The sequence below is a fragment of the Mesorhizobium sp. ISC15 genome, assembly GCF_037162615.1.
Taxonomy (GTDB): Bacteria; Pseudomonadota; Alphaproteobacteria; order Rhizobiales; family Rhizobiaceae; genus Mesorhizobium; species Mesorhizobium mediterraneum.
Window position 1 is genome coordinate 6,775,650 of the sequence record NZ_JAVSPX010000001.1, and the last position, 57,671, is coordinate 6,833,320.

At 59.5% G+C, this 57,671-nt stretch carries 38 protein-coding genes and 11 pseudogenes (1 of these 49 only partly in view); 23 read left to right on the forward strand and 26 right to left on the reverse strand.

What is annotated here, in order from left to right; all coding sequences use genetic code 11:
• Positions 1-481, forward strand: partial view of a hypothetical protein gene (locus RPG13_RS32510; RefSeq protein ID WP_337126929.1) — the 3' portion only. It extends 101 nt beyond the left edge of the window; only the last 481 of its 582 coding nucleotides appear in the window; its start codon lies off the left edge, out of view; the stop codon is at positions 479-481.
• 254 nt (positions 482-735) lie between these two features.
• On the opposite strand, the pseudogene RPG13_RS32515 reads toward RPG13_RS32510, so the two are convergent.
• Positions 736-855, reverse strand: a pseudogene (locus tag RPG13_RS32515) (IS630 family transposase); the annotation flags it as partial.
• 74 nt (positions 856-929) lie between these two features.
• Between RPG13_RS32515 and RPG13_RS32520 the strand changes: the two are divergent.
• Positions 930-1,958, forward strand: coding sequence for an IS110 family transposase (locus RPG13_RS32520; protein WP_337126930.1), 1,029 nt, complete (start codon positions 930-932; stop codon positions 1,956-1,958).
• Between the two features lie 265 nt (positions 1,959-2,223).
• On the opposite strand, the pseudogene RPG13_RS32525 reads toward RPG13_RS32520, so the two are convergent.
• A pseudogene (locus tag RPG13_RS32525) lies at positions 2,224-2,401 on the reverse strand (IS630 family transposase); the annotation flags it as partial.
• Positions 2,402-3,554: 1,153 nt separating this feature from the next.
• Between RPG13_RS32525 and RPG13_RS35050 the strand changes: the two are divergent.
• Entirely contained in the window at positions 3,555-3,791 is a 237-nt protein-coding gene (locus tag RPG13_RS35050; protein ID WP_442921377.1) for a hypothetical protein, read from the forward strand.
• Positions 3,792-3,975: 184 nt separating this feature from the next.
• Here RPG13_RS35050 and RPG13_RS32530 read toward each other — a convergent pair.
• A pseudogene (locus RPG13_RS32530) lies at positions 3,976-4,167 on the reverse strand (DDE-type integrase/transposase/recombinase); the annotation flags it as partial.
• A gap of 256 nt (positions 4,168-4,423) precedes the next feature.
• Here RPG13_RS32530 and RPG13_RS32535 point away from each other — a divergent pair.
• Complete coding sequence (locus RPG13_RS32535) at positions 4,424-5,536, forward strand: IS110 family transposase (RefSeq protein WP_337126931.1); 1,113 nt, start codon at positions 4,424-4,426, stop codon at positions 5,534-5,536.
• 60 nt (positions 5,537-5,596) lie between these two features.
• Here the strand turns inward: RPG13_RS32535 and RPG13_RS32540 are convergent.
• Together RPG13_RS32540 and RPG13_RS32545 are read right to left on the reverse strand one after the other, a co-directional pair.
• Positions 5,597-6,142 (reverse strand): annotated as a pseudogene (locus RPG13_RS32540) (IS6 family transposase); the annotation flags it as partial.
• A 90-nt stretch (positions 6,143-6,232) separates the two neighbouring features.
• Positions 6,233-6,521: pseudogene (locus RPG13_RS32545) on the reverse strand (recombinase family protein); the annotation flags it as partial.
• An 84-nt stretch (positions 6,522-6,605) separates the two neighbouring features.
• Between RPG13_RS32545 and RPG13_RS32550 the strand changes: the two are divergent.
• A complete protein-coding gene (locus tag RPG13_RS32550; protein ID WP_337126932.1) occupies positions 6,606-8,351 on the forward strand; it encodes an alpha,alpha-trehalose-phosphate synthase (UDP-forming) in 1,746 nt (581 codons plus the stop codon).
• A gap of 469 nt (positions 8,352-8,820) precedes the next feature.
• Here the strand turns inward: RPG13_RS32550 and RPG13_RS32555 are convergent.
• Positions 8,821-10,276: pseudogene (locus tag RPG13_RS32555) on the reverse strand (ISKra4 family transposase).
• 250 nt (positions 10,277-10,526) lie between these two features.
• On the opposite strand from RPG13_RS32555, the gene RPG13_RS32560 reads away from it, so the two are divergent.
• A complete protein-coding gene (locus RPG13_RS32560) occupies positions 10,527-10,766 on the forward strand; it encodes a hypothetical protein (protein ID WP_337126933.1) in 240 nt (79 codons plus the stop codon).
• Positions 10,767-10,842: 76 nt separating this feature from the next.
• Here the strand turns inward: RPG13_RS32560 and RPG13_RS32565 are convergent.
• From RPG13_RS32565 to RPG13_RS32615, 11 genes and pseudogenes are all read right to left on the reverse strand, one after another.
• A pseudogene (locus RPG13_RS32565) lies at positions 10,843-11,078 on the reverse strand (recombinase family protein); the annotation flags it as partial.
• A 164-nt stretch (positions 11,079-11,242) separates the two neighbouring features.
• Positions 11,243-13,195, reverse strand: coding sequence for an acetoacetate--CoA ligase (locus RPG13_RS32570; protein ID WP_337126934.1), 1,953 nt, complete (start codon positions 13,193-13,195; stop codon positions 11,243-11,245).
• A gap of 257 nt (positions 13,196-13,452) precedes the next feature.
• Positions 13,453-14,157, reverse strand: a complete 705-nt coding sequence (locus RPG13_RS32575; protein WP_337126935.1) for an ABC transporter ATP-binding protein — start codon at positions 14,155-14,157, stop codon at positions 13,453-13,455.
• Positions 14,150-14,908 (reverse strand): ABC transporter ATP-binding protein, encoded by a 759-nt coding sequence (locus RPG13_RS32580; RefSeq protein ID WP_128177574.1) that lies wholly within the window; start codon positions 14,906-14,908, stop codon positions 14,150-14,152. Before RPG13_RS32580 ends, RPG13_RS32575 begins: the two co-directional genes overlap by 8 nt.
• Positions 14,901-15,833: a branched-chain amino acid ABC transporter permease gene (locus RPG13_RS32585; protein ID WP_245485572.1), complete on the reverse strand. Its 933-nt coding sequence runs from the start codon at positions 15,831-15,833 to the stop codon at positions 14,901-14,903. The genes RPG13_RS32580 and RPG13_RS32585 overlap by 8 nt, the downstream gene beginning before the upstream one ends.
• Positions 15,833-16,696: a branched-chain amino acid ABC transporter permease gene (locus RPG13_RS32590; protein ID WP_245485571.1), complete on the reverse strand. Its 864-nt coding sequence runs from the start codon at positions 16,694-16,696 to the stop codon at positions 15,833-15,835. The genes RPG13_RS32585 and RPG13_RS32590 overlap by 1 nt, the downstream gene beginning before the upstream one ends.
• Before the next feature lie 67 nt (positions 16,697-16,763).
• Positions 16,764-18,023: an ABC transporter substrate-binding protein gene (locus RPG13_RS32595; RefSeq protein ID WP_128177570.1), complete on the reverse strand. Its 1,260-nt coding sequence runs from the start codon at positions 18,021-18,023 to the stop codon at positions 16,764-16,766.
• Positions 18,024-18,058: 35 nt separating this feature from the next.
• Positions 18,059-18,835 carry an SDR family oxidoreductase gene (locus RPG13_RS32600; protein ID WP_127208192.1) on the reverse strand — a complete coding sequence of 259 codons (777 nt, stop codon included), beginning with the start codon at positions 18,833-18,835 and terminating at the stop codon, positions 18,059-18,061.
• Positions 18,832-19,722 carry a 3-keto-5-aminohexanoate cleavage protein gene (locus tag RPG13_RS32605; protein WP_337126936.1) on the reverse strand — a complete coding sequence of 297 codons (891 nt, stop codon included), beginning with the start codon at positions 19,720-19,722 and terminating at the stop codon, positions 18,832-18,834. The genes RPG13_RS32600 and RPG13_RS32605 overlap by 4 nt, the downstream gene beginning before the upstream one ends.
• Complete coding sequence (locus RPG13_RS32610; protein WP_246684458.1) at positions 19,719-21,473, reverse strand: hydantoinase B/oxoprolinase family protein; 1,755 nt, start codon at positions 21,471-21,473, stop codon at positions 19,719-19,721. Before RPG13_RS32610 ends, RPG13_RS32605 begins: the two co-directional genes overlap by 4 nt.
• Positions 21,473-23,557: a hydantoinase/oxoprolinase family protein gene (locus tag RPG13_RS32615; protein ID WP_337126937.1), complete on the reverse strand. Its 2,085-nt coding sequence runs from the start codon at positions 23,555-23,557 to the stop codon at positions 21,473-21,475. Before RPG13_RS32615 ends, RPG13_RS32610 begins: the two co-directional genes overlap by 1 nt.
• A 149-nt stretch (positions 23,558-23,706) precedes the next feature.
• On the opposite strand from RPG13_RS32615, the gene RPG13_RS32620 reads away from it, so the two are divergent.
• Positions 23,707-24,372 (forward strand): GntR family transcriptional regulator, encoded by a 666-nt coding sequence (locus RPG13_RS32620; protein ID WP_245485570.1) that lies wholly within the window; start codon positions 23,707-23,709, stop codon positions 24,370-24,372.
• Positions 24,373-24,804: 432 nt separating this feature from the next.
• On the forward strand, positions 24,805-25,215 hold the full coding sequence (locus tag RPG13_RS32625) for an acyl-CoA thioesterase (RefSeq protein ID WP_245485569.1): 411 nt from the start codon (positions 24,805-24,807) through the stop codon (positions 25,213-25,215).
• Between the two features lie 319 nt (positions 25,216-25,534).
• Here RPG13_RS32625 and RPG13_RS32630 read toward each other — a convergent pair whose 3' ends face one another.
• Entirely contained in the window at positions 25,535-25,804 is a 270-nt protein-coding gene (locus RPG13_RS32630; protein WP_337126938.1) for a hypothetical protein, read from the reverse strand.
• A 398-nt stretch (positions 25,805-26,202) separates the two neighbouring features.
• On the opposite strand from RPG13_RS32630, the gene RPG13_RS32635 reads away from it, so the two are divergent.
• From RPG13_RS32635 to RPG13_RS32665, 7 genes and pseudogenes are all read left to right on the forward strand, one after another.
• Positions 26,203-26,958 carry a 4'-phosphopantetheinyl transferase family protein gene (locus RPG13_RS32635; RefSeq protein ID WP_337126939.1) on the forward strand — a complete coding sequence of 252 codons (756 nt, stop codon included), beginning with the start codon at positions 26,203-26,205 and terminating at the stop codon, positions 26,956-26,958.
• Positions 26,959-27,209: 251 nt separating this feature from the next.
• The gene (locus tag RPG13_RS32640) at positions 27,210-27,935 is read left to right on the forward strand and encodes a GntR family transcriptional regulator (RefSeq protein WP_127208184.1); all 726 of its coding nucleotides are present in this window, start codon (positions 27,210-27,212) and stop codon (positions 27,933-27,935) included.
• 460 nt (positions 27,936-28,395) lie between these two features.
• Entirely contained in the window at positions 28,396-30,072 is a 1,677-nt protein-coding gene (locus tag RPG13_RS32645) for an amino acid adenylation domain-containing protein (RefSeq protein ID WP_337126940.1), read from the forward strand.
• Between the two features lie 70 nt (positions 30,073-30,142).
• The gene (locus RPG13_RS32650; protein WP_337126941.1) at positions 30,143-30,370 is read left to right on the forward strand and encodes an acyl carrier protein; all 228 of its coding nucleotides are present in this window, start codon (positions 30,143-30,145) and stop codon (positions 30,368-30,370) included.
• 83 nt (positions 30,371-30,453) lie between these two features.
• On the forward strand, positions 30,454-34,980 hold the full coding sequence (locus RPG13_RS32655) for a type I polyketide synthase (protein ID WP_337126942.1): 4,527 nt from the start codon (positions 30,454-30,456) through the stop codon (positions 34,978-34,980).
• Entirely contained in the window at positions 34,977-35,792 is an 816-nt protein-coding gene (locus RPG13_RS32660; RefSeq protein ID WP_337126943.1) for a thioesterase II family protein, read from the forward strand. Before RPG13_RS32655 ends, RPG13_RS32660 begins: the two co-directional genes overlap by 4 nt.
• Positions 35,793-36,389: 597 nt before the next feature.
• A pseudogene (locus RPG13_RS32665) lies at positions 36,390-37,252 on the forward strand (alanine dehydrogenase); the annotation flags it as partial.
• Positions 37,253-37,642: 390 nt separating this feature from the next.
• On the opposite strand, the gene RPG13_RS32670 reads toward RPG13_RS32665, so the two are convergent.
• The 5 genes and pseudogenes from RPG13_RS32670 to RPG13_RS35055 form a co-directional block, all read right to left on the reverse strand.
• Positions 37,643-39,055 (reverse strand): radical SAM family RiPP maturation amino acid epimerase, encoded by a 1,413-nt coding sequence (locus RPG13_RS32670; RefSeq protein WP_442921378.1) that lies wholly within the window; start codon positions 39,053-39,055, stop codon positions 37,643-37,645.
• A 1,375-nt stretch (positions 39,056-40,430) separates the two neighbouring features.
• Positions 40,431-40,715, reverse strand: coding sequence for a thioesterase domain-containing protein (locus RPG13_RS32675; RefSeq protein WP_337127093.1), 285 nt, complete (start codon positions 40,713-40,715; stop codon positions 40,431-40,433).
• Positions 40,716-40,797: 82 nt separating this feature from the next.
• Positions 40,798-42,327 (reverse strand): non-ribosomal peptide synthetase, encoded by a 1,530-nt coding sequence (locus RPG13_RS32680; protein WP_337126944.1) that lies wholly within the window; start codon positions 42,325-42,327, stop codon positions 40,798-40,800.
• A 363-nt stretch (positions 42,328-42,690) separates the two neighbouring features.
• Positions 42,691-44,946, reverse strand: a complete 2,256-nt coding sequence (locus RPG13_RS32685) for a S46 family peptidase (protein WP_337126945.1) — start codon at positions 44,944-44,946, stop codon at positions 42,691-42,693.
• Between the two features lie 303 nt (positions 44,947-45,249).
• Positions 45,250-45,839: pseudogene (locus RPG13_RS35055) on the reverse strand (ISL3 family transposase); the annotation flags it as partial.
• A 250-nt stretch (positions 45,840-46,089) separates the two neighbouring features.
• Between RPG13_RS35055 and RPG13_RS32700 the strand changes: the two are divergent.
• Entirely contained in the window at positions 46,090-46,284 is a 195-nt protein-coding gene (locus RPG13_RS32700; protein ID WP_245485627.1) for a hypothetical protein, read from the forward strand.
• A 245-nt stretch (positions 46,285-46,529) separates the two neighbouring features.
• Here RPG13_RS32700 and RPG13_RS32705 read toward each other — a convergent pair.
• Positions 46,530-48,358: pseudogene (locus tag RPG13_RS32705) on the reverse strand (potassium transporter Kup).
• A 202-nt stretch (positions 48,359-48,560) separates the two neighbouring features.
• Here RPG13_RS32705 and RPG13_RS32710 point away from each other — a divergent pair.
• The 7 genes and pseudogenes from RPG13_RS32710 to RPG13_RS32735 all read left to right on the forward strand — a co-directional run.
• Positions 48,561-49,044, forward strand: a pseudogene (locus RPG13_RS32710) (2OG-Fe(II) oxygenase family protein); the annotation flags it as partial.
• 348 nt (positions 49,045-49,392) lie between these two features.
• Positions 49,393-49,818: a transporter substrate-binding domain-containing protein gene (locus tag RPG13_RS35060; protein WP_442921379.1), complete on the forward strand. Its 426-nt coding sequence runs from the start codon at positions 49,393-49,395 to the stop codon at positions 49,816-49,818.
• On the forward strand, positions 49,760-50,446 hold the full coding sequence (locus RPG13_RS32715; protein WP_442921380.1) for an ABC transporter substrate-binding protein: 687 nt from the start codon (positions 49,760-49,762) through the stop codon (positions 50,444-50,446). Before RPG13_RS35060 ends, RPG13_RS32715 begins: the two co-directional genes overlap by 59 nt.
• A 190-nt stretch (positions 50,447-50,636) precedes the next feature.
• A complete protein-coding gene (locus tag RPG13_RS32720) occupies positions 50,637-51,509 on the forward strand; it encodes an McrC family protein (RefSeq protein ID WP_337126946.1) in 873 nt (290 codons plus the stop codon).
• Positions 51,510-51,942: 433 nt separating this feature from the next.
• Positions 51,943-52,128, forward strand: coding sequence for a hypothetical protein (locus RPG13_RS32725; protein ID WP_127211416.1), 186 nt, complete (start codon positions 51,943-51,945; stop codon positions 52,126-52,128).
• Positions 52,129-52,548: 420 nt separating this feature from the next.
• Complete coding sequence (locus tag RPG13_RS32730; RefSeq protein WP_337126947.1) at positions 52,549-53,700, forward strand: helix-turn-helix domain-containing protein; 1,152 nt, start codon at positions 52,549-52,551, stop codon at positions 53,698-53,700.
• A gap of 26 nt (positions 53,701-53,726) precedes the next feature.
• Positions 53,727-54,833 carry a Mu transposase C-terminal domain-containing protein gene (locus RPG13_RS32735; RefSeq protein WP_337126948.1) on the forward strand — a complete coding sequence of 369 codons (1,107 nt, stop codon included), beginning with the start codon at positions 53,727-53,729 and terminating at the stop codon, positions 54,831-54,833.
• Between the two features lie 482 nt (positions 54,834-55,315).
• On the opposite strand, the gene RPG13_RS32740 is transcribed toward RPG13_RS32735, so the two are convergent.
• Together RPG13_RS32740 and hisC are read right to left on the reverse strand one after the other, a co-directional pair.
• On the reverse strand, positions 55,316-56,350 hold the full coding sequence (locus tag RPG13_RS32740) for an LLM class flavin-dependent oxidoreductase (protein WP_337126949.1): 1,035 nt from the start codon (positions 56,348-56,350) through the stop codon (positions 55,316-55,318).
• 112 nt (positions 56,351-56,462) lie between these two features.
• Positions 56,463-57,578: a histidinol-phosphate transaminase gene (hisC, locus tag RPG13_RS32745; protein ID WP_337126950.1), complete on the reverse strand. Its 1,116-nt coding sequence runs from the start codon at positions 57,576-57,578 to the stop codon at positions 56,463-56,465.
• Positions 57,579-57,671: the final 93 nt, after the last annotated feature.

Below are 57,671 nucleotides of genomic sequence, written 5' to 3' on the forward strand. Positions count from 1 at the left end.
TAATGCGACTCCCGCAGATGACCATGGAGGAATCCGGCACCCTGACATCGGCGGGTCGATGCGGATGCCGCCGCGGTCCGGCCTGCATAGCAAAGACGGTTCACTGTGGTCGCGCGTTAAGTCAGCAGTTAGGAAAGCGGTTGGAGAATGTTGCGTCGGAAAGCCCTCTAGCGGATCGGCGCAGGCGTCTGGCAAGGAGTCCTCGTCGGTTCTCCGCTCATCAGATGACATCGGATATCTCGTTGGCCCGTTATGGGACCACCACCGCTGGGACAATGGCGGCCAACTAATGCCGCGTGAAATCATTCTTGAATTGGGAAAACTCGGGTTCCTACCGGGCCAGCGCAACCAAGATCAGCCGGCACGCTTCCAGATTAACGGTGAGCACTACACGGCCGAGGCGAAGCTAACACCGAATTCCGACGTGGTGTTTGGCCAACTCAGACAAGTTTATCTCATCCATAACCCTCAAGACGCCTGAAGGCCGTGGAGGTCACATTAACCGCCGATCAGTGTGGCCGGATGGGCGGGTGCTACCCCTCACCCGGGCCGGACTTGCACCGGCTGGAACTCGCCAGCTTGGCCTGGTGCACTTCACCACCACGGCTCTTTACCGCAGCAGCGCGGACTGGTTTGAGACGTGCTCCTGAAAGGCGATCCCAGAGGGCCGGCCCCATCGCCAACGTAGCTTTACGCTACTGTCTTAGTCCATGCTGAATTCCTTCCGCTGCTGTAAAGCACACTCTCTTCGATGAAGACAAGCCGGGCAGGATCGAGATCGAGCTGTCCGGCGAACCAGGTGCGACGGCGCTTCAGGACGTCCAGAGGGTCTTGCTCCAGTTCATGTGCGCACTTTTATGGAATGGCCCGCCCTCCTTCGAGGGCATCGCGCTAGGATGCCGGTGTTTGGAACCGGAGAAGGACGAGCCATGACGATCATGATACTGGGAATTGACCTTGGCAAGAACAGCTGCAGCGTTGCGGGATTGGATGCGGACGGGAAGGTGGTTCTGCGCCGCCGCATGCAACCGAAAACGATTGTGGGCTTCGCCTCGAAGCTTGCGCCCTGCACGGTTGCAATGGAAGCCTGCTGCGGCGCGCATCATCTGGGTGGGCTTCTGAGCGACCAGGGACATGAGGTCCGACTGATGTCGCCGGAATACGTGCGTCCTTACGTGAAGGCGCAGAAGAACGATGATCGGGACGCTGAAGCCATCGCCGAAGCCGCGACACGGCCGACTATGCGATTTGTCGAGCTGAAGACGGCGGAGCAGCTGGACATCCAGTCGCTGCATCGGGTTCGTTCAAGGCTGGTGGGCGCGCGCACGACGCTGACCAACCAGTTGCGCGCCATTCTGCTGGAGCGCGGCACGACTATCGCACAGGGACGCCGCAAGCTCGAGCAGGCTGTGGAGGCATTGCTCGCCGATCCGGACTTCATGGCCGGCCGCATTCGCCGCCTGCTTGCGGAGATGCGGGAGGAATGGCTTGATCTCGACCGCCGTATCGAGGCTTTGGATCGGGAGTTCGTCGGACTGGCCCGCAACGATGCAGCCGCTCGGCGCCTGACGTCGATCCCCGGTATCGGTGTTCTCAATGCCACCGCTCTCGTCGCCGCTGTAGGGGACGACTCGTCCTTCGCAAGAGCCCGTGATCTCGGCGCATGGCTGGGGCTCGTGCCCCGGCAACATACCACCGGCGGCAAACCCAGGCTGCTCGGCATCTCCAAGCGCGGCAACAAATACCTGCGCACGCTGCTGATCCATGGGGCAAGGGCGGCCTTGCCGTCGCTGGCCCGAAGCCAGACGTTGCTGGGCGCGTGGCTGCGTAGCCTGCTCGTCAGACGGCATCGCAACACAGTGGTGGTGGCGCTGGCCAACAAACTCGCCCGCATCGCATGGGTGATATTGCGTCGCGAGGCACCCTTCGAGGCCGACCGGGCCACGGCAACCGCCTGAAATAATTAGGTCAGCGGCGACACGAATGGACGCCGCCCGACCGATGATGTCTGCGAGAGGACTTTGAAAGATGGCCTGACGGTCGAACCGACGTTCTGGAAGCCTGGTTCAAAAGATGGCGCTTCGACGCCGTGACTTTTATGAGGCCCGGAGCGTGCGGATCTCCATCTTGGCGACGGCAATCAGCCGACACGCCGTATACGTTGATGCAGACCAGCCGCCATCAGAAATAAACCTCTTGCCGACGGGCGGGCCATACGTTTTTGAACGTCCAGCCGCGCTCGCCAAGCCAGGCGTTCAGGGCACTGCGGCTGATACCTGCCGACCGCTCGACCGACAGCCGTTCGACCATCTCGTCCAGCGTGATGTCCTTGCTCCCTCGATTCATGCGCATCGTGGCTTGAACCGCGCCGCCAACACCGTGGCCGAGGTGTCCGCTCGCCCAGGCCGCGGGCGTGCTGATCGGATCACCCGCTGTCGCTGAGGCTCTCGCCGCAGGTTCACCGCTATTGCCTCAAAAATGTCGGCTCCACGACACGCTGTGTGGGGTTTGTCAGGTCCGCGCCACAGGCTTGGTAAGCCGATGTGTTGTTTGCCGTCGGCTAAAGAGCTGAACAGCAAGCATAAACTTCTGTCGCCGGCTCGATCCGTCAGATTGGAACGAGATTTGCACCCTTGAGGGTGAGACGACGGCAGCAGCCGACCGGCTCTCCTGTCGCGGACCCCGCGATCGACATAACCAAGGAAGGAGCCCAGCATAGCACAGGCACCGCCAGCCGAGAACTCCCCGATGGCCGGCGCGAGCCATGGGTCGGTGGTAGATCGGCTGGTCGGCATCGACCTCGCTCGGGGCCTGGCTGTCTTCGGGATGTGTGCCGCCCATCTCGGTCCCGACCCCGGCGAAGGAGGACTAGTCGGGTTTCTGATGGAACTAACCCATGGGCGGTCGTCCGCCTGTTTGCCGTATTGGCCGGTTTTTCGATCCTCGTGATTACCGGCCGCAAGGCGCCGAAGTCGGGCATAGCCGGTAGACAGGCCATTGCCAGAGTCGCAATTCGTGCACTTGTTTTGTTCGCGCTTGGCTCAATCCTGGTCTGCCTCGGCACCCCGGTCCTGAACGTTCTGCCATACTACGGAATCTGCTTCTTGTTGGTCCTGCCGCTCTGTCGGCTCAGTGCAGAGCCGCTCGGCTTCCTCGCTGCGGCGACCGCATTAGTTCTACCCCAATTGCGCTTCCACCTTGCAGCAATGTTTGGCTCCGAGATCCGTACTTCGACCCGGTGTTCAAGCTCATGGTCAGCGGCAGTTACCCCGCGATGAGCTGGGTTCCTTTCGTGATCGCAGGCATGGCCATGCGCGCCTTGACCTTAGTACGCAAGCAATGCATTGGCGCCTTGGCCTGGCGGGGGTAGCGCTGGCTGTGTTGGGCCATTGCGGATCCTTCCTCGCGCTGCGTTTGCTGCCTGATGTACCCGGCGATCTGCAGGAATCCGCCGGGTGGTGGTCGGACGGCGGCCACCTCCCTGGTCGTCGCCATGGATAGCCGCACCCCATAGCCAAACGACGTTCTCGATCGTGGGCAGCACCGGTTGCGCAATGATCATCTTGGCGGCTTGCTTGCTCGCTATGGATGCGCTCCCGCATCTGCGAAAGCTGGTCTGGCCAATAATCGCAGTCGGCTCGATGTCTTTGACCGCCTATGTCCTGCACATTATAGGAATATGTTTTCTTGGAGGAGGCTCTGGCCTGTGCGTTCTCGTTGGCTTCATAGTGGCTGTAAGCACTTTCGCGGTGCTTTGCCTGCGCGCCACTGGGGACCGATGGAAGCGCTGATGGGTAGGATCGCAGATCTCGCGCGTCACATCCACTGAGCACACATCAGCCGAGCGAAACCCGATGTCAGCCATCAGGCAGTAGCCGCCTCCCCTGCCGATGAAGGATGCATTCGCCGTGCTATTTTTCGGGTTCTGTCGCAGATCGTGCTTTTGGTCACAACGGGACGCTTTCGCGCAGATGATCATGCTGCAAGGATTTCGAACTGCTCTGCGATCGAGGGACGTGGATTATAGGCGAACCTCGCCTGTCGTTTGCGCATCATGTGGACCATCTCGATGCCGGACAGGGTGACCGCGGCGGCGTGCGTCGATTTGAAACCGAGCATCGGCCGCACCCGGCGCTTGATGCGCCGATGATCCTGCTCGATGCGGTTATATTATCAGGCATGAATCGGCGCGACGCGCCAATCCGTATTTTCTTGCACGGATGGATCGACTACCGTCCACCTACCGGGATTGGGGTGTCGGGAGCACGCATGGCGGGCAGGCCGAAGTACCTGATGAACCGAGAGTTCGAGTTGTTATCTGGCCGCCCCCTTCGACTTGCCCGGTTGCGCTGCGAGCGCGGATCCGTAGTTGTCGTGTAGCCCGCCGGCTCCCATGGTTGCTGACCCTGGAAAGGAGCTGGGAATGAGAATCATTGCCCTTGATGTCCACCGATCATTCGCTCAAATGGCGATCTTGGAGAAACGCAAAATCCGGGATGCCGGGAGGATCGATCTCGAACACGGTCGTCTGTTGCAGTTCGCCACGAAACTCAAGCCGGATGACGAGATCGTCATCGAGGCGACAGGCAATACGAGCGCGATCGTCCGGTTGCTCTCGCCCTTTGTGGGCAGGGTGGTCATAGCCAATCCGATCCTGGTTCGGGCCATCGCCTGGGCCAAGGTCAAGACCGACAAGATCGACGCGGCAGTGCTGGCCAAGCTCCACGCGAGCGGCTTTCTGCCTGAAGTCTGGATGCCGGATGAAGAAACCGAGACGCGTTGTCGCGTGGTAGCGGAACGAACGCAGCTCGTCTCCCAAATGACCCGTCTCAAGAACCGGATCCATTCGGTTCTGCATGCCAACCTGATCCCGCCCTACAAAGGCACGCTGTTTTCGAAGCGCGGCAGGGCTTGGCTGGAGGCTCAGCCGCTCGCCGAGGATCAGCGCCGTGTCGTCCTTCGCCATGCCGGTGAACTCGATCGCCTTGGTGGTGAGCTTGCACAAGTAGACAAGAGTCTCGCGCAGACGGCCCTTCAGGAGCCTCGGGTCAAGCGACTGATGACGATCACCGGCGTGAACGTCACGGTCGCGCTGAGTATCGTGGCGGCCATTGGCGATGTCGAACGGTTCTCATCACCGGAAAAGCTTGTCAGCTATTTTGGGCTCAACCCGCGGGTCCGGCAGTCCGGTGACAAGCCGGCCTACCATGGCCGCATCACCAAACAAGGCCGAGCCCACGCGCGATCGATGCTGGTCGAGGCGGCGTGGGTCATTTCCGGTGTGCCTGGTCCGCTGCGCGCCTTCTTCATGCGCATCCGTGGCGCTCGGGCGCCGCACATGAGGTGCGACGATCATAGGCTGCGCGACAGGGTTGCAACCTCGACCCTGCTCTTCGCCACGCGGTCACCCGAGCCGCGAAAGAATAGCAAAATCAGCTTCGCCGATCCATCCCGCAGCCGGCGAACGATAGCGACGTGCTCGCTCCGTCTAGGCCAAGCCGCGCATACCGCGCGATGGCCTGCCGGCCAGCCCTGACCTCGCTGCGCGCGACGCTATCTCGGCCGTCCGCCAGGACAGAACGCGTGAGAGCACACCTCCGCACATCGGAGCAGAACGGCCCTTGTCAAATACATCCGTGAGGTATTGGCTTTGGCGGATGCGGATCGGCTTCGACCGGCGCCGGGAGCAATTCTGCAATCGACTTGTGGCATCGCAGGAAACGAGGGCTTCCCGGTTGGTCTGACTGCCGTCGATGACGATGCGATCGGGACGGCCATGGCGTGCCAACGTGGCGGCCGGCAAATCCCGGTATTCACTGAACCAGAACTCGACGGTGTCGCCGACGCTGTCGATGGCGCGATAGAGGTACATCCATCGCCCGCGCACCTTGATGTAGGTCTCGTCCGCATGCCATTTGCCGGTCACGGCGCGCTTGCGCCGGTTGAAGCGTTCCATCAGCAGCGGCGCGAAATGAACGACCCAGCGGTGCACAGTCGATTGGTCGACGTTCAGGCCGCGTTCGGCGATCATCTCTTCCAGATCGCGCAGGCTGAGATTGTAGGCCAGATACCAGCGCACGCACAGCAAGATCACTGACCGGTCAAACAAGCGCGCTCCCCGAAAGAGAGGCCTTCGTGCCAGATATGGGTTGCCATTTCGTTTGCGACAGAACTCTTCCGACTTGGCCCCGCCCGCCTTGCCATAGACGATTGTGAGCAGGTCCTGGCTGGCCGGCTTGCAATGACAATTGCTATTGCGGACACGGCCATCGACGATCTCGGCGCGCTTCTTGCTCTTACCATAGACATAGGCTCCGGCGTAGAATGGGTTCTTCAGAATCAAAGATTTCGTTGTGGTAGCGGATCGGAACCCAGTCGAAGGACAACATCTTCTTTGCCGTCGGACGGCCGGGGGAAATGCACGCCGTCGTCGGTCATCGAGATCAGCACCTGGCGCGCACTGCCGATCTCGCGGAAACGCGCGAATATGAGGCGGATGGCCCCTTTTGCAGGCGAATGTCGACGGCCATCCTCAAAGCCGAATCGAGTAGCTCATGGAACTTCCGCACAGGGGATCGGCAAGGCACTTACGACGGAGATGGAAAATGGATAGAATCAATAACGCTGCTCACGCAGCAGCCTCAGCAATGCAACACGCAGCCTTTGACCAGCATCTGCGCGAGGCAGCACAGCATTGCACGCAAGAATCCAGTGCAGATCCTTCCCCTTGTCCTTGCTCCGCCCAGCAAAAGGACCATATCAGTGAGGCAACGCAGCAGCCAAAACTTGTCGTCATCTCAAATCGGGTTGCTGCATTCGACCCGCTTCAACCCAAGACGGGCGGGCTTGCTGCGGCCCTCGAGCCTGTGGTGGAACGCTTTGGCGCAGTCTGGATGGGCTCCTCGGGCAATTTGGGCGACGGCACCGAGCCCTTGGACATCGGGCAGCACGGCGAGGGCCAAGTGGCGAAGCTCGATATGCCGCGCGAGCACTATTCTGGGTACTACGAAGGTTTCGCGAATTCGATATTGTGGCCGGCGTTGCACTCGCTGCCTGACCGGATGGCCGCCTCCGCAAATCATTATGAAAGCTATCAGGAGATCAACAAGTTCCTGGCGGGAGCCGCTTTCCAGTTCCGGGATCGAGATGCAATCTGGGTGCATGACTATCACTTTCTTCCACTCGGCGCTGGTCTGCACAAGCTCGGTGTCGACAAGCCGATCGGCTTTTTCCTGCATACGCCATGGCCAGCACCTGATGTGATGGCGCGAGTGCCTAATCATCGTCAGCTCATGCACTCGATGCTCGACTACGATCTGCTCGGCTTTCAGACCAACTGGGACCTGAACAACTTCCGCGACTGCCTGCGTACCCATCTCGGATTGGAAGTCGAGCACGGTGTGGTGGTTTCGAGCCGCCGACAGACGCGTTGTCAGAAATTTCCGATCGGTATCGATCACAAACAGTTCGCACAGTATGCCTCGGAGTCGCTTGCGAAACCGTATATCGCGTCTTTGCAGAAGAAACTCAACGGCGCGAAGCTTGCAATCGGGGTCGACCGGCTCGACTACAGCAAGGGTATCGACGCCCGGATTGAAGCCTTCGATAAGGTCTTGACAGACCAGCCGCGCTGTATAGTGCTCCTGCAGATCGCCAACCCGTCGCGCACCGAAATCGAGGCCTATAAAAGTTATAAGCGCAAGGTTGAGAGCCTCGTCAAACGTGTCAATGACGAGCATGGCACGGACGAGTGGAGGCCCATCCTCTATGAGTATAATGCTTTCACCCAGGCTCAACTGGCAGGCCTCTACCGCACTGCGCGTGTTGGCGTGGTGACGCCAGTGCGTGACGGCATGAATCTGGTTGCGAAAGAATATATTGCTGCGCAAGATCCGGATGATCCCGGCGTTTTGGTGCTATCGAAGTCTGCAGGTGCGGCCGAAGACTTCAATCACAACGAAGCGCTGCTGGTGGATCCGAACAGCCCCGACGAGATCGCGACCGCGATTTCCAAAGCGGCCAACATGCCGCGCGAAGAGCGCATCCAACGCTGGCGGCCAATGATGGATAAAATTGAAGCATATACGATCCATGATTGGTCGGCGGACTTCGTACGGGAACTGGACAAAAGCCGGGTCACGGTGCCGGCGGATCACTTCCGACATCTCGGCTTCGGCTGGATCAACGAGACGCAAATGCCCTCGTATCGGACTGCCGCCGAGTTGGACGCCGCGCTAAAGCGCGCGATGGATAGACATTGGATCCTGCCGCCTACCGGCAGCTCCGTCTCCGGAGCGTCGCCGGAGTCGATCGCGATCGCTTCGGTCGTAGGAACGCGATCGGGATCCTGATTGCTCGGCTGAAGCCATGTGAGCGGGACGATTGGCAGCGGCGATGACGGCACGCTCTGTCTCGAAGATGATCTGCGTCTGCCCGTTTGATAGATCGGCCGCGGCAGGGCGCGGTGCCTGATCGAAAAGCGATAAGTCTATCAGCGGCAGGTCATGGTGCGCCAATTGAGGATCCGCGCCCAGGACCTTTGCTCCGCCTGCGGCAGCTCCGGGACAAGAGCGGGGGGACGTCGCCGATAACCCAGTGCAGCGTGTTATCGGACGCGCGATGCACGAACGGCTCGCGCAAGCGAAGCAAAGTGGCTGTGTTGACCGGAATCACCACCGGCCATTCCAGTCCCTTGGCGCTGTGGATGATGATGATCTCGATGGCGTCGCCTTCGGCATCAACCCGGCCCTCGTTGGACGGACCCCCTGAGTCCAATCCTTGGTGATGTCACGGACTGTGAGACCGGTAACTTCTCTGGGGTTAGGCGGCGCGCAGGAGAGGCGGTTTGGGCTTGAATAGTGGTGGCACGTTCGGCTCTGGCTGTCGGAACGGTGCCCGCAATCGATTGCGAAGCTCGCCGTTGAGATCTGCCGTCCTGACCTACATGAGCATGTGAGCACCGTGGAGCGACCACCGCATCTGCTGTTTCTTGACCATCCGCTTGCCGACAAGTGAATTCACCGCCGATTCAGCCAGAGTCGTTGCGACGCGAAGGCCGGCTTGGTAGCGCTTGCCATAGTTGACGATCGCGCCGCGGTTCGAACGGATATAGGTCAGGAGCTGCAAGCCGAGGCTTTGAAGTCGGGCGATGGAGAACTCGCTGTCTCCTTGCGAAGCCTTCACCCTCTCCAAGAGTGCTCCAGATCGGTGATCGCGCGATCGACCCGCCCATGCCACAGGCGCCGCTTCACCGCTCTGATGTCACGGTCAATTGCGGGAAGCGCTTCAGAGAGACCCGATCGGGATCGAGCCATATGATTGGCGATCTGCTGCATCGGCTGGACCTTCATGGCGATGTGGAACCAGTCGATGATGTGGGCCGTCGGCTTCGGCATTGCGCGGGGTAGCCGCTTCAGGATTTCGGCGCCGTCCGAAATCACCGTCACATCGCCAAAGCCGCGGTAGCCTACTTCCCGAAGGGCATGAAGGGCGCGATCCCGGATTGCCCGTTGGTCGGTGCTGCCGGTCACGAAATAGCGACCGCCGCCTTCGCCCCGCCCGCCGCGGCCGCATCGGGCCACAACGAGCTCGAAGTTGCGCGCGGAATTGGAACCGGCGCTGCGAACATGCGCAGTATCGATGCTGATGACGAACTCTTTGCGTCGATCGCCGGGAAGCTGCATTTCAAGCTGGCGTCGTTCGTCCGTTTGCGCCCTTGCGTGCAATTCTTCCTCAGCAACTTGATCGTTGAGCCGTTCGCCAATCCTGATGGTTCGCTTGCGCACGGTGGCATGCGTCTCGGTCGGCTCAACGGGCAGGAATTCGGCAAGCACTCTCGCAGCCTGCCGGTACGGCATCATGCTCCCCAGCCGCGCCGTCAGTTCCATCAGCTCGGATGTCGCTCGATCCGGGCAGATCTCCCGCAGCGGCGCAAAGGCATCGACCATGCCTGGGTAACAATCCCGACACAGCATCCAACGAGGATTGCGCACCTCCACGATGCCAAAGACAGTCCGGATCCGTCGCGTCGTGTAGTCCTTGACCGGCCGTAACCTGTGGCAATCCGGGCAGACCCGACGAAAGACGGAATACGTCTCCGCCTCATGGTTCACGACCGCGCTCTGCAGCGCCGCCATGATGGTCTTGCTGTCCTCGATCGACAGGCCGAGGTCGCCGTCAAACAGACGTTCCCAGCTCTTGTCGATGCGGACCGCCTTCCGGCAACGTCACCGAACTCGTTCCTGCCCTCGATCGTGATCGTCCATTCCACCGCCATCGCTTTCCCTCCGAACAAAGCGGCGCTCATGGACTACGCGGGCCTAACAACCTGTATTCGACCCCAGGGAAATTACCGGTCTCCGATCGGAGCGGCCGCATTCTTACGGTTAAGTGCCAAGCGACACCAGGATCCACAACCGGATCAACGAGACGCTGTTCGACAGACCGCAAGATTATGCCCCCGCTTCACCACCAAGCCCAGCGGCGGCATCGACCCGCGGCCGTGGTGCTAAGGGTTCTACGCGGCCATGAATCTCAACATCAAACGCTGGAAACGGCTACTCGACCTCAAGAACCCCAACCACGGCCTGGTGCTGCCGATCCTGATCTACTGCGTCGACAAAAAGGGGCGGCCCGTCCTCGGCAAACCCAGGCCGGGACCCGAGACCGCGCACTTCATCGAGCACGAGGCCTACAAAGATATCGCCCTCGTCATCCCCGCCCTTCGCGAACTCCATTATGTCACCCGTTATGATAACCCACAGTGATCGCCCCGGCGCGCCGACTAACGGCTGACCGCCATACACGCACAGGCGGCTTCGGGAAAGGTGCCTCGACGCACCGCTTACCGAGCTGAGCGACGGTGGTGCTGACATCAATCGCGTTGCGACCGAGACGATCAAGCTTGGTGACGACCAGGACATCGCCATGCTCCAAACGATCGATCAGGCGGCGGAAGCCTAACCGCTGGGCAATGGCAGTGCTGCCGGAGATGGTTTCGGAGACGATGCGACGGGATTCGACATGGAAGCCCCGCCGACTGGATTTCCAAGATCTGGTTGTCAAACCGTCTGGCCGATGGAGACGCGGGCATAGGCTTTGCAATCTGCAAAGTGAGATTGCTTCTGATAAGGAAACGGAATTCGTAGGCGGGCGCCACTCAGCTGCTACAACCCCCGTCGTTACCTTGCTTCGTGATGCCGAAATACATTCGAGTGGCCATGATGTTTGCTCCAGACCCTTATTAATCACTGCAGAGTGCCTCCAGCCCGGAATAGAGCTCCAGCGCTTCCGGGTTGGCCAGCGCCTCCTTGGTCTTCACCGACCGGCCGTGGACGACTTCGCGCACGGCGAGCTCGACGATCTTACCGGACTTGGTGCGCGGAATGTCGGCGACCTGGATCACTTTGGCCGGTACATGACGCGGTGACGCACCGATGCGGATCTTGGTCTTGATCTTCTTTTCGAGATCGGCGTCGAGCGTCAGGCCCGGTACCAAACGGACGAAGAGGATAACCCGGACGTCGTCGTCCCAGTCCTGGCCGATGCAGATGGCCTCGGCGACTTCATCGAGCTGTTCGACCTGGTTGTAGATCTCGGCGGTACCGATGCGCACGCCGCCGGGATTGAGGGTCGCATCCGAGCGGCCGTGGATGATCAGGCCGCCGTGTTCGGTCCATTCGGCGAAATCGCCCTGGCACCAGATATTGTCGAAGCGCTCGAAATAAGCCGCGCGGTATTTGGCGCCATCAGGGTCGTTCCAGAAACCCACCGGCATGGAGGGGAAGGCTTTGGTGCAGACCAGTTCGCCCTTCTCGCCACGGACCGGTTTGCCTTCATCGTCCCAGATGTCGACTGCGAGGCCGAGGCCCGGCCCCTGGATCTCGCCCTTCCAGACCGGCTTGACCGGATTGCCGAGCACGAAGCAGGAGACGATGTCGGTGCCGCCGGCGATGGAGGCGAGCTGGACGTCCGGCTTGATGCCTTCATAGACGAATGAAAAACCTTCCGGCGAAAGCGGCGAGCCGGTGGAGGTGATCAGGCGCAAATCGGAGAGATCGTGTGTCTTGAGCGGCTCGATGCCGCCCTTGCGCACCGCATCGATGTATTTGGCCGAGGTGCCGAAGACGGCGAAGCGTTCCTCGGCTGCATAGTCCCACAGGATATTGCCCGAGGGCGCGAAGGGCGAGCCGTCGAACAGGCAGAGCGTGGCGCCGCTCGCCAGACCCGAGGCCAGCCAATTCCACATCATCCAGCCGCAGGTCGTGAAGTAGAAGAGGCGATCACCATCGCCGACGCCGGAATGGAAGCGGTGTTCCTTCAGGTGTTGCAGCAGCGTGCCGCCGGCAGAATGAACGATGCATTTCGGCACTCCGGTCGTGCCCGAGGAGAACAGGATATAGAGCGGGTGGGCGAACGGCAGCGGCTCGTATTCCACGGGCCCCGCGGTGAAGGGGATGGTCGCGGCATCCATGGTGCGGCCATCGGCAAGCGATGCGGCCAGCGCTTCGGCGTCGCCGGCGTAACCCACGACCATGACGGGGCAGCCGAGCTTGGGCGCGACGTTCCGGACCTTGTCGGAGACGTCCTGCAGCTTGCCGTTGTACCAGTAGGCATCGCAGGTGATGAATAGCCCCGGCTCGATCTGGCCGAAGCGGTCGAGCACGCCCTGCTCGCCGAAATCGGGCGAGCAGGACGACCAGATGGCACCGATCGAGGCGGTGGCCAGCATGCAGGCGATTGTCTCCGGCATGTTCGGCATCATGGCCGACATACGGTCGCCCTTGCCTATGCCCATCGCGCGGAAGGCTTGCTGTAGCTTGGATACGGTGGAATGGAGCTGATCCCAACTCCAGCGATAGCTCATCTTGTCCTCACCACGGAAGATCAGCGCGTCTTGGGGACCGTGCTTGATCAGGAGGTTTTCGGCGAAGTTCAGGCTGGCGTCGGGGAAGAAGCGAGCGTGGAGCATAACATCGCCGTTGATGAGATCGCGTGGCCCGGGCTGTCCAATCACGCCGCAATAATCCCAGACGGCAGACCAGAAAGTGCCGAGTTCATCGATTGACCATTGATGAAACGCATCATGGTCGGGTAGATCAGCCTTGTAGGTACAGGTGCAGAATTCGCGAAACCTCGTGATTGCGCTCGTGCGGATCTCGTCTGCGCTGGGCTGAAATAAGGGTGAGTCGATCATCGACGAGTTCCTTTGAACCAAATATTATGGGGCCGCGGTGTAGATAACAGGCCGATGCGTCGCAGGCGCCCAACACCACCAGATTTCGCCTTAGTGCCACTAGGTGCCTTCTCGGCGTTTAACCGAACAGATTAACGCCCGCGTCCCGACAACACGCGAGCGCCTTGATCGCCAACCCCCCCAGGATGAACAGAGGTTAGTTGCGCCGCGATAAGCACGCAGCGCGGCCTCGACACACGTCCTGCACCTCGGGACAACTAGCCTAGGTAGGACGCGATGACGGCAGGATCGTCCCTTATCTCTGCTGCTGGCCCGGACAGTGCAACGCGCCCCTGCTCAACGACGTAGGCATGTTGTGCATACTCAAGCGCAAGCATGGCGTTCTGTTCCACGATCAGCACACCGATCCCGCTTTCGTGCGAATAGTCGCTGATGGCCGAGATGAGCTGCTCTTCGACCATAGGGGCGAGGCCAATGGACGGCTCGTCAAGCAAAAGCATCTTCGGTTGCGCCATCAGTGCCCGGCCAAAAGCAAGCATCTGCTGTTCACCGCCGCTCATTCGACCTGCTTGTTGTTTTTGACGGTTGGCGAGCACCGGAAAGAGCTCGAAAATCCGCTCCAGCGTCTTGCGCCGCCTTGTGGGATCAGGCCGAACGGTTGCGCCGAGCAAAAGGTTCTCTAGGACCGACAGTTTCGGAAAAAGCTCACGTCCCTCTGGCACAAGAGAGATGCCCTTGCGCACGATGTCATCTGGTGCAAGCCCATTGAGCTTTGCACCGTCCAATCGGATTTCGCCGGAGGCGAGTTTGACGAGACCGCAGATAGCATTCATCAGGGTCGTCTTTCCCGCGCCGTTGCTGCCGACAACCGCGGTCACTTGCTCAGTGCTGGCCGTAAAGCTCATCCCATTGAGCGCGCGGACGCCACCATATTCAAGTACGAGATCTTTCGCCTCAAGCATCACTATTCCTCTTCCGACCAAGATACGCCTTGATCACTTCAGGATGACGTCCGATTTCCTCAGGCGTTCCTTCCGCAATGACGCGGCCAAAATTCAAAACGGTGATCCTGTCACACAGACGCATCACCGATTTCATATCGTGCTCGACGAGCAAAATCGAGATTCCATCTGCTCGCAGTTGTTCAACCCGTGTCGAGACTTCTGCCTTTTCGGTTGCATGCAGCCCTGCCAACGGTTCGTCCAGGAGCAGTATTCGAGGGCGGGTCGCCAGCGCGGTTGCGATGCTTAGTACGCGCCTCAAACCACCTGGAAGGTTTCCAGCAGGCTCATTGGCGCGTGATGCAAGCCCCATCCGCTCCAGTGCCTCGAACGCAGCAATATTGATCTTCGCGTTCTCTCCGGTCGGTATCCATCTCTTAGGGTTCCACGCTGACCCCTGTGCAGCTCGGACGCCGAGCGCCACGGCTTCAAGCAGGGTTCCTGAAGTGTAGACCCTCGTAAGCTGAAATGTTCGAACCAGGCCCAGCCTGGCAATACGATGCGAGGGGAACCCTTCGACGCGAACACCATCCAGGCTGACGTCACCGGCAGAAGGTTGCAAGCTTCCGCTTATTAAATTCATCGTCGTCGACTTGCCCGAGCCATTCGGCCCGATAAGGCCGCGGATTTCGCCCCGTCCGAGCTTGAGCGACACTCCATCTACCGCTTTCAAGCTGCCGAAGATCTTGCTTAAATTATTGATCTCAAGCATTTTTAGCCCTCCAGACCATGAGGCGGCCACGCGCCCATTGTCCGAAGAGTATTGCGATGATGACAAATACGCCCCAGATCATCGGGACGAATTCAGGGACAAATCTGAAGATTTCTTCGATGAGCGTAAGAAACAGCAGTCCGAGAATTGGACCGGAAAAACGGGTCGTGCCACCGATCACACAGGCCGCGACGACCTTGAACATCAGCATCGCATTTATATCCGATGGCGAGACGATGCCGTTGTAAGTGGCGAACAAACCTCCCGCTATTCCGGCGCCGAATGAGCCAAGTATGAACGCCAAGGCGCGCAACGCCCAGGCATCGATCCCGATCGACGACGATAGTGCCTCGTCCTCGCCGACAGCCTTGATCTTCAAGCCGGCGTCGGAGGCATCCAGTGATGCGTAGAAGATGCCCAACAAGACCAGCACAGCGGCCACCAGGCATAGGAACTCCAGCGTCGACGACGGATTAGGCAGGATTTCAGGCCGCTCGATAAAGGCGATGCCCGATGTGCCGCCAGTGATTTCCCGGAACTGAATGAAGCATTGGCGCAGTGCCTCTCCCGCCGCAAAGGTCGACAGGAAGAAGTAATATTGGCGGGTCCGAAGCACGGGGTAGGACAGCAGCGCTGCAAATAGCGCCGCGAACAATCCTCCTGCGACCGTTGCCACCAGCACCGGCAGGCCGAATGGCGGCTTCGAAAGGATTGCAACGGAGTAGCCGCCGATTCCCATGATGGCGATATGAGCGAACGACCAACCTCCCATTGTCGTGATGGTGCGATACGACAGAACCAGGATGGAAGTCATGCCGAAAAGCACGAGGACACCAAGCATATAGTTACTGCCGACGAAGCCGCCGACGACAAGCGCGGCGCCCAGTGCGCACACGGTCATTAAATCGCGTCGGAACGCACTCATTATTCCTTCTCCCCGAACAGGCCAGATGGCTTAACACTCAGGACGAACAGCATGACGGCCGCGCTCGTGAGAGCGAGAAAACGTCCGGCACCGAACTGAGACATGAGGGTATCGAGGACACCGAAAATAGCAGCGGCAGCAACCGCGCCCCAGATGTTGCCAATACCACCAACGATGATGATGATGAACGCCTTCCATAGCGTACCCGCGCCCATGTAGGGAGAGATCTGGCTGATGGGACCCATGGCCGCACCGCATATGCCCGCAATCGACGATCCGAGGATGAGCGTGAGTCGGCCCACCTTCTCGGTTCGTATACCTTGCAAGAGGGCGCCACGCGGATTTTGAGCCACAGCGCGAATGCGCCGGCCTGCCTCGGACCTCATGAGGAATACCCACAGACCGGCTGCTAGTACGACGGCTACCCCAATGACGACGAGTCTCGATGCCGGAAGAATGGCGCCGCCGAAGTTCACGACGCCTCGCATCGGCGGGGCGATCGAAAGACCAACGGGCCCAAAGATTTGAACGACAATCGTCTGAATGACATACGACAACGCAAGCGTTGATATGAAAATCGCCAAAGGCTTGTCGCCGAGTGGCACGACCATGGTTCTGTGTAGCACCAGGCCGAGCAGCCCGGTCACCGCCGCCGCAACGATTGCACCGATGGCCCATGCGACTGGACCACCCACCTGGGGTGAGAGAGTCGAAATACAGAGATATGTTGCGTATGCGCCGATCATGAAGAATTCGCCATGGGCGAAATTTATGATTCGCATCACGCCGAAAACCAATGCCAGACCGAGGGCGAAGCAAAGGTAAAAGGACGTGAGCGATAGGCAATTCAGTAAGATTTGCATCGGGTCAATCACCTGAGAGAGGTCGGAGTAGCCGCGGCACGTCCGCGGCCACCTATGCCGATAAGCCTCACTTTGCCGAGACTTGACCGCCTTCAGAGAGTGCTGGCAGCGCTGCGTCTTTGTGAGCGTTCCACCAGGCAGCAACATCAACGACGGCGGTAACCTTTACACCACCCTTGTCGTCCGTCACGTAGACCGGGAGTGGAGTCATCAGCCAGTTGTTGGCACCGAAGATTTCCGATCCACCCCAGCGCGAAGGTCCGAAAAGCGGCTGATCCACGGTATCGCTTGCGAAAAGCGCGTCGCGCACGCCTGCGCCGGTGGGATCTGAGGACTTCTGAATCCCCGCCTCGATGGTTGTCATCGCTGCGTAGGCGACCGATGCGAGCGCCGACCATTCCTTCTCGCCGAACTTCTCGACGTAGGTCTTATAGAACGCCGACACGCGCGGGCTGAAGTTCGGCTCGGAAGCATCGACGACATAAGCGCTGAAGATCCGGCCAGCTACTTCTGCAGCCGGGACACGTTCCGTTACCAAGCCCATGGTCCAGCCTTCGCTGCCGTAGAGACCCTTGTAGCCCAACTGCTCCATCGCCTCGACGAACAGGGCCTGCTGTCCAGGTGTGAAGCCCAGCTCGACGATAAGGTCGGGATTGGATGCCATTACCGGCGTGGCCAGGCCGAGCATATCCGACGTTGATGCCGGATCGTAGGGCTGCGAGTAAACGATCTCGGCGCGATCCAGGTAGGGAGCCAGGCCTGCCTTGTAATAAGCAAGCGCCGCCTGGCCGAAAGAGTGGTCTGCCGTTACGATTGCGACACGCTTGATCTCCGGCCGGCTCTCCAGGAGATGGCTGACAAGAAACATGTATGACGCCGGTGAGCCGGTGACCGAACCGATGAGGAACGGGTACTTCGGGCCGAGATAGCCGGCACCATAGCTTGTTGTCAGAACCTTGTTTTCGGTGGTGATCTCGGCGACGGCCTGGCGTGACGCAGGTGTAAAGGTCTGGAGAATGAAGCTCACTTTGTCATCAAGAATTGCACGGCGGAAAGCGTTCAGCTCATCACCGGCTGTGTAGCAATTGTTGTCGTAGCCGGTTACCTCAATCTTATGCTTCTTGCCCGTTGCGTCGGCGATACCGCCGTTCGCGTTGAATTCTTCGGCCCAAATCTGAACACCGCGAGTAATCGGAACGCCCCATTGAGCGCACTCGCCTGCCTGTGGCTGGACCACTCCAACTTTGATCGTATCTTCGGCGGCCGCCGAAGTTCCTAGAGCACCGGCAAGTGCGCCGGCGATCAGCAGTCTTGTAAGCATGTTCATTTCACTTCTCCCTGTGTTGAAGTTCCCCAATTTTTCTACCTGAGTATCTCGGTGTTACCGCACACACCTAATGACTGCCCCGAGATTGATCTGCCTGCATCGGACGCGACGAAAACCGCCAGATCCGCAATTTCCTCAGGTTCGATCATTCGACCCAGTGATATTGTCGCGACTTCCTCGGCCTCGATTTCAGCGAGCCCGCGTCCTGTAAGTTCGGCCCGGGCGGACATCACTCGCTCCATGCGCGGCCCACGGACAGACCCGGGAAGGATTGCGTTCACGCGGATGCCGAACTGGCCGACCTCCATCGCGAGCGATTGGGTAAGGCCGATCACGCCCCATTTGGCCGCCGCGTATGGCGTCCTCATCGGCATGCCGAGTCGTCCGGCCGCTGAGGACATGTTGAGGATAACCCCCGACCGCTGTGTCTTCATCCCGGCCATCACACCGCGAATGAACAAGAACTGGGCGGTGAGATTGACATCTACCGTTCGCGCCCACTCCTCGGGCGAGACGTCCTCGATCGCAAGCGTCGGACCGGCGATGCCGGCATTGTTGAAGAGGATGTCCACTCCGCCACCCAATCCCGCGAGCATCGACTGGAGAGCGGCTGGAACGCTGGCGGGGTCAGCCACATCGCATACGACTGCAGTGGCTTCGGGATATTCCGAGGAGAACGAGCTTACCGAAGCGGGATCAATGTCACAGACTGCGACCCGCGCACCGGCTTCAATCATTTTCTTCGCGACGACCCTGCCAATACCACTGGCACCGGCAGTGATGATTGCGCGCTTGCCAGAAAGAGGGCTCATGCTGCTGCTCCCAATCCAAGGCGATCGCGGGTCGCGGCGGATGACATAATCCGCACACCCATGCGTTCGACGATTTCGCGCGCGCGCTGCACAAGCGCGACATTCGTCGCCGGAACAGCCCGGTCGAGCCAGATATTGTCTTCGAGACCGACACGCACGTTCCCACCAAGCAGAACAGCTTGGGCGACCATCGGCATCTGCATGCGGCCAACACCGAAAGCGGACCAGACAACGTCGGCGCCGCGGGCTGCATCCGCCATACCCTTCATTGCCGTCGTGGTGGCCGGAGCGCCCCAATTCACGCCTAGGCAAAATTGGATCATTGCAGGGCCGGCGAACGCGCCTTCGCCGATGAGCTTCATGACGAAGTCAAGGTGGCCGAGGTCGAATACCTCGAGCTCGGGCTTTACACCGTAACCCCGGATCATTGCCGCACCTTCGCGAATTTGCTCGGGCGTGGAAATGTAGACCAGATTGCCTTCACCGACGTTGTATGAGCCGCAGTCGAGCGTGCAGACGTCGGGTCGCAGCGCCTCGACGTGGAGGAGCCGGGCCTTCTGGTTGACGAGATCTGTGCCAGCGACAGCCTGGGTCGGATACTCGGCGTCGAGAACGAGGTCGCCGCCCATGCCCGCCGTCATGTTGACGATGATGTCCTTGTTGCGGTCACGAACGCGCTCAAGCACTTCTGCATAAAGTTTGACATCGCGACTCCCGTCCGTCGTCTCCGGATCGCGAACATGGACATGGGCGATCGCGGCACCGGCTTCGGCGACGGCCAGAACGTCGGCGGCGATCTGTTCAGGCGTCACGGGGACATGCGGGTTCTTCTTGGGGCCTGCTCCGGCGCCGGTCACGGCACAGGTGATAAAGATTTCGTTGTTCATGCTTGTTGTCTCAGCTTGGAGGTTTCGTCTGAAAGAATTTCAAGAGTTTTGGGGTCGATCGCCACGCCGTAATCCCGGCGTGCGGCTTCCGCCGAAATGTAGCCGTCGATCACGTCTTCGCGGACACGCTCAGGATTACGGGAGCGCGCAACGCCCCAGCCGCCGCCACCTGTAGACAGGAATTCGAATGCTTCGTTCGGCCCGAATTTGTGGGATGACAGAAGCGGAGAGCGCCAGGTGCCATCCGGCCTCGGGCCACCGATGATCTCGCGGCGCCCATCGCCATATTCCTGCACCAGCACCTGAACGGGACTCATGCTGCCGCCGTTTACGCCGGGGCTTCCCTCGATGGTTCTGGATGTCTCGATCGAAAGCTCGCCGCCATTGAGAAAGCGGAACTTGAACCGCGCGCCCAGACCCCCTCGGTTTTCGCCCGGGCCGCCGGAATCCTGGCGAAGGTCGAAGGCTTCGACGACGACCGGGTAGAGCAGTTCGGCCGCTTCCGCTGGCATGTTGGTGCAGTTGCCCAACGGATCCAGCGTCACGTTCAGCCCATCATTGTATGGCGTTCCGCCCCAGCCGCCCGCCGGGATGTCCGAGAAGACATCGATGCGGCCGCCGGCACCGCGAACCGCAGCAACGAACCAGTTTGCATCGGCGCATGTAGGAGCGATCGCAAGATCGGGGATGGCCTTTGCCACGGCCTGCCAGATCGCGCTCTGTACTTTTCCGGACGTTACGGTGGTGCAGCCGACGACAGGAGCGGGCCAGCGCGCATTAAGCCAGCAGTCATCCGGAAGGCTCAACGTGATTGGCGCAAACATGCCTGCGTTCGGCGGCGCGTCGGGCGCCAGGAAGAACTGCAGAGCGGTGTATACGGCGGCGGTCGTGTTCGCGAAGGGCGAATTGATCGCACCGGCCACCTGGGGATCGCTTCCCGCGAAATCCACGTGCAGGTTTGAGCCCGAGACGGTCAGCTTGACCCGCGCCCAGACCTTGGCATCGGTGATGCCATCGGAATCCGCGTAGTCGGCGCCTTCGTAGACACCATCCGGTATGTTTTCGATTTCTGCGCGAACGATCCGTTCGGTGTAACGGATCATGTCGTCCATTCCCTGGAGCAGGGTCGCGCGGCCGTATTTGCGCGCCGTAGCCTGGAGTTCATCCTCGGCAGCCAGCAGAGCGCCCATATGGGCTTGCAGGTCGCCGCGGATGTAATGCGGTGTGCGCGTGTTTCGCAGCAGGATTTCGAGAAGGTCCGGATCGACCTCATAGTTGCGATAGAGCTTCAGTGGGGGAAGCCGAAGCCCTTCACCGGCGACGTGCGTTCCGAAGCCCTGGCCACCGGGGCCGCCACCCCCAAGATCCATCCAGTGACCCCGGCTTACCGCGAAACCGATAAGCATGTCTTCATGGAAGACAGGCATGGTCAGCGTCACATCGTTGATGTGGGTGCCGCCGTCATAGGGGTCATTCAGCACCACCACATCACCCGGCCGAAGCGTCTCGATGCCGAACTTCCGCGCCACGGCCTGGACGCTGAAATGCATCGCCGCCAGATGAACGGGGCAGTTTGCAGTCTGACCGACCAGACGCAGCGCGGGGTCATAGATCGCGTTCGAAAAGTCGAGATTTTCCGAAAGGATCGGCGAGAAGGATGACTTCTGCAGAATCACCGTCATGCGGCGGCAGACATGCTCGAACGTGTTGCGAAGCACTTCGAACGTGATTGGGTCGATTGAGGTAACCATTATGACCTCTCCAAGATGCAGTTGCGGGCGGAGTCAAAGCGTGCCGCCCAACCCGGTGGGATGACGATGCTGGTGTGCGGATCTTCAATGAGAGCGGGGCCGCTGACCTCAACCGCGCCGGCGGCGTCGTGAACCAGGCTGTCGGTCCAGCCGCCAAACCAGACCTTGCGTTCAGCCTGACGTGGCGAGCCGATCGCGGAACTCGTGCTAGATTGCAGAATGCCAGCGGGTGATGGCGCTTCCGCCGTGACTGCCAGTGCGACAATCTCAACGGGGAAATCGTCCGACCGGACACCGAACTCTCTCTTGTGCGCACCGTGAAAGGCCTCAGCCAGGCGATCGAGGTCGCGTCGCTCGATAACACCCCGGTCCTGCACGACGTCCACTTCGAAAGTCTGACCCGCATACCGCATGCGCATCACGAAGCTAACCTGCACGCTGTCTGCGCTGGCGCCCTGCCCAAGAAGGGCTTCGACGGCTGCGGCACCGAGGTTCTTCAAGCGAAGGCCGATTTCATCGAGCTCCTTGGCGACGAGCGGGGCGTAATAGAAAACTTCTTCGTCGTGCTTGATTGCCAGTCGCAGCGCTCCATAAGCAGAGGCAACACCGGAGTATCTGGGAACGATGACCGTTGGCGTGCCGAGCGCCTCGGCGACTGCGCACGCGTGCAGCGGTCCTGCTCCGCCAAAACTCGCAAGCGCGAAATCGCGAGGATCGCGGCCGCGAGATGCAAGGACAAGCTTGACGGCTTGTGCCATAGCCTCGGTCGCGATCCGCAGCATGCCTTCGGCACATTCCTCGATGCTAAGTTTCAACTGAGACGAAACGGTCTCCACGGCTGCGCGGGCCGCTGCGCCATCCAGTTTAAATTTACCCGAAAGGTCCGGACTAATCCTGCCGAGCACCAGATTTGCATCCGTGATCGTCGGCCGCGTTCCACCTCGCCCATAGCAGGCAGGCCCGGGAACCGAACTTGCGGACATGGGGCCGACGCGGAGTGAGCCACCGCTGTCGATCCAGCCGATCGACCCCCCGCCGGCGCCGATTGAACGGATGTCGAGCATCGGCACTGCGACCGGTATGTCAAACTCAATTTCATATTCGCGGGTGATGAGGCCCTCGCCATCCTCGACGATGGATGCGTCGAAGCTTGTTCCGCCCATATCGGTATGAATGATGTTTACCGAGCTGGCCGTACGCGCGATCTCGGACGCATATCCGACGCCGCCTGCGGGCCCCGACTCCACCAGTTCCTCGACACGCAGACGCGCCTGGTTGACGGACATCATCCCGCCATTGCTTTTCAGGATCATGAGATTGCCGGTAAACTCCGCTTCACGGAGCCGGGCCTCAAGACGCTCAAAATAGTCGGCCATCACCGGCAGGATCGTGGCTCTCACCGAAGCCAACGTGAAGCGCGTGTGCTCTCGGAACACCGGCTTGACATCCGCCGAGGAAATTGCCCGCACGCCGGGCAATGCGGCTGTGATGATTTCGGCGACCTTGCGCTCGTTTGCCGGGTTCGCGTAGGAGTTGATCAGGCAGATAGCCACGGATTTGATACCAGCTGCTGCGATGGCCTCGATAATGGGCTGAAGCTCTGCAGCATCAATCTCCTTCTCAACCTTCCCGAACGCAGTGGTTCTTTCGTTGATCGTGTAGCGATGCCGACGACGGATCAGGGGCTCAGGCTTGGTTTGATAGGGCCGATAAAGATGTTCGCGGTGCATTCGGCCGATTTCGAGCACGTCGCGAAAGCCCTCCGTGGTGATCATCGCAGCATCCGGGAAGGTGCGCTCGATCAGTGCGTTGGTCGCAGTCGTGGTGCCGTGGACAAGCAGCTCAATCTCGTTCGGTGCGATGCTGGCGTTTGCAATGGCGTTCAAGACGCCACGCGACCTTTCCTCAGGGGTCGTCAGAACTTTACCGGTTCGCTCCTCGCCGGTCGCACTGTTGACCGCGAAGAGGTCCGTGAAAGTCCCTCCCACATCAATACCAACTTTCCACATACCAGTTACCCCTTTTGTTGATCGTTGATCAAAGAATTGCCGGCAAAACAGATTTGTGTCAACCCCCGTGTTCACTTGATATCCACCACACAGAGCCTAACCGTTTTTGATCGTTGATCAAATAAAATATTTTCGCTATGCTCACGTCCGTGTCAGGCAGATCAGGAGTGAAAATGCCAGCGACCAAACTTCCCGTGCTTCGGCCGCGGCCAAGAAACTCAGATTTGGAACATGTTTATGCGGAGCTAACTCGTTCAATCATGATGGCCGAGTTTGCACCTGGTCAGAAGTTGAAGCTCGACGACTTGGCCACCGCATTCGGCACAAGTCATATGCCGGTTCGAGAGGCCCTCAATAGACTTGTCATGGCTCGCGCGCTGCAGTCCGAAACGAGGCGAACTCCCTTCATTCCCGAAGCGAGCGTTGGGCGCCTTCGCAATCTACTTACCCTTCGAACAGATCTTGAAGGCAAGGCGGTGGCGATGACGGTCGAACGCGGCGAGAACGGGCTTGCCGATCAGCTGGCCCAAATAAATGCCCGGATGGATATTGAAGCGGAGCGTGGCGCATTAGGAACGCGGGCGTATTTACAACTAAATCATAAGTTTCATTTTTCGCTGTATGAACGATGCGGAAATCCTGAACTTGTGAATCTTATTGAATTGCTGTGGATGCGTTATGGGCCGTTGTTGAGCCTGTTGAAGGCGACTCCAATGTCGTTTTCAGGGCATCGGCATCACGCAGACATAATTGCCGCCGTGAGATCGGGCGACAGCGCTACAGCTGTTCAGAGCCTGGTCGCCGACCTGCAGGAAGCTGGAGACGCTATCGCGACAGCTTTGTCTACAAAAATACAGAAAGCGCACAGCTCTAGCTCGAGCGCGCCATGACACTCGAACCGCAATTCCTGGGCTGCGCATTGTTTTCCAAATGGACGAAACGAAGATGGCAGAATTTGAAAGCGACTCGCGCGTTGCGAGGGCGGTGCTTGGTGGTGGAATGATATGGATCGAAGCTATTAGCGAGCGACCCGCGGCCTCGGCGTCGGGCGCCTCTAAGTTGGGGCCCAGGCATTCCGATGCGCGCCGTCGCTCATTTGGCCTCGCGAGGTTCCTTTCACGATCCCTGCTGCCGCTGCTTCGGTTGGGCATTGCTTCTCGGGTAACTTGGAGCGGGTAGCTCCAAAAGGGTGAGTGGGCGCGATTGAAATTGAAACTAGCGTCTTCGCGGCCCATAACCATGCAGTTGTATCGAAGTGAATGCCCAAGCATGGGTTATCCCGACAATGCGACACTTTCCGCCAACTCTTAGTGAGGTATATTTTGACTGACGAGATCGATAGTTTTATTGGCGTCGCGCAGCCATGGATGTGCGACGAGTTTGGTCATATGAACCGCCGATTTTACGCGGCCATGTTTGACGACGCTACATTGGTCGTCCTGCGGTTCTTGGATGTGGATGACCGCCAAGACTCCCTTGGATGGGCAGATGTCAGGACCGAGACCGATTTTCGCGCGGAGGTAAGTGCGGGGACCATTCTTAAAATCCGATCCTCCGTCACAAAGATCGGCAAAAGTTCGCTTGCCATCCGGCATGTCATGGTGAATTCGTCCAACGGTGAGACCGCTGCCGTGGAGAGCTGCGTATCAGTTCGATTCGACCTTCAACAGCGCAGGTCAAGCGAGCTCGGTAAGGCAGTTATCGCGCGAGCAGAGTCGGTATTTGCCGCTTAGTCGGCTACGCTGCGCAAAAAATAACGGTCTGGCCCCGACGTCCAGCGTCTCTACTGCAATTTGGTTGGTTCAAACTGTCCTCAATGTCATAAAATTTGCATTTCATAACATTGCTCGATCAAGCGTGGCGCGCCAGTCCTCGAACCGGGTTTGCTCGTCCCAATCCGGGTCCTAGATCAGCGGATCCCGCTGCTCGGTAAGGCAGTTATCGCACGAGCAGAGTCGGTATTTGCCGCTCAGTCGGCTACGCTGCGCAAAAATAACGGTCTGGCCCGACGTCTCCTACTGCTAACTGGTGGGTTCAAACTATTCCTCAATGTCATAAAATTTGCATTTCATGACATTGCTCGATCAAGGGTGGCGCGCCAATCCTCGACCGGGTTCGCTCGTCCCAATCCGGGTCGTAGATCAGCGGATCCCGATCGGGCGCCGCTTCCGATCGAGGTAGCCGTTCGACTACCACACCTTCGAGGACCGCATTCGCGCGCGCATGCAAGGCGTCGATCGCCGCGAACTCTTCGGGCAGCGGATCCGGCTCGTCCGCCTCGATTGGCTCATCCGGGTCCAGTTCCGGCGCGGACGTCCCCACGACGCCATCATCGACGCCGCCTGCGAGGCTTGGCAGAAGCTCATGGCCCCGAAACAATCACATCAACGAAATGCGAGAGTGGGTTCACGTCGGTCGAGCTTCATGACCGTTGGTATAAATCCCCAATAGGATGCGCAACCTATCCAGCATCATCCGTTCGTTCATCCGGTTGTTCGCCCCCCTTGCAAACCCTACCCAGCCAACTCGGTGCTTGGAAGACCCACCACACGCACGTCCTGGCCGGGGCGCATCCTGCGAATGGCGCAAGCCCTCGGCTTCGCCAACTAAACGTACAACTCTAGCTTAATGAATTCGTAATATAAATTAACAAACTCAAACTCGTTCCCCAGAAAACATCATGATAGAAATGCGACCTGGGTTAGGGGAGGCGACAGGATATGACCGCTTTTTCCGATCTCGAACTTATCGCTCTATCTGCTCGTTCACGTGGATTTTTCACCGATGTTGAGTTACATGTCCCCGGGCTCCCCAATGCGATCTTGGTGCGCGGCAGGTTTGATCTCGAGAGCTATACGGATGACCTGTTCAACCTGCTGGCGTTACACTGCCCTGCCAATCTGTCCGCAGCGGTGGCCATACGCCGTGCTGAGTTTTTAGCCGGGCGAGCGATGGCACACGCGGCATTGCGGGCGCTGGGTCAAGCCGCTAGTGAGATTCCAATCGGTCTAGGCGGGGCTCCACTCTGGCCTTCCTCTTCCGCTGGATCGATAAGCCATACGCGTGGGCATTGCGCTTGTTTCGCCATCGCCAATGCGAACTGGCAGGCAGGTGTCGACGTTGAGGCGCTGGCCAGCGGTCATGCTCTGGATGCGATCCTAAACATGACCATCAATGAGGATGAGCGCGCCTTGATCGCTCGGCAAGTGGTCCTCTCTTCAGACGGGCTGGCGAGCCTAGTTTTTTCGGCCAAAGAGACACTTTTCAAAGCGCTCTATCCTGTGGCAAGGCGCTTTTTCGGATTCGACTGTGCAGAGTTACGAACGACGCCTAGAAACGGGCAACTACGACTGCATCTGACAAAAACTATCTGTCCAGAATTGCTCGAGGGCCAGCACTACGACATTCGCTTTAGCATCGCTGCTGGCCATGTGTTGACCTGGTTGGCAGTAACACCCCAGCATATGTCAATGTAGCGGCTCCGGCTGATACATCGTTAAGGCTGCCGAAGCTTCGGAACCAGGGCGCTGGAGATGGCGGCTGCCCTGGGTCGTCGTGGCCGGAAATCTCGGCGGCAGGTGCACTGCCAAGTGGTTTGCGATGCGCCGCACTTCAGGCGTGGACCAGCGGATCAGGGCTCGGGCGGGCTGGTGCCCCGCCGTTTTCATGCAGCGCGTGAGACGTGTTCACAGGGCGTTCGAGGCACCGGTTTTGGAGATCATGCCAAATGGCGACAAAAGGCCCGAAGTACGAAATACCACCATTGAAGGCTTCCCCAAGTTCGACGATTGAGCATGTCTATGCCGAACTGAAGGACGCACTGATGTCCGGGGAATTTTCGCCCGGGCAGCCGATGCGTCTCAAGGAACTGGCTGTCGCATTCGGCACCAGCCATATGCCAATCCGCGAGTCGCTCAACCGGCTTAGCGGCATCGACATACTCGAACGGGCGCCGCGTCAGTCCGCGCGCGTTCCAATGATCACTGCTGAAGGCCTCCGCGATCTTCTGGAAGTGCGCCTTCTGAATGAACGGCAGGCCATAGTCTGGGGTGTGAAGAAATCTGCCGGGAAGAGCCTAAACTATCTCAGAGAAATCAATGAAAAGATGGAACTGCTCAATATGGAGAAGAACGCTGACGTGAAAAAGTATCTGAAGCTGAATCAACTGTTTCATTTCGCAGTTTACAATCTCTCTGAAAACAAGGTCTTGATGAACACAATCGAGGCGCATTGGCTACAGGCGGGCCGAGTCCTCGGCCTCAGGCGAAAGGAAACGAGAGTTGTTCCGGGCCACCATAATCATCGCGAAATCATTGACCAGTTGGAGAAGGGCAATGGCTTGGCAGCCGCCGACGCCCTCGAACGCGACATCATGGAAGCGCATGAGCAGATTTTTGCGATTCTTGAAAAGTCCGACCTGACGGATCGTGCGGGAAATCGGGTCCCTGCCTAGGAACGCGGAATCGTGCCCCAGGATGGCAACAAGCTTGTATCCCTTGCCCATATGTAGCGCCAGGAGACCCGTGCGCGGGTGACTGGATCGGTGAGAATATCTGGGATTCTATCAATCCGAACATTGGATGAGGGGGGACGCGGTGGGCGGCAGCGCATTGGAAAGGAGCGGTCGGTTTTGCAGTTGATGGCGCTAACAGTCATCGCTGGATGAGATTACGAAGCTGATCGACCAGATGGCGTTGCTCGCTCTCTCGAGCGATCCTGCCTGGCCGCCGTTGTCGTTATTCGAGGCCAGCCGCGCAGCCGCACCGACGTGGGGCAAAGCCGAATACCCCATCTAAACATCTAGGGGATCGGCACTGTATCTGGCGATGCCCGCACACCTCGGTCGAAATATTAAGAACATGTGAAATTTAATTGACCGGATTGACTGTGAGCTTACCACGGATACAGTAAAAATGTATTTAGCAATGTCCGGCATTCTGAGGGAAGTCATGCAGAGTTTAGACAACGCCTCAGGCCCTTCAGAGCGGACCATTGCAGCGTCCGTGCTTTGGTATGCATCCGAATTTCCTCGTCGTCCGGCTGTCGTTTTCGGAACAGAAACGATCAACTACATGGATTTGTGGCTGCGAGCCTGTGAGATAGCTCGCGCCCTAAAAACTGGACGTGAAGCGGGTTTGGACCGCGTCGCAATTCATTTGCCCATCGGTGTTGACCGGATCGCGGCGATCCTGGGCTGTCAAATCCTGGGTGTTTCCTACGTTCCCGTGGAACCAAATCTTCCAGAGAGTCGCATTCGCGAGATGCTTGCGCAAGTGGACCCGAGCGTGCTCCTCAGTTCATCGGCCGTCTATTCGGCGATCCTCAAGGATGTTTCGTCGGGCTCGGCGGTGATGGTCGAGGAAATTGGAGTGGGCGCAGCCGGTGCTGGATCGTCCGACCGAGATGTGGCGCTGTCGCCGAATTCCAGTGGCTACGTTATCTTTACCTCGGGTTCGACTGGCAAACCGAAGGCAGTCGACATGGGAGGAGCAGCGCTTCAAAACCTCGTGAACTGGCAGATCGAACTTTCGAGCCTGTCAGGCAATGGGGCAACGGCTCAGTTCGCCCCCATTTCATTTGATGTATCGTTTCAGGAGATCTTCTCCACGCTCTGCTCAGGTGGCCGTATCGTCATCCTAACGAATGAACAGCGGATCGACCCCGATTTGCTTTCGGACGAGATACAGCGTGCCCAGGTGGAACGATTGTTCCTGCCATTTATCGCCCTCCAACAATTGGCGTCGAATTGCGTGGAGCGCAAACAGTTTCCCGACAGTCTACGGGAAATCCACACCGCCGGGGAACAACTCGTGGTCTCTTCCGCTTTGCGCGAGTTTTTCAGCAAGCTCCCCGAGTGTCGGCTCTTCAATCAGTACGGTCCCTCTGAGACACACGTGGTCACCTGTCACGAGCTTGATAGCAATCCAGCGGAATGGCCTAGGTTACCGCCCATCGGTCGGGTTCTGCCGAATGTCGAACTCTTTATTTTAGATGAAGACGCGCGACCGGTGAGGTCACGAGAGGTGGGAGAGCTCTATGTCGGTGGCATTTGTCTCGCGCAGGGTTATTTCCAGGATAAGGAGCGAACAGAGGAACGGTTCGTGACTATCGATATTAACGGCACGCCAACGAGATTGTATCGGACCGGCGACTTTGCGACGTCAGATGAAAGTGGTTGTTTTTTCTTCTGTGGTCGCCGTGACCACCAAATCAAGATCGACGGCTACAGGGTTGAACTTGGGGAAATTGAGAGCGTTATAGCTGATCACCCAGACGTGGCCGAAGTCGCCGTGGTTTTCGAGCGTGATGCAAATGGAATGGGACGGCTGATCGCCTGCCTAACGAGCAAAGATCAGGCGCCAACCGACTGTCTCGAAACAGTAGTTCGCGCCCATGTCCGTAAGATGCTCCCTAGCTACATGGCGCCGGACCGTGTCCAGATCATGAGCGCGATGCCTAAAACGGCGAGTGGCAAGGTCGATCGCAAATCAATCGCTGAAAAAGCTGTTTGCCGAAAAGGTCAAGACCGCGGCACCGCCTGTCGAGAAGGCTGCCAGTGCCACTACAAGCGGATCGACGAAGAGCGGTGACCTGTGCGGCGCGATTACCTCCCACTGGCGGGAGCTTCTGGACCATCCCTCGCTCGCGGATTCGGACAACGTGTTCGATTTCGGCGCGCGTTCGATCATGGTCCCGGAGCTTCAACGCCGCCTTCGCCGCCAGTTCGGGATTAATATATCAGCGATCTTGGTCTTCCGGCATCCTTCGCCGAGGGGGCTCGCAGACTATTTATCGCGAAACTCGGCGAAGGGCGATGCATCGAACACGACGTTGGCTGGACTCGCAACCCGGCGTATGTCGTCCAAAGGACGCGCTTCTCCGCGCTGATCCTGCGCACCGATGACCCGCTCCAGCAGACAACACGCTCCGGGAACCAAAGATCAGAAGGCCGGAGCAGCGACGAGGTGAAAATGAACGGCCCCATTCACAGAGCTACCCCCATCGCGATTATTGGCATGGCCTGCCGGTTCCCCGATGCGGATACGCCCAAGGCGTTCTGGGAAAACATTATTGCCGGACGCGAGAGCGTTCGTCAGTTGTCGGATGTTGAACTCGCCGGCGCGGGCGTCGACCCCGAGCAGTGGGAAGCGGAGGACTATATCCGCCACGGCGCGCCACTTACGGGCCTCAGCTACTTCGACGCTGACTTCTTCAGCATCATGCCTCGTGAAGCGGCTCTCCTCGATCCGCAGCACCGATTATTCCTGGAAAACATTTGGCACGCCATCGAAGATGCTGGCTACGCCGTCCGTTCGACCGAGATGACAACGGGCATTTATGCCGGCTCCGGCCCGAACACTTATTTCGCCAGGAGCGTAGCCGGCTCGCACGATTTCAGCAAGGAAGGCATGCTCGACACCATGACCGGCTTCCAGGCCATGCTGGGAAACGATAAGGATTACTTAGCGACTCGGGCGGCCCATCGCCTCAACCTCATCGGCCCCGCCATCAGCGTCCAGACAGCTTGTTCGACCTCACTCGTAAGTCTCCATCTGGCCTGCAGCGGTCTGCAGAACGGCGAATGCGACATGGCGCTGGCGGGCGGTGTCACTGCAATCATTCCCGACCGGGCGGGCTATCGCTATCAAGAGGGCATGATCTTGTCCCGCGACGGCCACTGCCGTCCGTTCGATGCCGAGGCCAGCGGCACGGTGTTTTCGAGTGGCGTCGGCGTGGTTGCGCTTCGACGTCTCGATGACGCGCTTGCCGAAGGTGACACCATCCACGCTGTTATTCGCGGATCGGCGATCAACAATGACGGAAACGACAAGATCAGCTTCTCGGCGCCGAGCATCGAGGGCCAATCGAGCGTCGTCGCAAGAGCACTCATGAACAGCTCGCTCGCGCCGGAAACGATCTCCTACTTGGAAACGCACGGAACGGGCACGAAACTGGGTGATCCGATCGAAATCGAAGCCCTCAGCGAAGTGTTCGCCGGTTTGCCGGCGGATGTCGCGCCGATTACCCTTGGTTCGGTGAAGGCTAATATCGGCCATACGATCGCCGCTTCCGGCATCGCGGGTGTAATCAAGACGGTCATGGCACTGAAGTCGCGAACCTTGCCGCCGGCGGTCAATTTCAAGACGCCCAATCCGGAGATCAACTTCGATCGCCTTCCCTTCGCCGTGCCGACTAGCGCTGTGCCCTGGACGTCCAAGGGTCCACGACGCGCGGGCATCAGTTCGTTCGGCGTGGGCGGAACGAATGCCCATGTCATTTTGGAGGAAGCACCGAGCGAGACGAACGGTTTATCTCAGCCGAATGATGCGCCGCACCACCCGGACCTTCCTCGTACGCTGAACATTTCGGCACGCACGCCACAGGCCCTGGGCGCCATGGCCAAGAGTTTTGCCTTGCGACTCGATACGGCAGAGCCCAACGAGCGCGACGCCATCTGCTTTACTGCGAACACCGCCCGCCGCGCTTTTGAGTATCGGAGTTTCGCGACCGGTCGGACAACCAGAGGGCTGGCCGAGAGTCTTCGCGCAAACGATTATGCCCGTGTCGATCTCTCCAAACATGTGGTTCCCGCCGCTCTGTTCACCGGACAGGGCGGCCAGGGCGAAGGTATGGGGCGCGGACTGTACGAGAGTGATCCGATCTTCCGCGAAGCCTTCGACGCCTGTGACGCGGTGGTCGCACGGATTCGCAAGCACGGATTGAGCGACATCCTATACGGTGACGGGACGCTCGCCCATTTCGTTCACGATACCGAATATACCCAGCCCGCCCTGTTCGCGATCGAATTTGCACTCGCCCGAGTTCTCGAGGCCAGGGGCTTCGTCCCAGAGATCGTCATGGGCCACAGCATCGGAGAATACGTGGCGGCCCATCTTGCCGGCGTGTTCTCACTCGAGGACGGGCTGCAGCTGATCACCAAGCGCGGCGAACTGATGGGTCGGCTTCCACGTAATGGCGGCATGGTCGTCCTGACAGCTGATCCGGACACAGCCCATCAGATGATCCGGGACTCCGAAGTTGAGCTCGCCATCGCGGCCGAGAACGGACCAGCCAGCACGGTGGTCGCGGGCGAGACGGACGCACTTGAAACGCTGATCAAGGTCGCCAAGGAAAAAGGCATCCGCACGACGCAGTTGAAGGTCTCGCACGCCTTTCATTCGCATCTCATGGATCCGATCCTCGAACAGTTTCAGGCGTTCGCGAGCACCCTCGATTTCGCCAAGCCCGATGGCCGACTGGTCAGTGCGAAGACGGGTAAGGTCGCCGGCGACGAAGTCGCTGACGCGCGCTACTGGACCGACCACGTTCGCCAGCCCGTCCTGTTCCATCGGGGCATAATGACGGCGCAAGAAATTGGGGCGAATCTCTTCCTGGAAATCGGACCGCATCCGGTCCTCACTCCGATGGCGCAGGCGGCCCTAGATGGCATTGCCTCGCCCTCGCAATTCGTCTCGAGCCTCAATCGCACCCGCAATGACGAAGAGGTTCTCGCCGAGACCGCGGGCCGCCTTTTCGTCGCCGGCCTTGCGATCAATACGCTCACCGATCTGCCGGATAATGAACGCCGGCTCGTCGATCTTCCGCTCTATCCCTTCGAGCGTCAGCATCACTGGATTGACACGAAAGCGAGCGACCGGCTGGCATGGCACTGCCGCCGCGAATGGCACGTGGAAAAGCAGTCAGCGCCGCAACTGCCGAAAGACAAGGCCCTCTGGATTATCCTGGGCAATGCCCTCGGTCTCGCCGGACGTTTGGCTCAGGCGATCGAGGCGAAGCGGGAAGGGCCCAAGCAGACAGCGGTCGTTCTTTCGAATGTCGAAACAGGTCTATCTGGCGGTGTGCTCGACGAGTATGTCGCGGGGATCATCGTCACTCCTGAGAGCGCGGAAGGCGCGTCAAGTGGACAGATCGTCGAGGCGGCGCACAGCCACGCCGCCACCCTCATGCAGTTCGTCCAGACGGTTCAGGCAGCGACCAAGCATGGCAATCTGACGAAGGCGAAGATATGGGTCGTCGGCCAGTCCGGCCGTGCGGTGCCGCAAACAGACACACCAATTCAGGACGCCGCTCGTCCAGCCTCATTGGTCAGCGCCTCACTACATGGCATGGCGATGGTGCTCGCGAGCGAACATCCCGATCTGTGGGGGGGTGACATCGATCTCGGCGCGGAGCCGAGCGACGCAGAAATCGCGGTCGCGATCGGCATTCTTTTCGGTGGCTCTGGGTCGGAGACCGCCTACGCCGTGCGCGGCGAGGAACGCTATGTCCTGCGCCTCAGCGAAAGCCGCAATGTCGGTACGGATTGCGTGGTCGATCCGCAGAAGACCTATCTCGTCACCGGCGGGCTTGGCGCTCTCGGATCGCTAATGGCCGAATGGCTGATAAATCGCGGTGCGCGCCGCCTCGTGCTTCTCAACAGGGCCGTCGCGGACGGCACCAAACGGGAACGGCTCGAAGCCCTGCGCCGTTCCGGCGCTGAGATCGCGGCGCATGCGGTTGACATCGCCGACCAGGTCGGAGTCGAGCGAATCCTGGGCGATCTCTCGGAGGCGGGCCATCAACTCGGCGGGATCATTCACACCGCCGGAATCGTTCAGGACGCCACGCTCGGATCGATCGAGGAGGCGAGCGAACTCGAACGCGCACTTCGGGCCAAACTCCAGGGTACGCTCGTTCTCGATAACGCGAGCCGTCGCTTCTCACCCGACTTCTTCGTCTGCTTCTCCTCGGTTAGCGCGCTTCTCGGTATGAAGGGCCAAGCGGCTTACGTGGCCGCCAATGCCGCCATGAACCGCATTGTCGAGGGCCGCAACGCCGAGGGTCTGCCAGGTGTCAGCATCGAATGGGGTCCGTGGGCGGAAACCGGCATGGCATCCGGACTCGACGAGCGCCTGCGCAAGCGCCTGACCGATTTCGGCCTGCTCGCGATCCGCAACCGGGAGGCGCTCGAACGGCTGGAGGGCCTGTTCGCCTCAACTGGCACGCTCACCGCAGCGCCGATCCTGTGGCGACGTTTCGCCAAGAAGCAGTACGGGGAAACGCCTGCTTGGCTCACGCCTCTGTCGAATGTGCACAAGAATCGGCAGGCGACCAATGACGACGAGGCGACAGATCCACTTGCGCGGCTCTTCGGCTCGGTAGCGCCGAGCGAGCGCGGTCAGGCGATCGAAAGCTTCCTGCGCGGAGAAGTCGCCCGTGTGCTCGGCATCGCCGATCCGGACAGCCTGCCGATGGACGAAGCGCTCAACCAAATGGGATTCGACTCCTTGGCTACGATTGAGTTCCGCAACAAACTCGCCAAGAGCGGCATGAAGGTTTCGCTCCAGAAGCTCGTGATGGGTGCCTCAATCGCGGAGATCGCGGCCGATACTGAGACGCAGGTGACCGCCACTCTTGGGGTATTGCGGACAGCGAGGCGGTACCGACAGCGCCGGTCCTGGCCGACAGCGCCCAGAGCTACGACAAGAGCGCGGTGATCATTCCGCGTCCGAAGCCCGACGCGCCGATCCGCCTGATCGGCTTTCCCTATGCCGGCGGCGGCCCGCTCGTATTCCAGCACTGGATCGACAAGATGCCGGATCACATCGAGCTCGGCATCCTGCAGATGCCAGGCCGCAGCGCGCGCCTTGAAGAGGGCTTCTGGCTGCGGATGGAGGACATGGTCGACGGCATCGTGCCGGAGATGCTGCCCTTCCTTAAGGACAAACCGTTCGCGTTCTTCGGGTTTTGCTATGGCGGTGTCCAGGCCTTCGAGATTGCCCATCGGGTACGCCGCGATCACGGGCTGCAGCCGGAATACTTCTTTGTGGCCGGTGGTCGCTCGCCACAGATCTACAATGACGACCAGTTAGCCATTGACGTCCAGCAGTTCAATCACGGGACCGGCAAGGCCGAACACGAACTCGACGAGAGCGAGTTCGTCGAGATGCTAAAGGAGGTAAATTTCGCCAACAACAAGGCCCTGTTCGAAGATCCCGAAATGCACGCGATGATGCTTCCGATTATCCAGGCGGACTACGCGATGAACAACGCCTATCGCTACGGTTCCCATCCTCCGCTCGACGCTCCAATCACTGCGATAGGCGGCCGCGTCGACCCATATGTTACAGGCAACCACATTATCGGCTGGAAAGAGCATACCACGAAGCAGTTCAAGGCCCATTTTTGCGCCGGCGACCATTTTTTCATGGAACATCAGATCGAACTCCTTACGCGAATCGCGATCGAAGACCTTGAGCCCGTCGTCCAGCGGTTGGCCGCAGATGGCAAGCGCCACAGCTGGCGGTGATGACCTGACCACCGGCTTCAGTCAGTACCAACAGTCGACCCGTCCTGCCGCCTTCAACTGCAAGCCTGCGGTGGCATGAGAAACATCGAATTGCGGCAGCGGTTCCGCCGTAAAGTTTTGTCTGGTCAGAGAATTTGCCAGAGCGTTGGCAACCTCATGCGGCAGCGAGGATTTCGAACTGAGAGACGGGTTCGGATTGAAGGCGTACCGCGCCTGTCATTCGGAGGCGCCGTATTGGTAGTAGAAATCCCACCGCCGCCGAAGCCGTAAATCGCCGTCCTACACTTCGCCAGCATGAGCGGCGACGCCGAGCAGGAATATTTCGCGAAGCCGTCTTTCATAGCAATGGCGATTCAAGCCAGACTGCATCCGGGTGCGCGCATCGTTAGAATATCCGCCCATCCTTCTGCAATGTCTCGAGAATGGCGATATCGATCCTGTCGAGCGACATTGTTCATGCTTCATGCGAATAGAACGGATTTTGGCGCAAGGAATAGCGATTGCGGCGCCCGGCAACAACCGGATACGCAAACACTTGCCGCGCTATTTATGGTTTTATGGTCCACCCCGCAAAATCAGAAATTCGAGGAGGAGCGAATGCGCGTCGGCCTGACGCCGGGATCGGTCCGCGAATATGTCACGCATGGCCACGAAGTGCTGGTCGAGACGGGCGCGGCGCCGGCATCGGCGCCGACGACAACGCCTATCGCGCCGCCGGCGCCACCATCGCCAAGACGGCCGCCGACGTGTTTGCCAAGTCAGACATGATCGTCAAGGTCAAGGAGCCGCAACCCGACGAATGGGTTCAGCTCCGCGACGGCCAGATACTCTACACCTATCTCCATCTCGCTCCGGATCCAGAGCAGACCAAGGGCCTGCTGGCCTCCGGCGTGACGGCCATCGCCTACGAGACCGTCACCGATGATCGCGGCGGCCTGCCGCTGTTGGCGCCGATGTCGGAAGTCGCCGGCCGCCTCTCGATCCAGGCCGGCGCTACCGCGCTGCAGAAGGCCAATGGCGGTCGCGGCGTGCTGCTCGGCGGCGTGCCCGGCGTGCTGCCCGGCAAGGTCACTGTGCTCGGCGGCGGCGTCGTCGGCCTGCATGCCGCCCGGATGGCGGCCGGCCTTGGCGCCGACGTCACCATCATCGACCGCTCGATCCCGCGGCTGCGCCAGCTCGACGACATCTTCAACGGCCGGGTCCACACCCGCTACTCGACCGTCGAGGCGCTCGAGGACGAATGCTTCTCGGCCGACATCGTCGTCGGCGCGGTGCTGATCTCGGGTGCGGCGGCTCCCAAGCTGGTGACGCGCGAAATGCTGTCTGGCATGAATAAGGGCGCGGTGCTGGTCGACGTCGCGATCGACCAGGGTGGCTGCTTCGATACGTCGCACGCCACCACGCATGCCGAGCCGACCTATGAGAAGTATGGCGCGACCATTCGCAACTCGCCCGCGGCCGGGCGCGGCGGTTGGCGGTGCAGCTTCTCGGCCGCGCACGATATGTTGGCTGGAGCTTAGCGCCGCCGGCCCATGAACTCCAGATTGCCGTCCGCCAGATAACGCGCCAGGTCGCCGGTCCGGTAGACCGTGACGCGTGCCTCGTCGCTGAACCGGTCGGCCAGAAACCGCTCCGCCCACAGCTCGGGCCTCGGTCGTTCCCAGGAGCACAGGCTACGCAGGTAGCGGCCAAGCGCATTTATCTACCGATGGCCCATCAACGCATGTTGTGCCTGTAAAGCGGACCGCCGATTTGCGTGATGCCTCCCCGAAGCATCTGATCGCGCGAAGTAGCCCAGTGGGGACCGTCGTCCAGTGCATGGGGTAGACAAGCCAGCGCCCTGCGGCCCGTCATACCGTCAATGTTGTGCCAAGTGAAACCTCGTCGAGGTCCTCTTCGATTACCCCGACCGCGTACAACTGATCGAGCATGTCGGCGACAGCAAGGGCGCTTGCGCCGTCCGTCGTGACGCGCATAATCAGCTCCGAGGCTGTACAATTGCCGCACGCGATTAGTTCGCCAACGGAAATCGGAACGACATCGTCGAGCACCCGGTATTCAATGTTGCGTGACCGGAGATGGAAGTACCGGTACCCAGCCTCGTATTGCAGGCCTCCGCGGAAGCGGATCGGTAGGTTGGGAGATGGGCTTTCGAGCATATGCTCGTCGATGATGCTCTGAAGCCCCTCCCGGAACTCGTCGGGCGTCCTGAACAAACGTTGACCCACGATTCGGTACCCGAGAGGCCAGCGTTCGCTACCCGGTACCGGCGTTACCAGTTGCAAACGTCCCTGCCGCATATTTACGAGAAAGCCGGAAACACAAGCGATCGTCGTGGGATAACCCTCGGGTAATGCGGTTGCGTCATCTTTACTGGCTGTCTTGAATTTTTCTTTCCGCGCGCGTGCGCGCCCGACGAAAGCCTTAGCGGTCGGCGCCGCCTTGCCCTGCAGGATGAGTTCGACCCCGATCAGGTCCTCGGGCGAAAACGCCGCGTGAATCTGATTGAGATGCTTCGTACTTAGCACGGAAAAACGATTCGTCACGCCACCGAAGCGTTTGAACAGTTCGAGCACGCGCCTGGTGAGTGCCTCATCCTTGAGCGGTGCGGCCGTCGTCGTCTGTGGCAAAGCACCCGTGATTTGATGGTAGTCTAGCAGAAAACGGTCGTAGTCCGGTTGTCGATCGGATCTGTGGCCCAGTAGCAGAAGCCAGTGCGGGCCGCCGAAGCGTGATCGACGGCGCCAATTGGCCCAATTCGTGGTTACAGTGCCGAATTTGGCGCTCGCGCCAGGCATGAAATCGATGTCGATCATCGACATTTCGCCTTGGTCGCGCAGGAGGTCGCGATGGTGCGATATCTCGCGCATATATTCGTTCCACAACATAGCCAGCGGCCACGAAGCAGACTCCGGCTTGATGCGGAACTTCAGGTAGTCACCGCACCAGAGCGGCAGCATCTCCAATGGGTCAACTTCAATGCCGTAGCGCTCTGTTAACGCTCGAGGGGCGTCGAGGTTCTCCGCGAGCGCCGTGCGGAATTTCCCGTCACCGGCCAGCCGCTCCATGAAGCGCTTGACGTGGGACAACGTGCGCCGTTCCTCCGGCGTGCGCCGGTTGAGAATTTGTCGCCAGTGTTCGGCCAAAGGGTACAGGTGAGCCCCTGAAGCTGCCCCTTGTAGGCCTGATAGCATGATCTCATCCTGGGCAGTTTCTTCAGACCGGCTCGTCGGAGCCAATGCGCTCAGAGCTAAAATTTGCATTAGGTCGCGACCACAACAACAATTACAACAACTACAACAACCGCGGCGACTGTAGCCTTTTCCCCGATTACCACAGAACTCATGGGTACAGCCGAAGCGTAATTAGCCAACGCAGTGGTCTGCACAAGGTTGTTTAAGCCAGAAACGCTGGAATCACGCGTGCGGCTCGCAATCGCGCTGAGCTTCTTGCTACTCGACTTCTGTCGAATGTTCGATCGAATTTAACTTTTAACCTGATCAAGCGTGATATTGTAGTCGAGGCTCTTTCCAATCGCTACAATCGATGCAAGGCCTCCAAATCGTGGTTGAGCTTTTCAAGCGGACTGCCTTTTTTCCCTAAATCGTTGACGAATCGCTCTACGTCAGTTCGCGGCATAGCTAGTTCCCGCCTTCCTCAATGTTGCCAACCTATCCGTCTCGCTCTCACAAGCGATCGGACGATGAGGTTGTTCACACGCAAGCGGCGTACCAACTCAAATGTCTGATTTTGTGCATTGTCTGACCACACGCATTGTCAAATTGTCGAGATTTTGGGTTCCGAACTCGACAATTGGCCCGCTGCAGAAGCAGGCAACCGCAAATTTTTCGCTCAGCCAGTGCTCTGCGGCTCTCCGACGCCACTCTCCTCTTTGGCCATTCGTGCCTTCTTGACGTTATGACCGTGGTCTGAGCGGCGGCCCGTCCTTAGTCTTTGCAGCTGTACGCAAACGGGGTTGCTTCTCTATTCGGCGTGTTGAAGTCAAGCGCTTTTCGAGCCTTCCGCTTCGGCCGGCGTTGCGCATCTTTCCGGAGACATCGAACGCACCGGCTTGGGTCAGACGGACCCGCGGCAAGAAGCGGTGGCAGAAAGATGGGCCTTTGCCGCGACGTGAACGATGGAACTGCCATGGGTGCTGCGGCAGAGCCGACATCACCCGATAGACGACGTTATCAGGATTGAATCTGCCCTTGTCGAACTATCCGATGGCGGGAAAAATCTCTTCTTTGGCGGCAGTCCCAACGAGGTAACTTCGGAAGCGTACAAGGTGGAGTCGTCAGCCGGTTCTATTGGACGGATGCCAACGAGGATGTTCTGTTGATCAATGGTGATAGTGGCCATCCTATCTGGTCCCTTTGAGCTTTTCGAATGAGAAGCTTCGTCCAATGCAGCTTGGTTTTGGAATTGCTCGACTCGGTCGTCAATCGGCAGCGGCGGCAGACCCATATGCTTCCCATCTTTGGATCACCGAGCCAGAACTCTCCGACATTTGGGGATTGTCGCGATCCGAGACTGAACTCGTCTGGGTGCCAGAACCTTCGGTGCAGTTCGCACTTTATCACGTTTGCAGGTAGCGTAACGTCGATGAGAGCGATGAACACACAGCGTCATCGAGACTCAGCAAGCGCTGGGCGATTGCGTAAGCCAGGATTCCGCCTGATGAGTATCCAGGAAGCGATATGGACCCTGCGGTTGAATTTCTTTGATCGCGAGGATGACCTGATCAGCTATCGCTTCAAGGGTCAGTGGACGAACTTCATCGAAAGACGGCCATGGTAAAGCGTAGACGGGACAGTCTATGTCCATTTCGTTCGCCAAACCGAGGGCATAGGAACAATCGCCCGAACCTGTGGGAACAAAGAAGAGCGGTGGCTGCGATCCGTTTGCTTGTACGGAAATCACGCCCGGACTACAGGGCTGTGGCTCCAAATGAATGTTCGATGCAAGTTCCTTCAGAACAGGGGCTTGGAAGAGGTCGGCGGCGTTAAAGTTCAACCCAAGATACAATGCTCGACTGAGCAACTGGCACCGCCAGGAGCGAATGGCCGCCCAGCTCGAAGAAGTTGTCGTGGCGTCCGACCCGCTCGACCCCGAGAAGCTCCGCCCAGATCTGCGCCAGCGCCGTCTCGACCGCGCCGCGCGGCGCCTCATAGGCCGTCCGCGCATAGGCGCCGGCCGGCGCCGGCAGTGCCTTGCGGTCGAGCTTGCCGTTCGGCGTCAGCGGCAGCGCCGCGAACTGCACGAACGCAGCCGGCACCATGTAGTCGGGCAGCCGCCCGCTCACATGCGCGCGCAAGGCGCCGGCAAGCCCGCCGCCATCCTCGTCGTCCGAGCCGGCCTCGGGCGCACACACCACATAGGCGACAAGGTGCTTGTCGCCGGCCCGGTCCTGGCGCGCCACCACCACCGCCTCACGCACCCAGGCGTGCTCGCAAAGCCGCGCCGCGATCTCGCCCGGCTCGATGCGGAAGCCGCGGATCTTCACCTGGTCGTCGTTGCGGCCCAGAAACTCAAGATTGCCGTCCGGCAGATAACGCGCCAGGTCGCCGGTCTTATACAGCCGATCGCCTTCCACAAAGGGACTGGCGATGAATCGCTCCGCCGTCAGCTCGGGCCGGTTCAGGTAGCCACGCGCAACGCCTGCCCCGCCAATGTAAAGCTCGCCCACCGCCCCGAACGGCACGGGCCCACCATGCCCGTCCAGCAGATACACCCGCGTGTTCGCAATCGGACGCCCGATCGGAACAACTGGCCCATCAAAATCATCGGGACAACTCCAAACCGTCGCGCAGACCGCTGCTTCGGTCGGGCCATAGGCGTTGACGATAGATGCCGAGGCTAGACTTCGGACGAGTTCAGCCTTCGGCAGTTCGCCAGCAAGAATGAGAACTTGCGATGCCAAACATCCGGGATCTCTGCTTGCCTGAAGCAAGGCTGGAGGTAACGTCGCATGGGTTATGGCTTCGCGTCGCAGGTAGTCCGATAGTTTGTTACTCGCCTGGCGGAACTCGTCCGCGGGCAAGTGCAATGCGGAGCCTGCGCCAAACGCCATGACAAGCTCCCAAGCACTTGCATCAAAACCGAAGGAGGCGAACTGCACGACACGGCTATTTGAACAGACGCCAAAAAGCCCGATCTGAGCCAACCCTAGATTGACGAGGCTGTGGTGCTCGACCATGACGCCCTTTGGCGTTCCGGAGGTGTAGATGACATAGGCGAGATGGCGCGCGGTGAGGCCAAGCGCGCGCGGCTCGGGATCCGAAGCGGACAGTTCGGCCCAGGCTGGTGTCGCCGTCTCCAGATCGACCACGCTCACATCGACAAGGGCCTCGGGGCCGAGCGCGGCGCGGCCGGCCACATCGGCCAGCAGCAGCCGCGGCGCGGCATCGCCGAGAACCTGCCGCAGCCGCGCGCAGGGATAGGCCGGGTCCAGCGGCAGATAGGCGCCGCCCGCCTTGAGAATCGCCAAAAGCCAGACCACCATCGCCGGGCTGCGCTCGACGCAGATCGCCACCGGCTGGTCCGGCCTCACCCCGAGCGCGGCGCCGGCGCCGCAACGCCGCTGCAGCGTTGCACCAGCGCCAGCGCCAGCGAGGCATGCTCGTGCGCCAGCAGCTCGGAAAGGTCCGGTGATGCTCGATCAAGTCAGGGCAACGGCGAGCTGCTTTCGGCCGAGCCCGCCATTATGGTCGTCGGCCCGCCGCTGGGGGCAAAGGATGAGCCAGGCACCCATTTCCTTCTCCCTTTTCTCGGGGAGTGAAATCCGGTTCGGTGTGGAAAGGGAATTTTTCTAAAGGCCGGCGGAGCTGTTTTCGCGGGCGTTGCGAAGCACGTGCCGGTTCAGTCGGCCGATCCGCCGGATCGTGGACTACCCCGCTCATGAGCGCGACGCCGGCAGCATTCCCATCTCCTGGAGCAACCAGCCAGCGCCGTCAATCTTGTCCATGGTCCAAAGCATGAAGCGACTGTCGACATGGATGGTTCGACTGCGGTCTGCGGCATATGCCCAATCGGAGATCACTCCATCGAGCGTGCCATCGAAGGCGAGACCGACGAACTCGCCGCGCCCATTCAGCGTTGCCGAGCCGCTATTGCCGTTGGTAATGTCGACCGTGGACATGAAGTCGACCGGCAAAGTGCCCAGCTCCGGCGCGACAAAGGGGCCATAATCCTTGGCCCGGATCGCGGCGACGGCGGCGGCCGGCGCATCGAACTCGCCCTTGCCAGTGTGCTTGGCCAGAAGTCCCTCGGCCGTGGTGAATGGCGTCCAGATCTGCCCGTCGCGCGTTCGTCCCGACACCTTGCCCCAGGTGATGCGCAGCGATCCATTCGCGTCGGGATACACCGGCCGGCCGATCGCCTGCCGGTAGGCGCGCAGGCCCTGCATATAGGTCGCGCGCGCCGCCTGCGCTCGGCCAGCGCGGTCCTTCGCCGCGCGCTCCGCAGCTATGTCGCCGGGATAGAGCGCGACCGCCAGCTTGATGAAAGGATCGTCCGACGCCTCGAAGGCAGCAGCCGGCTTGTCGAGCCAGCCGAGCCGCGTGGCCGTGTCGGCGAGTTTGGTTTCTGCATAAAGTCGGTCAAGGCCGATTTGGTCCAGAGCGGTTTCGAACGCAGTATCGCGGTCCTTTGCGTCCAGCCTGCGATATACATCGAGCGCGGCCTCGAATAGCTTGCGATCGATGTCGGGCAGGTAACCGCGTTCGATCTGCGTCAGTTGATCCACGGTCTGGTTACGGTCACGATCCTGAAAGCCTTGTTCGCGGTCTTCATCGAGCTTCTCGTGCTCCTTGGCCCAGCGATACAGAGTGCGCGCGGATGAGAGCATTTGCGCGCGGTTCAGCAGCGCCTGGCGCAGCCCCTTGAGCGAGGCCCGGCTATTCTCGGCCACCATGGTGCCCAGTTCGCCGATCGCAGCGCCATAGCGCGCCTGCCGCGCGGGATCGTCGGCGACCCAGTCGCGATAAGCTTTCTCCTCGATAGCCTTGCGCGCGTCGAGCCCGATCGCATTGGCCCCGGCGAGATCGCCCGCCAGCTTCTTCTTGTAATTTTCCACGCCTTGCAGGATGGAGGCGTAGCGGATCTGCGCTTCTCGATTGCCTGCCGTGGCTTGGTTTATCTGGGCCGCTTGATCCGACAGCAAATGCTGCAACAGCGGTTCGTAGTGCGCGAAGTTGAACCGGACTTCATCCGCGGTGAGGAACCGATTGGTTGCCCCGGGAAAGCCGGCGACCATCACGAAATCGCCTTCTTGCACGCCTTTAGAGGCGATGCGCAGCCAGTTCTTCGGCCGGTAGGGCACGTTGTCGCGCGCATAAGGCCGGGATGAACCATCAGGGGCGACATAGGCGCGATAAAAGCCAAAGTCGCCTGTGTGGCGCGGCCACATCCAATTGTCCGTTTCGCCGCCGAAGTTACCTATGCCGAGCCCGGGCGCATAGACGAGGCGCACGTCCTGAATTTCGAGCTTCTGCTGGAGATAGTAGGAGGCGCCGCCATAATAGGACCCTACGCCGCAGCGGCGATTGGGCTGTTCTTCACATGCGGCGATCAGCGCCTTGCGGTTCGTGTCGAGCCGCTCATAGCGGGCAAAGCCGTTCAGCTTGTCCGATACGCCCTTGAGCATGTCGGCGGTCACATCCCGCATATCCTCGATCACATAGATGCGGCTGCCGGGCACCGCGGGCAATTCCTCACCCAGGCTCTTCGCCAGAAAGCCGTTGGTGAGATAGTCTTGACTCTCCTTGCTGTTGTACTGGATGGATTCCAGCACGCAGTGATGATTGGTCGCGACCAATCCTTGCGGGCTGACGAAGGAGGCGGAGCATCCGCCCAGTGATACGATCGCGTTAAGCGGGGCAGCGTCCAGTCGGCTCAGCTGCGCGGGATCGATCTGGAGCCCATCCGCGCGCATGGCCGCGCCCACTTCCTCAGTCTGGCCCGGCATCCACATACCTTCGTGCGCCGACGTAGCGGTGACCGTCCAGAGCAAGCTCATAGCGGTTGCTTGAGCCAAACGATTCACATTCGAGTTCATGCTGATCTCGTTCCCATTCTGTTTATTGTTCTCCGCTGATCTGGATCGATGAGCTATCGGCTGACCGGCGTCCGCAAGCGCCTGCGCGGCAGCCACTGGGTGAAGACTGAGTGGACGGTCAACACAAAAATCTGAATGACGCTCCCCTCACATTGTATCGGTGCAACGTTTGCGGATCATCCGTTGCACTAATCGTGCCAAAGGAATAAAGCTTTCAATCGCCTGCGTGGTAAGCTGCCTTGCGTGTCCGACCTCCGACATTTGGTTGTAGACCCGACACTCTCGTCCTCGCTCGGGACGAAGCCCACTGCCGAACAGCCGTCCCCTGGCCATTAGTTGGGTTCTTCCGCAATTTGTGTGGCGCGGTGGCAGTCTCAGCAGCTCGGGGCCTGCCCTGCCCTACATTGCGCGCTTGAGGGTCTTGAGGCGGTTGATCGACCTTCGGCCTGTCCATTGCTCCAGGGCAGCTCGATGGCGCCGATGACGTTCCTTCGATAGCGATCAGCTTGGGACCCGTTCGAGATCTGGATACCGGCCACGCGATTTCGCCAGTTGTTGCCGCGGCGCTGTGCATAAAGCCAAGAGGCCTGCTGACGCCTATTCCGATCATGCGATTCGCCCGTGTTTTGCGCAGAGACATCGATGCCGTCAACAACGCGCACTCTTTCGGCCCGCCGCCAAGCTCCCAGCAGTCGCTCCAGATTGGAGAAGCTGCCGGTGTAGCCGAGTTGCTGGACGTCATGAAAAGATGCCGTCCGCAGCGGTTCCTTCCTTCCAGCATTGGGCAAGGAACGTTTCAAAGCACGATGGTGATGTGGGGTTCAATGCTGCTCGCCGCCTATCTGGCGGGCCTTGAACTTGAGCCACTTCGCTACGCTGCGACGCTCATACCGGTCCTGTCGGGCGACCTCGCTGTAGGATAGACCCTCCTGGCGTAAGGCGTAGAGCATCTCGAATATATCTTGGCGAGACTGCCTATGCGCGAGACGGGGAAGCAGGGCTATCATGGGAAGATCACAACTCAGTTGATCGGATCTGTAAAATTGACGGTTTTCGGCTTGAGCACGAGAGCAGCGCCACCGGCCGTCTTCCCGAAGAGCCTCTTTGTCTTCCTAATTGGCGGATGTTAAATTTAGAGGGGTTCGGCTTGCGCGGAAATTAGGGTCCCAGTGAGATACCAGGCTCCTTGTAGGAGTGCTTGCAGGAAGACCGATGCGGGGGCGTGGATGGATCAAGGCGTTGCGTCAGGACGAGGCGCGGCAGGTGCGTGCGCGCATTGCCGAACTGGAACGCGACCTCATGGCGACCACACCTATGGGGCGCCATCGACGTTTCGAAGCCGGACATGAACTTCGAAATGCGAAGTTCCGCCTGGAGCGTCTCGAGGAATGCATCGCAGAAATGCCAAGAAATGTTGCGGCTCGGTCAGACTGACGCGTCGGAGGAAAATCAGCGACCGAGTTGTTGAAGGATGGAGAAGGGCTACCATGCTTGGCGCATGTCGCTTCCAGGAGAAATGGGGAACCGGAATGATCGCAAGCATAAAGGGACGGCTTTGGGGCCGGAAGCTTCGGGCCTGGAACCAGACCCCAGTTGGGCGCAAGCATCGTGGCCTCTGCCCGGTCAGGCATTCACCGGCTCGGGAAATGCCAATTGATTCTGCTCAACCGCGGCATGCCCTAGATAGCCACCTGCGTTCCGATCTCGACGACGCGTCCGGTCGGGATCTGGAAATACTCGGTCGCATCGGCTGCCGTGCGCGCCAACCCGATGAACAGCTTGTCCTGCCACACCGGCATGCCGGAATTGGGCGACGCCTTGAGCGAGCGCCGCGACAGGAAGAAAGAGGTCGTCATGATGTCGAACTTCCAGCCCTGCTTGCGGCAGATCGCCAGCGCACGCGGAATGTTGGGCTGTTCCATGTAGCCGAAGGTCAGCGTCACCCGCATGAACAGCTCATTGATCGTTTCCATATTGACGCGGTCACTGTCGGGCACGACGGGCTGCTGCGCCGTCACCACCGAGAGGATGACATTCTGTTCATGCAGCACCTTGTAGTGCTTCAGGCTGTGCATCAACGCGGTCGGCGCGCTGGCGGGATCGCTGGTCAGGAACACGGCCGTACCGGACATCAGCTGCGGTTTCCTCTTCAACAGATTGCCTGCAAGGAAATCCAGCGGGATCTCGTTCCGGCGCGTCTTTTCGAACAAATAGCGGCTGCCGCGGATCCAGGTCCACATCGCCAGCACGATGGTGAAGGCCACCGCTAGCGAAGCCCAGCCACCTTCGAATACTTTGACGATGTTCGAGGCAAAGAAGCCGACATCGATAAACGCGAATACCACCGTCAGGGAGATGGCCAGCCAGAGCTGCCATTTCCAGATGCGGCTCATGATCACATAGAGCAGCACCGTCGTCACCAGCATGTTGCCGGTCACCGAAATGCCGTACGCCGAGGCAAGCTTGCTGGATTCGCCAAAGCCGACCACCAGCAGCATCACCACCAGCGCCAGCAGCATGTTGACGCGCGGCATGTAGATCTGGCCGGACTGTCTTTCCGACGTATGCAGGATTTCCAGGCGCGGCAGCATGTTGAGCTGCACTGCTTGCCTGGTTAGCGAGAAAGCGCCGGAGATCACCGACCGACCACTCCGTTTTTCGCCAGCACGAATGCGCCCTGCCCGGCATTATTGAGCAACAGGCAAGGGAACACGATTGCCAGCCAGGCGAGCACGATCGGCTTACGGCCGAAATGGCCGAGATCGGCATAGAGCGCCTCGGCGCCGGTGACGGCGAGGAAGATGGCGCCGATCGTTACGAAGGCGACGTCTGGTGAATTGATCATGAACGCGACGGTGTAATGCGGGCTGACTGCCAGCAGGATCTCCGGGTCGGCGATGATGTGGTTGAGACCGGAAAGGCCGATGGCCAGGAACCAGACCGCCGTGATCGGGCCGAAGATCAGGGCGACGCCGCCGGTTCCAAACCTCTGTGCCGAAAACAGGATCGCCAGGATGGCGAGCGTCAACGGCACCACATAGGGCTGGAAGGTCGGCGTGACGACCTTCATGCCTTCGACGCCGACAGCACCGATATCGCCGGCGTGATGACGGCGTCACCGAAAAAGAGGGAGGCGCCGACGATGCCGATGCCGAGGATCACCGCCGAGCGGGTCGGGAAACTGTTGCGCGCCAGTGCCATCAGCGACAGCACCCCGCCCTCGCCGCGATTATCGGCCCTGAGCACGAATATATTTGATGGTGACGATGATCGTCAGCGACCAGATGATCAGCGACTGCACGCCGAGGATGTCGCCACGGTTGGCGACTTCGCCCCCCGACGATGCCACCAATGCCTCGCGGAATGCGTAGATCGGGCTGGTGCCGATGTCGCCATAGACCACGCCAAGCGCGCCCAGCATCAGAACCTTGGTGCTGTGCTGTTCGACCTCAGAATGACTCGATTGTTCGACGGGTTCTGCCTCACTACCACTGTTGGTAAGGGCCATGGACAACACTCCGATAAGCGCGCGGTGCCCTACGCTTGCTGCGCTGCAATATCAAGTGCCGTCACGTAATGGCTGCGGGCATCGCCTGTCGTTGCTCGCCTTGGCAGACTCGCCAGCCCCGAAGGCCTACCGACGAGCGATAGCGCACCGGCAGAACCCTCAAGCGCCCAGATCAATGAATGGTTCTCGGCCACAGTGCCCCCGCGATGCGACCGATGGCGACCAGGGTGTCGGGGCGCACAAGGATGACGGTTTCCTGACGCCATTGCTCCAGGATGACAACAAGGGGCTGCAGGTCGACTATGATGGAAGGTGGGTGGATGTGGGTCCGATAGCTCGGAACGCTCCTCGTCAACATCGGCGAATTGGTCGAACTGCCTGGAACGGCTATTTGCACGCGACCGTGCATCGCCGCCCACCGGCGTCGAGGTATTTCGATGCCGATCTTCTTCAGCGCCAGGCTCGATGCGACGATCCCCTTGCTTGGAATTGGCGGCGCAAGTGCGCGGGCTGGCCAGCGATCCGGACAACCCGCTGCTCCGCGATGTCGGAACCAATGTGCTCGCCGAGTGCGTTCACATCCTGACGTCGCCCGGCGCCATCACGCGGACCTGAAAGCCGGCCCGGCTGAGGTGCCCAGTTTAAAAGACGAATTTTTTTCATTGGAGCCATTCTTTGGAATTTGATGTGTCGCTGGGACTGCGAGATGGGCTCAAAAAGGTAAAGTCGTTCAGCGTTCTCCTCCCAAGCCACTGAACGGTGTCTCTATGAAGGTGTGAACCTTCTTCTGGCCGGGCCGCATTCGAGCCCGGCCAATTTTTTGCCGGCAGGTCTCTTGCCGGTCGCGACGGGCATCCATCGCTCCCAGAAACCACCAGGAAACGGGCTGGACCGCATTCGCCGCGATGCGCCCTTTTGGGAGCAATCTGCTTTCCCAGCGGCCAAAAAATGGATTGCCATTCCTTAGCCTCCAAAAATTATAGAATTAACTTTGCGGCAGTCGGGCAGAGCGGGGGAAGTTCCGCCAGCGGCTGATGACAAAAATCGCACGAGTGCCTGACATGACAATGACAACCCGGTCCGGTGCCGGTTGGAGGACGGCACTGGCAACAACGCTCATGGTGGCCGTGGGACTGTTCTCGACATCCACCTACGCCGGCCCGACCCTCGACAGGATCAAGGCTCGTGGCACGATCAAGGTTGGCGTGGGCACGATACCCGGCTTCTTCTCACCGGACAGCAACGGTCGCTGGCAAGGCTTCTTCGCCGACTATGGTCGCGCCCTGGCGATCACCGTTTTTGGCGATCCGGAGAAGGTGGAGTTCACCAACTCCTCGCCGCAGCAACGCCTGCCGGTGCTGCAATCCGGTGAGTTCGACATTCTGCTTTCCGGCGTGACGGGTGACGATCACGCGCGCCTTCCAGCTCGGCTTCCATTTCGGCCCGCCCGTTTTCTATGATGGCCAGGGCAGGCTTGTTCGCAAGGACCTCGGCGTGACCAAGGCAGCCGACCTCGATGGCGCGACGATCGGCGTGCAGAGCGGCACGACCGGCGAGTTGAACTTCGCCGATCTCTTCCGCAAGACCGGCAAGAAGTTCACGCCGGTGACGATCGAGGACACCGGCCAGTTCATCAACGCGCTGGAGACCGGTCGCGTCGACGCGATCACGCAGGACTCGTCCGATCTTGTCGGCAAGCGGACTCAGCTAAAGAAGCCCGACGATTACATCATCTTACCGGAGCGGCTGTCGAAGGAGCCGCTGACGCCGGCGGCGACGATCGCTGGCTGGAGATCGTCAACTGGACGGTCAACGCAACCATCCAGGCCGAGGAATGGCATCACCAGCAAGAATGTCGACGATTTCCTGGAATCGCCGGACCCAGCCATACAGCGCTTCCTCGGCGTTGATCCATCGCTGGCGCACGCAATCGGCCTCAATCCAACATGGGCCTACAACATCATCAAGACCGTCGGCAATCTGAGGCCGCTCGGCTGGGAGCGGGGTTACAACAGCCTGTGGACCAACGGGCGGTCTGCTATATTCGCCGCCGTTCCGCTAACAAGCTCGTTCTACCAATGGCATTGACGCTCGAACCTGTGCCGGGTCGCTACGGCGAGGCGGCCGATGAAATCCCACACTAGCGGCCGATCGTATCGCTGCGATTGCGGCGGCGTCGCCGCTCGCAGGCCGGGGCGGCGGCGGTGTCCTTGAGCATGGACGCAAGCAGCTTCGTGCGAGAGGGGTCGTCGGCGTGATTGCTGCCGAAGGCTGTGCGATGGAAATCTTGCCCAAGATCGACTTTCCAGGCGAGGATGGGGCCGAGATGACCGGCAGCATCCGCCGTCGTCTCGTCCACATGCTCGCCGTCGCACTAGACCTGAAGATCGATGCGGGCCAGGTCACGACGCTAGACTGGCAGCGAGAGACGCTGCTCGAAATATTGATCGGGTTGTTTTCCGAGAAGTTGGTCGATTCTGTCCGGCAGGGTATGCCGCGGCGCTATGTCGAACACGCCAATGACCTGCCCTTGCTGCGCGGACAGCTCGACGTGATGCGGCAGTTCACGATCCTCGCCGCCAAACCATCGCGGCTGGCTTGTCGCTATGACTCCCTGACCGCCGATACTGCCCTCAACCGGATCATGAAGGCTGCTGTTGCCCGGCTCGTTCGCATCCCACGGACCGCCGACAACCAGCGCCGACTGCGCGAGTTGGCATTCGCCTATGCCGATATCGCGGATGTGCCTAGGTCGGTCCTACGCTGGGACGAGGTTGTGCCTGATAGGACCAATGGCCGCTGGCGCGAGTTGCTCAATCTCGCTCGCCTCCTGCTTGGTGAGCGGTTCCAGACGACCTCTGCCGGTTGCAGCGACGGCTTCTCTCTGCTGTTCGAGATGAACACCCTGTTCGAGGAATATGTCGCTCGAATGTTGAAGCGTGTGCTGGTGGATACAGATCTCCGTGTCGTCAGCCAAGGTGGACGGCTCTACTGCCTCGAAACCGAAGATCGACGTGCCCTGTTCCAGACGCGGCTGGACATCCTGGTCAAGCGCGGCGACGAGGTCGTGCAGATTATCGACACGAAATGGAAGCGGATCGCCGCCCGTATGGAGGATGCCAAGCAAGGCGTGTCGCAGGGTGACGTGTAGCAAATGATGGCGTATGGCCAGCTTTACAAATGTGATCGGCTCCACTCCTCTACCCTCATCACGTCGCTGATAAAAACAGCGGAGGAGTGCACACAGTGCACCAAGTCACCGGAGCTGCAATTGGCTGCAAACCGTTACAATCGACATTGGTTGAAGCGAAATGTTCAGCAAGCGGCTGAGGGCAATTACCGGCTTCCAGCGGGAACGCTTGACGGCTATCGGCGTGACAGTCGGCCGGATTGAACCCATTGTCGCCCACCCTAGTACTCAGACGCGGCAAGCCTTGGCCCAGGCGCCTGAAGTGAGCATTGCGCAAGGAAGACGGGAAGAGGTCGCGTAATCCTGTGTGGTCGGGCGACAATCATTTGGGAAGGGCCTATTGCCGATCCGTACCGTTGCATGCACTTCTTTGTATTGCCGGTTTTGGGACAAAATGGAAGACATCATTGCTCGCATTCGCCGTACATCCAAGCTTGGTAGGCTCGGAGAAATCCTTGCTGCGGAAGCGCTTGCCCTAAATGGTTTTTCAGGAATCCGTGATTTGAACGGCGACATACACAACCACCCGTTCGCGACCTTCTTGCTGAAAAGTCAGGCAAACGTTACTTCATCGGGGTGAAGACGCGAAACGAGGACAGAGACGTTAGGGGATTGAATGAGTCCTACAATTGCGTGCTCGTGCCTGATCCCGTGAACAAAAGGCTGAAGCTGGGTGGCGCGAGTGTCGACCAGATAACAGCAATGGCTCTTCGCCAGGTCCATGCCCTCGCAGCGTGTTTAATCCCAGCTTGGGTCACGTTGCCGATGCGCCCGGTGCAGGGAACATACGCAGCCTATTTTGGGCTGTTGACTGCGTTGGGTAACAAACGTTCGATACCTGTCACTTGGCACTTAGTTATGAGAATGCCATACAAACGATTCCAAATGCTTAGGCCGGCACCTAATTTGATAATTAGCAGTTAATTTGATAATCGCTCTTGGCGCTTACCACTTAATGTGAGAATAGGGCTCTTGGAGTTTTTTTCACTGGTGAGCCTCCATGAGCGACCCATTTCCCGACGAAATTGATGAGGCGCTTTGGGATGAAGCGTGCCGGCGTGCGGATGCGATCCGCGGCTTTCTAAGGCGCCACTCCGGCCGCACTACGGCCGGAAATGTTGCCGGGCTAGCGGCCGAGCTCGGCCTTAGCCAAGCTACAGCTTACCGCCTGGTCAAGCTGTTCCGCGCCGGCGGAACCGTCCTGTCGCTTGTGGACCGCAAACGCGGGCGGCCGGAGGGTTACCGCACACTGGATGAGAAGCGTGAGGAAATCGTCCGGAGGACCATAAACGCGTTCTACCTGAAGCGGACCCGACCGACGGTCTCGCAGCTGGTCCGGGACGTGCAGACGAACTGCATGTCGGCGGGACTGAAGCCGCCGCATCGCAGAACGATCGTCGCTCGCCTTGAGGACATAGACCTCCAGAAGCGTGCCAGGCGACGCGGCGAACAGAAGATCGTGAAGGCGACAACGGCCGTTCCCGGAGCGTTCGGTGCCTCCCGCCCCCTCGAGGTGGTCCAGATCGACCATACCAAAGCCGATGTATTCGTTGTTGACGAGGAGACCCGGCAGCCGATCGGCCGGCCGTGGCTGACCTTGGCGATGGACATCTGCAGTCGGATGGTCACCGGGTTCTATCTCACCATGGACGCCCCGTCGCGGTTGTCGACCAGCCTGTGCCTCTTGCATTCCGTCTTCGACAAGTCGGTATGGTTGAGAGAACGCGAGATCAGGGAGCCGTGGCCCGTAGCTGGCCTGCCGACCACGGTACATGTCGACAACGGATCCGACTTCCGAAGTCGAGCATTCAAGAGAGGTTGTGTGGATGCCGGTATGGCAATCGAATGGCGGCCGCCGGGCGAGCCGCGCTTCGGCGGTCACATCGAGCGTCTGATCGGCACGCAGATGGGAAAGCTGCACCTGCTGCCCGGGACAACATTCAGCAACGAACAGGAGCTCGGCGAATACAACTCCAAGCGGTACGCAGCGCTGACTTTGAGGGACTCGAGCGCTACATCGCCCTCGATATCGTCGGCTCCTACCATCAGTCGATCCACAGCTCCCTGGGCCGCCCGCCGATTGCGGTCTGGCGGGAGCACGAGGGCGAGATCCCGCTTCGACTGCCACAGGATCGGCTCCGCTTCTGGCTGACCTTCCTGCCTGAGCAGGAGCGCACCTTGCGGCCGACCGGGATTCATCTGTTCGGCCTGCGCTACTGGTCGGCGGCGCTCAGCGCCGACGTCGGACGTTCTGACCGCCGCCTGCTTGTGAAGTACGATCCGCGCGACCTAGCGCGCATCTTCGTTCGACGGCCATCAGGGAACTTTGTGGAAGCCCGTTATGCCGACGTCACCCTGCCCTCGATAACCCTGCACGAGGCGTTGACCGCCCGACGCACCCTGCTGGCGAAAGGCCGCCGTGAAGTCGACACCCGCGCCATCGTCCGCACCGCGATGGCGCAGCGAGAACTGGTCGACGCGGCGACCAGAAAGACAGCGAGGTTGTCACCTGTCGCGGACGAGTCATCCTGGATCGGCCGGCATGCCGCCTTTTACTCGGTTCCACCGCTGGTCATGCTTCAGCTTGCCTGCCGGAGGCCTCCGCGTTGCGCGGCCGATCTCCATCTGAGCAGTGATCAGGAGATCCGCCTGGCCAAGATGTTCGCCACCGAGCCGGCCGCAGTGCGCCGAATGACCTTCGCAAATGTCGCGCAACCATCGCGTCGGTTCATCGCCACGCGGCCAACGCAAGTCTGCACCAGCTGCAGCCCGGGGCATACGGAGCCGGAGCCGATCCTGCGAAGCCAGCTTCTGGGGTGGCGCATTACGTGCCCTTTGTGCGGAGACCCCTCCGGGATGCCGGCGGTCGCGAACTCGCCTTTCCGGCAATATCGGACTGCCGCTCTTCGTGACGAAAAGCTGCTCGACGATGAAGTCGAACGTGGTATCGGAACCTGGACATCGCCAGCCGAAATTGCCCGGCTTCTCCTGATGCGACGCATTCCAAGACCTATACCACGCGAGAGCGACCTTTGGCGCTTCCGGGTGCTCGGCGCAATCATCCCCGATCTCGACCGTGTCGTCGGCGCGCAACAGGAGAACCTGCCCACGCCTGCAAAGCCGATCCTGCCGCTTCACATGCGGCCCGCTCTGCTGGCGGGAATCGCCATCGTCGAGCGTGCCGGACCGGAGATGCTCCGAATGCTGCGTGGGCACATGATAGGTGACAACTGGGTGAGATTCACCGACGCCGCCGAGAACATTATAGCCCGAGCGCGCAGGTAGAGAGCCTCTTCTCAAATGCAGTTAATTTGAGAATCAGAAGCCCAAGATTCTCACGATTAAATGCCAATCCTGAACCAAACCGGCGCATTCTTACAATTAAGTGCCAAGCGACAAATGGCCAAGTCCTTGAGACCGGCACTCACGACCAAGATGGCGCTGGGTGGGCTTTATCCCGAACTATACAATCTCAACTACGCCTCCTTCGACGTGTGCCTGAAGAAGCCCTCGAGACGATCCTCAATGCCGGCTCGCAGACGTGATGTCTGGCGAACGCTTCGAGAAGCGTGGATAGCCGCGCAACCTGAGGGAATATGATCGTGACAAGCTGTTGCGCAATTGGCCAGTGGTCATGCGGATTTAGATTAGACTGGCTCGGCGCCGGCGCAGTCTGCTCATATGCCAAGGCATATACGTTAATCCCCCGCAACCGTTTCGGAATGAGGAGCAGTGCTGCCGCTCCTCCTCCAATCACGCAACGGATTTCACGATGCGCCAACTCGAGCCATGATTTCGGATCGAATGGTCGATGCGGTGTATAGCGACGCATCCAGCGGCAAATCCCCAAATGCCAGTTGACACAGAAGATAATTAGCACCTGCCTCTTCCAGCTGATCAAGGAGAGCTTGTCGGACAGAAGCTGCCGTTCCCACGACGCACAATTCACTTTCAATTGCTGCATCGAAGTCCAGCGGCAAGTTTGGTGGGGTGGGAATGGCATTAAGTTCGTATAGAAATTTGAAGCTCTTGAGCCATCGTCCATAGGCAGGTGCTGCGAGCAAATACGCATCTGTTTCAGAACGCTCTATCACCACCATTCGGAGCAATCCAAGAAATGGCGCTTGGTGGCCAACGTCAGCATCGTGCATTCGAGCGGCGCGGAATGCGTCGGTAACGCTGCGAACAGAAGTGCAAGGTCCAACGCAGGCGATGTTTGCCCCATTCGCGGCGGCCCAGCTAGCCGGCTCGGGTCGATTGGTGGCGATCCATGTCGGCGGATGGGGATATTGGTGAGGTCTCAACGTCAACGGAACGTCCTTCAACTCAAAGTGGCGGCCCTGATAAGAAAGCGTCCCGCCTTTCATCGCACTCATGAGAATCTCGCTGGCCTCCGCATACTGTCCTGGTGCTGCTTCTACAGCAACCCCGAAGTATCCCAATTCAGTCGGGGCAGAGCCGCGCCCTATGCCGAGTTCGAGCCTGCCGCCGCTCAATTGATCAAGCATGCAGATCTCCTCGAACGCACGCAGCGGATGATAGAGCGCAAGCAGCATTACCATGGGACCAACACGAAGACGGCGGGTTCGCTGGGCGACGCTTGCTAAGAACAAATTCGGTGATGGACCTCTGCCATGCGGCGTACAGTGGTGCTCTGCGAGATGATACGCATAAAAGCCATAGCCATCGCACGCCTCTGCTAGGGTCAGCCGATCTGCATATTGTTGGGCGATATCATCGCAGTTTTCGTCCAGATGATCGAAGATGCCGAAGGTCAAGCTCGAAGGGAAAATTTTCTTCATTAATTCTTCTCCAAATTAGACATAATCTAACCTACTCGTGGGAACACTAGCACTCATAACACATCGACACGTATTACATTATGCACCGCCCATGCAAAGCGAATTCAGACCTTCATGCTTCTGCACACCGCGATTTCCTCCTAAAGCTCACGGAGATGTGTTTGGCGGCAGCAAGGAATTTATCCATCTGCTCTTTGGTGCCAATGCTGACGCGAATGCAGTTCTTCAAATATCTGTCAGGAAAGCTGGCGATAAGTATCTTCTGCTCTTTCAACGCTGCTTGCCAGCATGGGCCCTCCTGTCCCGCCGGCACACGGGCCAGCAAAAAGTTTGCGTGGGAGGGTGTTACGGAAAAGCCAAGTTGCAACAGCGCCAGGGTCACTCGCTGTCGTTCATGCTTGATGTGCTTGTGGTTTTCTTCGTAGGCGTGGCGATGCGCAAGGATGCTTTTCCCGACCGCCTGCCCGATCACGTTCATGTTGAAGACGTTCTGGATGTTGCGCAGCCTGCCAATGATTTCTGGATGACCGAAACCGAAGCCGACTCGCACGCCAGCGGCAGCATAGCTCTTCGAAAAAGTCCTCAAGATCAAAAGATTCGGATGTTTATTGACGAGGCGCAGGGCATGGTCGGGTGCAAAGTCGACGTAGGCCTCGTCCAAGACGATCAAGCGATCTGCTAGCTCCACAAGGCGTTCGATTTCGGCCACCGGCACGAATGTTCCGGTCGGATTATTCGGATTAGCCAACAGAATGAACTTCGCGTCTTTTGCGGGGCCGAACAGCAGTTTTTCTATCGGCAAGGAATGAGCTTCGCTCGATGCGATTTCGAGAAACTCAGCACCCTGCAGCATGGCAAGTTTTCGGTTGAACGAGAATCCGGGTGACAGCATCGCCACTCTATCTCCTGGGGCGAGGAACGCTCTGTAGATGAGTCCGAGAAGTTCCGACGAACCGTTGCCGGCAATCACCTGATCTTTGGAAAGTCCGTAAGCGTTGGAGGCAGCTTCCCTTAAGCTGAGGTTGTCGTCTTCCGGATAAAGATACTGGTGTTCGATCGCAGCAATCGCACTTTGCATTACGCTCTTCGGCAACGGAAACGGGTTCTCGTTCGTATTTAGCTTAACGCAATTTGCATCCGTCACTGGTCCGTTGGACGAGAGAGCATCTAACTGTCTGGCCACCTGCGAAAAAAGCGAAAGCACGGTTTTCAGTTTTGCATCGCACATATTCTTCTCCGTTTTTCAGTTCCGCAGGGGCATGCAGCATGAGGCAATCGTCGATCGTGACTTGATCGACGTTCGGCTATGTTAGCGCTGCCT

Bases quoted from the DNA above. Each gene is read 5' to 3' on its own strand.
- RPG13_RS32740 (WP_337126949.1), bottom strand. From the start codon at position 56,350: ATGAAGAAAATTTTCCCTTCGAGCTTGACCTTCGGCATCTTCGATCAT.
- RPG13_RS32585 (WP_245485572.1), bottom strand. From the start codon at position 15,833: ATGAGTGCGTTCCGACGCGATTTAATGACCGTGTGCGCACTGGGCGCC.
- RPG13_RS32580 (WP_128177574.1), bottom strand. From the start codon at position 14,908: ATGCTTGAGATCAATAATTTAAGCAAGATCTTCGGCAGCTTGAAAGCG.
- RPG13_RS32635 (WP_337126939.1), top strand. From the start codon at position 26,203: ATGACCGCTTTTTCCGATCTCGAACTTATCGCTCTATCTGCTCGTTCA.
- RPG13_RS32610 (WP_246684458.1), bottom strand. From the start codon at position 21,473: ATGGTTACCTCAATCGACCCAATCACGTTCGAAGTGCTTCGCAACACG.
- RPG13_RS32595 (WP_128177570.1), bottom strand. From the start codon at position 18,023: ATGAACATGCTTACAAGACTGCTGATCGCCGGCGCACTTGCCGGTGCT.
- RPG13_RS32575 (WP_337126935.1), bottom strand. From the start codon at position 14,157: ATGCTTGAGGCGAAAGATCTCGTACTTGAATATGGTGGCGTCCGCGCG.
- RPG13_RS32670 (WP_442921378.1), bottom strand. From the start codon at position 39,055: ATGCAAATTTTAGCTCTGAGCGCATTGGCTCCGACGAGCCGGTCTGAA.
- RPG13_RS32570 (WP_337126934.1), bottom strand. From the start codon at position 13,195: ATGATCGACTCACCCTTATTTCAGCCCAGCGCAGACGAGATCCGCACG.
- RPG13_RS32560 (WP_337126933.1), top strand. From the start codon at position 10,527: ATGAATCTCAACATCAAACGCTGGAAACGGCTACTCGACCTCAAGAAC.
- RPG13_RS32550 (WP_337126932.1), top strand. From the start codon at position 6,606: ATGGATAGAATCAATAACGCTGCTCACGCAGCAGCCTCAGCAATGCAA.
- hisC (WP_337126950.1), bottom strand. From the start codon at position 57,578: ATGTGCGATGCAAAACTGAAAACCGTGCTTTCGCTTTTTTCGCAGGTG.
- RPG13_RS32520 (WP_337126930.1), top strand. From the start codon at position 930: ATGACGATCATGATACTGGGAATTGACCTTGGCAAGAACAGCTGCAGC.
- RPG13_RS32730 (WP_337126947.1), top strand. From the start codon at position 52,549: ATGAGCGACCCATTTCCCGACGAAATTGATGAGGCGCTTTGGGATGAA.
- RPG13_RS32645 (WP_337126940.1), top strand. From the start codon at position 28,396: ATGTATTTAGCAATGTCCGGCATTCTGAGGGAAGTCATGCAGAGTTTA.
- RPG13_RS32640 (WP_127208184.1), top strand. From the start codon at position 27,210: ATGGCGACAAAAGGCCCGAAGTACGAAATACCACCATTGAAGGCTTCC.
- RPG13_RS35050 (WP_442921377.1), top strand. From the start codon at position 3,555: ATGATCATCTTGGCGGCTTGCTTGCTCGCTATGGATGCGCTCCCGCAT.
- RPG13_RS32655 (WP_337126942.1), top strand. From the start codon at position 30,454: ATGAACGGCCCCATTCACAGAGCTACCCCCATCGCGATTATTGGCATG.
- RPG13_RS32725 (WP_127211416.1), top strand. From the start codon at position 51,943: ATGGAAGACATCATTGCTCGCATTCGCCGTACATCCAAGCTTGGTAGG.
- RPG13_RS32600 (WP_127208192.1), bottom strand. From the start codon at position 18,835: ATGAGCCCTCTTTCTGGCAAGCGCGCAATCATCACTGCCGGTGCCAGT.
- RPG13_RS32535 (WP_337126931.1), top strand. From the start codon at position 4,424: ATGAGAATCATTGCCCTTGATGTCCACCGATCATTCGCTCAAATGGCG.
- RPG13_RS32605 (WP_337126936.1), bottom strand. From the start codon at position 19,722: ATGAACAACGAAATCTTTATCACCTGTGCCGTGACCGGCGCCGGAGCA.
- RPG13_RS32590 (WP_245485571.1), bottom strand. From the start codon at position 16,696: ATGCAAATCTTACTGAATTGCCTATCGCTCACGTCCTTTTACCTTTGC.
- RPG13_RS32720 (WP_337126946.1), top strand. From the start codon at position 50,637: ATGGAAATCTTGCCCAAGATCGACTTTCCAGGCGAGGATGGGGCCGAG.
- RPG13_RS35060 (WP_442921379.1), top strand. From the start codon at position 49,393: ATGACAAAAATCGCACGAGTGCCTGACATGACAATGACAACCCGGTCC.